General features: G+C 71.5%; 47 protein-coding genes, 1 tRNA gene and 2 rRNA genes (1 of these 50 cut by a window edge). 31 read left to right on the forward strand and 19 right to left on the reverse strand.

The window, feature by feature from the left end:
* The 4 genes from ACFYZZ_RS00005 to ACFYZZ_RS00020 form a co-directional block, all read left to right on the forward strand.
* Positions 1-97: ribosomal RNA gene (locus ACFYZZ_RS00005) — 23S ribosomal RNA — on the forward strand; the annotation flags it as partial.
* Between the two features lie 70 nt (positions 98-167).
* Positions 168-284, forward strand: a 5S ribosomal RNA gene (gene rrf, locus ACFYZZ_RS00010).
* Positions 285-398: 114 nt separating this feature from the next.
* Entirely contained in the window at positions 399-1,061 is a 663-nt protein-coding gene (locus ACFYZZ_RS00015) for a DegT/DnrJ/EryC1/StrS family aminotransferase (protein WP_389171922.1), read from the forward strand.
* 84 nt (positions 1,062-1,145) lie between these two features.
* Positions 1,146-1,218, forward strand: a tRNA-Thr gene (locus ACFYZZ_RS00020).
* Between the two features lie 73 nt (positions 1,219-1,291).
* On the opposite strand, the gene ACFYZZ_RS00025 is transcribed toward ACFYZZ_RS00020, so the two are convergent.
* The gene (locus tag ACFYZZ_RS00025; protein ID WP_389169404.1) at positions 1,292-4,048 is read right to left on the reverse strand and encodes a SpoIIE family protein phosphatase; all 2,757 of its coding nucleotides are present in this window, start codon (positions 4,046-4,048) and stop codon (positions 1,292-1,294) included.
* Between the two features lie 410 nt (positions 4,049-4,458).
* On the opposite strand from ACFYZZ_RS00025, the gene ACFYZZ_RS00030 reads away from it, so the two are divergent.
* The 10 genes from ACFYZZ_RS00030 (at position 4,459) to ACFYZZ_RS00075 (ending at position 19,254) form a co-directional block, all read left to right on the forward strand.
* Positions 4,459-9,918, forward strand: a complete 5,460-nt coding sequence (locus ACFYZZ_RS00030; RefSeq protein WP_389169407.1) for a HAMP domain-containing protein — start codon at positions 4,459-4,461, stop codon at positions 9,916-9,918.
* Between the two features lie 273 nt (positions 9,919-10,191).
* Positions 10,192-10,872: a two-component system response regulator gene (locus ACFYZZ_RS00035; protein ID WP_389169410.1), complete on the forward strand. Its 681-nt coding sequence runs from the start codon at positions 10,192-10,194 to the stop codon at positions 10,870-10,872.
* A 124-nt stretch (positions 10,873-10,996) separates the two neighbouring features.
* Positions 10,997-13,741, forward strand: a complete 2,745-nt coding sequence (locus ACFYZZ_RS00040) for a DNA translocase FtsK (protein ID WP_389169413.1) — start codon at positions 10,997-10,999, stop codon at positions 13,739-13,741.
* A gap of 278 nt (positions 13,742-14,019) precedes the next feature.
* On the forward strand, positions 14,020-14,865 hold the full coding sequence (locus ACFYZZ_RS00045; RefSeq protein ID WP_386581013.1) for a helix-turn-helix domain-containing protein: 846 nt from the start codon (positions 14,020-14,022) through the stop codon (positions 14,863-14,865).
* 93 nt (positions 14,866-14,958) lie between these two features.
* Positions 14,959-16,431 carry a 30S ribosomal protein S12 methylthiotransferase RimO gene (gene rimO / locus ACFYZZ_RS00050; RefSeq protein WP_389169416.1) on the forward strand — a complete coding sequence of 491 codons (1,473 nt, stop codon included), beginning with the start codon at positions 14,959-14,961 and terminating at the stop codon, positions 16,429-16,431.
* Positions 16,428-17,189 (forward strand): CDP-diacylglycerol--glycerol-3-phosphate 3-phosphatidyltransferase, encoded by a 762-nt coding sequence (gene pgsA / locus ACFYZZ_RS00055; protein WP_389169419.1) that lies wholly within the window; start codon positions 16,428-16,430, stop codon positions 17,187-17,189. The genes rimO and pgsA overlap by 4 nt, the downstream gene beginning before the upstream one ends.
* Positions 17,186-17,731: a CinA family protein gene (locus ACFYZZ_RS00060; RefSeq protein WP_389169422.1), complete on the forward strand. Its 546-nt coding sequence runs from the start codon at positions 17,186-17,188 to the stop codon at positions 17,729-17,731. The genes pgsA and ACFYZZ_RS00060 overlap by 4 nt, the downstream gene beginning before the upstream one ends.
* Before the next feature lie 109 nt (positions 17,732-17,840).
* The gene (locus ACFYZZ_RS00065; protein WP_389169425.1) at positions 17,841-18,209 is read left to right on the forward strand and encodes a helix-turn-helix domain-containing protein; all 369 of its coding nucleotides are present in this window, start codon (positions 17,841-17,843) and stop codon (positions 18,207-18,209) included.
* Between the two features lie 200 nt (positions 18,210-18,409).
* Positions 18,410-18,880, forward strand: coding sequence for a Dps family protein (locus ACFYZZ_RS00070; protein WP_389169427.1), 471 nt, complete (start codon positions 18,410-18,412; stop codon positions 18,878-18,880).
* Between the two features lie 95 nt (positions 18,881-18,975).
* Positions 18,976-19,254 carry a hypothetical protein gene (locus tag ACFYZZ_RS00075; RefSeq protein ID WP_389169430.1) on the forward strand — a complete coding sequence of 93 codons (279 nt, stop codon included), beginning with the start codon at positions 18,976-18,978 and terminating at the stop codon, positions 19,252-19,254.
* Here ACFYZZ_RS00075 and ACFYZZ_RS00080 read toward each other — a convergent pair.
* Genes ACFYZZ_RS00080 through ACFYZZ_RS00090 form a run of 3 tightly spaced genes read right to left on the reverse strand, consistent with a single transcriptional unit; the run spans position 19,202 to position 25,897 of the window.
* Positions 19,202-19,966, reverse strand: a complete 765-nt coding sequence (locus ACFYZZ_RS00080) for an SDR family NAD(P)-dependent oxidoreductase (RefSeq protein WP_389169433.1) — start codon at positions 19,964-19,966, stop codon at positions 19,202-19,204. The genes ACFYZZ_RS00075 and ACFYZZ_RS00080 overlap by 53 nt on opposite strands.
* A 32-nt stretch (positions 19,967-19,998) precedes the next feature.
* The gene (locus ACFYZZ_RS00085; RefSeq protein ID WP_389169436.1) at positions 19,999-20,844 is read right to left on the reverse strand and encodes an Fpg/Nei family DNA glycosylase; all 846 of its coding nucleotides are present in this window, start codon (positions 20,842-20,844) and stop codon (positions 19,999-20,001) included.
* Positions 20,845-20,902: 58 nt separating this feature from the next.
* Positions 20,903-25,897, reverse strand: coding sequence for an ATP-dependent helicase (locus tag ACFYZZ_RS00090; protein ID WP_389169439.1), 4,995 nt, complete (start codon positions 25,895-25,897; stop codon positions 20,903-20,905).
* Between the two features lie 104 nt (positions 25,898-26,001).
* Here ACFYZZ_RS00090 and ACFYZZ_RS00095 point away from each other — a divergent pair, with 104 nt between their 5' ends.
* The 3 genes from ACFYZZ_RS00095 to ACFYZZ_RS00105 are packed head-to-tail and all read left to right on the forward strand — an operon-like array spanning position 26,002 to position 27,990.
* Positions 26,002-26,841: an AraC family transcriptional regulator gene (locus ACFYZZ_RS00095; protein ID WP_389169442.1), complete on the forward strand. Its 840-nt coding sequence runs from the start codon at positions 26,002-26,004 to the stop codon at positions 26,839-26,841.
* Positions 26,842-26,863: 22 nt separating this feature from the next.
* Positions 26,864-27,685, forward strand: coding sequence for an AzlC family ABC transporter permease (locus ACFYZZ_RS00100; RefSeq protein WP_389169444.1), 822 nt, complete (start codon positions 26,864-26,866; stop codon positions 27,683-27,685).
* Positions 27,682-27,990 carry an AzlD domain-containing protein gene (locus ACFYZZ_RS00105; RefSeq protein ID WP_389169447.1) on the forward strand — a complete coding sequence of 103 codons (309 nt, stop codon included), beginning with the start codon at positions 27,682-27,684 and terminating at the stop codon, positions 27,988-27,990. The genes ACFYZZ_RS00100 and ACFYZZ_RS00105 overlap by 4 nt, the downstream gene beginning before the upstream one ends.
* Positions 27,991-28,030: 40 nt before the next feature.
* On the opposite strand, the gene ACFYZZ_RS00110 is transcribed toward ACFYZZ_RS00105, so the two are convergent.
* On the reverse strand, positions 28,031-28,975 hold the full coding sequence (locus ACFYZZ_RS00110; RefSeq protein WP_389169449.1) for a hypothetical protein: 945 nt from the start codon (positions 28,973-28,975) through the stop codon (positions 28,031-28,033).
* An 80-nt stretch (positions 28,976-29,055) separates the two neighbouring features.
* On the opposite strand from ACFYZZ_RS00110, the gene ACFYZZ_RS00115 reads away from it, so the two are divergent.
* Both ACFYZZ_RS00115 and ACFYZZ_RS00120 read left to right on the forward strand, forming a co-directional pair.
* Entirely contained in the window at positions 29,056-29,250 is a 195-nt protein-coding gene (locus tag ACFYZZ_RS00115; RefSeq protein ID WP_389169451.1) for a DUF3046 domain-containing protein, read from the forward strand.
* 60 nt (positions 29,251-29,310) lie between these two features.
* Positions 29,311-30,555 (forward strand): AI-2E family transporter, encoded by a 1,245-nt coding sequence (locus ACFYZZ_RS00120; RefSeq protein WP_389169454.1) that lies wholly within the window; start codon positions 29,311-29,313, stop codon positions 30,553-30,555.
* Positions 30,556-30,577: 22 nt separating this feature from the next.
* On the opposite strand, the gene ACFYZZ_RS00125 is transcribed toward ACFYZZ_RS00120, so the two are convergent.
* Positions 30,578-31,321: a hypothetical protein gene (locus ACFYZZ_RS00125; RefSeq protein ID WP_389169457.1), complete on the reverse strand. Its 744-nt coding sequence runs from the start codon at positions 31,319-31,321 to the stop codon at positions 30,578-30,580.
* 314 nt (positions 31,322-31,635) lie between these two features.
* Between ACFYZZ_RS00125 and recA the strand changes: the two genes are divergently transcribed.
* The 3 genes from recA (at position 31,636) to ACFYZZ_RS00140 (ending at position 36,210) form a co-directional block, all read left to right on the forward strand.
* A complete protein-coding gene (gene recA, locus ACFYZZ_RS00130; protein ID WP_389169459.1) occupies positions 31,636-32,751 on the forward strand; it encodes a recombinase RecA in 1,116 nt (371 codons plus the stop codon).
* Between the two features lie 3 nt (positions 32,752-32,754).
* Positions 32,755-33,507: a recombination regulator RecX gene (recX, locus tag ACFYZZ_RS00135; protein ID WP_389169462.1), complete on the forward strand. Its 753-nt coding sequence runs from the start codon at positions 32,755-32,757 to the stop codon at positions 33,505-33,507.
* Positions 33,508-33,681: 174 nt separating this feature from the next.
* A complete protein-coding gene (locus tag ACFYZZ_RS00140; RefSeq protein ID WP_389169465.1) occupies positions 33,682-36,210 on the forward strand; it encodes an ABC transporter permease in 2,529 nt (842 codons plus the stop codon).
* 49 nt (positions 36,211-36,259) lie between these two features.
* Here the strand turns inward: ACFYZZ_RS00140 and ACFYZZ_RS00145 are convergent, their stop codons facing one another.
* From ACFYZZ_RS00145 to ACFYZZ_RS00180, 8 genes are all read right to left on the reverse strand, one after another.
* The gene (locus ACFYZZ_RS00145; protein ID WP_389169467.1) at positions 36,260-36,673 is read right to left on the reverse strand and encodes a rhodanese-like domain-containing protein; all 414 of its coding nucleotides are present in this window, start codon (positions 36,671-36,673) and stop codon (positions 36,260-36,262) included.
* A complete protein-coding gene (locus tag ACFYZZ_RS00150) occupies positions 36,670-37,215 on the reverse strand; it encodes a cysteine dioxygenase (RefSeq protein WP_389169469.1) in 546 nt (181 codons plus the stop codon). The genes ACFYZZ_RS00145 and ACFYZZ_RS00150 overlap by 4 nt, the downstream gene beginning before the upstream one ends.
* Positions 37,216-37,287: 72 nt before the next feature.
* Positions 37,288-37,401 carry a putative leader peptide gene (locus ACFYZZ_RS00155; protein WP_389171925.1) on the reverse strand — a complete coding sequence of 38 codons (114 nt, stop codon included), beginning with the start codon at positions 37,399-37,401 and terminating at the stop codon, positions 37,288-37,290.
* Positions 37,402-37,451: 50 nt separating this feature from the next.
* Positions 37,452-39,095, reverse strand: a complete 1,644-nt coding sequence (locus ACFYZZ_RS00160) for an FAD-dependent monooxygenase (RefSeq protein ID WP_389169471.1) — start codon at positions 39,093-39,095, stop codon at positions 37,452-37,454.
* A gap of 177 nt (positions 39,096-39,272) precedes the next feature.
* Complete coding sequence (locus tag ACFYZZ_RS00165; protein WP_389169473.1) at positions 39,273-40,166, reverse strand: amino acid ABC transporter permease; 894 nt, start codon at positions 40,164-40,166, stop codon at positions 39,273-39,275.
* Positions 40,163-40,828, reverse strand: coding sequence for an amino acid ABC transporter permease (locus ACFYZZ_RS00170; protein ID WP_389169476.1), 666 nt, complete (start codon positions 40,826-40,828; stop codon positions 40,163-40,165). The genes ACFYZZ_RS00165 and ACFYZZ_RS00170 overlap by 4 nt, the downstream gene beginning before the upstream one ends.
* Positions 40,829-40,903: 75 nt before the next feature.
* Positions 40,904-41,740 carry a glutamate ABC transporter substrate-binding protein gene (locus ACFYZZ_RS00175; protein WP_389169479.1) on the reverse strand — a complete coding sequence of 279 codons (837 nt, stop codon included), beginning with the start codon at positions 41,738-41,740 and terminating at the stop codon, positions 40,904-40,906.
* 86 nt (positions 41,741-41,826) lie between these two features.
* The gene (locus ACFYZZ_RS00180) at positions 41,827-42,603 is read right to left on the reverse strand and encodes an amino acid ABC transporter ATP-binding protein (RefSeq protein WP_389169482.1); all 777 of its coding nucleotides are present in this window, start codon (positions 42,601-42,603) and stop codon (positions 41,827-41,829) included.
* 295 nt (positions 42,604-42,898) lie between these two features.
* Here ACFYZZ_RS00180 and ACFYZZ_RS00185 point away from each other — a divergent pair, with 295 nt between their 5' ends.
* Both ACFYZZ_RS00185 and ACFYZZ_RS00190 read left to right on the forward strand, forming a co-directional pair.
* Entirely contained in the window at positions 42,899-43,585 is a 687-nt protein-coding gene (locus tag ACFYZZ_RS00185; RefSeq protein WP_386581024.1) for a response regulator transcription factor, read from the forward strand.
* 9 nt (positions 43,586-43,594) lie between these two features.
* Positions 43,595-45,001, forward strand: coding sequence for an ATP-binding protein (locus ACFYZZ_RS00190; RefSeq protein ID WP_389169485.1), 1,407 nt, complete (start codon positions 43,595-43,597; stop codon positions 44,999-45,001).
* Between the two features lie 70 nt (positions 45,002-45,071).
* Here the strand turns inward: ACFYZZ_RS00190 and ACFYZZ_RS00195 are convergent, their stop codons facing one another.
* A complete protein-coding gene (locus ACFYZZ_RS00195) occupies positions 45,072-46,070 on the reverse strand; it encodes a TAXI family TRAP transporter solute-binding subunit (protein ID WP_389169488.1) in 999 nt (332 codons plus the stop codon).
* A gap of 107 nt (positions 46,071-46,177) precedes the next feature.
* On the opposite strand from ACFYZZ_RS00195, the gene ACFYZZ_RS00200 reads away from it, so the two are divergent.
* On the forward strand, positions 46,178-46,585 hold the full coding sequence (locus ACFYZZ_RS00200) for a MazG nucleotide pyrophosphohydrolase domain-containing protein (protein WP_389169491.1): 408 nt from the start codon (positions 46,178-46,180) through the stop codon (positions 46,583-46,585).
* A gap of 4 nt (positions 46,586-46,589) precedes the next feature.
* Here ACFYZZ_RS00200 and ACFYZZ_RS00205 read toward each other — a convergent pair whose 3' ends face one another.
* The 3 genes from ACFYZZ_RS00205 to ACFYZZ_RS00215 all read right to left on the reverse strand — a co-directional run bounded on the left by ACFYZZ_RS00205 (position 46,590) and on the right by ACFYZZ_RS00215 (position 49,191).
* Entirely contained in the window at positions 46,590-48,032 is a 1,443-nt protein-coding gene (locus ACFYZZ_RS00205; RefSeq protein WP_389169494.1) for a hypothetical protein, read from the reverse strand.
* A gap of 297 nt (positions 48,033-48,329) precedes the next feature.
* Positions 48,330-48,770, reverse strand: coding sequence for a MarR family winged helix-turn-helix transcriptional regulator (locus tag ACFYZZ_RS00210; protein WP_389169497.1), 441 nt, complete (start codon positions 48,768-48,770; stop codon positions 48,330-48,332).
* Positions 48,771-48,831: 61 nt separating this feature from the next.
* Complete coding sequence (locus tag ACFYZZ_RS00215) at positions 48,832-49,191, reverse strand: DUF6204 family protein (RefSeq protein WP_389169500.1); 360 nt, start codon at positions 49,189-49,191, stop codon at positions 48,832-48,834.
* A gap of 85 nt (positions 49,192-49,276) precedes the next feature.
* On the opposite strand from ACFYZZ_RS00215, the gene ACFYZZ_RS00220 reads away from it, so the two are divergent.
* Complete coding sequence (locus ACFYZZ_RS00220) at positions 49,277-50,026, forward strand: PP2C family protein-serine/threonine phosphatase (protein ID WP_389169503.1); 750 nt, start codon at positions 49,277-49,279, stop codon at positions 50,024-50,026.
* Here the strand turns inward: ACFYZZ_RS00220 and ACFYZZ_RS00225 are convergent.
* Positions 49,992-50,750: a hypothetical protein gene (locus ACFYZZ_RS00225; protein ID WP_389169505.1), complete on the reverse strand. Its 759-nt coding sequence runs from the start codon at positions 50,748-50,750 to the stop codon at positions 49,992-49,994. The two genes, ACFYZZ_RS00220 and ACFYZZ_RS00225, sit on opposite strands and share 35 nt — an antisense overlap.
* A gap of 422 nt (positions 50,751-51,172) precedes the next feature.
* Between ACFYZZ_RS00225 and ACFYZZ_RS00230 the strand changes: the two genes are divergently transcribed.
* The 5 genes in view from ACFYZZ_RS00230 to ACFYZZ_RS00250 are tightly spaced (at most 57 nt apart) and all read left to right on the forward strand, a layout consistent with a single transcriptional unit that may run on beyond the window.
* Positions 51,173-51,715, forward strand: coding sequence for a hypothetical protein (locus ACFYZZ_RS00230; RefSeq protein ID WP_389169508.1), 543 nt, complete (start codon positions 51,173-51,175; stop codon positions 51,713-51,715).
* Positions 51,716-51,734: 19 nt separating this feature from the next.
* Positions 51,735-54,011 (forward strand): CHAT domain-containing protein, encoded by a 2,277-nt coding sequence (locus ACFYZZ_RS00235; protein ID WP_389169511.1) that lies wholly within the window; start codon positions 51,735-51,737, stop codon positions 54,009-54,011.
* A complete protein-coding gene (locus ACFYZZ_RS00240; protein ID WP_389169514.1) occupies positions 54,008-54,709 on the forward strand; it encodes a hypothetical protein in 702 nt (233 codons plus the stop codon). The genes ACFYZZ_RS00235 and ACFYZZ_RS00240 overlap by 4 nt, the downstream gene beginning before the upstream one ends.
* Entirely contained in the window at positions 54,709-55,380 is a 672-nt protein-coding gene (locus ACFYZZ_RS00245; protein ID WP_389169517.1) for an RES family NAD+ phosphorylase, read from the forward strand. The genes ACFYZZ_RS00240 and ACFYZZ_RS00245 overlap by 1 nt, the downstream gene beginning before the upstream one ends.
* A gap of 57 nt (positions 55,381-55,437) precedes the next feature.
* Positions 55,438-56,326, forward strand: the 5' portion of a protein-coding gene (locus ACFYZZ_RS00250) for a hypothetical protein (protein ID WP_389169519.1). 257 nt of this gene lie beyond the right edge of the window; the window shows 889 of its 1,146 coding nt (coding positions 1-889); its start codon is at positions 55,438-55,440; its stop codon lies off the right edge, out of view.

Raw genomic sequence — 56,326 nt, forward strand, 5'->3', positions numbered from 1 at the left:
GTAAGGCTCCCAGTAGACGACTGGGTTGATAGGCCAGATATGGAAGCCCGGTAACGGGTGGAGTTGACTGGTACTAATAGGCCGAGGGCTTGTCCTCAGACGCTCGCGTTCACTGTGTTGGTTCTGAAACCACGAACAGCCGTCGGTTGTTGATTGTTTCATAGTGTTTCGGTGGTCATAGCGTGAGGGAAACGCCCGGTTACATTCCGAACCCGGAAGCTAAGCCTCACAGCGCCGATGGTACTGCAGGGGGGACCCTGTGGGAGAGTAGGACGCCGCCGAACAAAATTTGAAAAGGTCGGACCCTGAACTTCGGTTCAGGGTCCGACCTTTTTACGTTGTGCTTAACGTGTCGTTCACGTTGCGCGCCGAGCATCCAGCACATGGGTACTGCTGCAATGCTCAGGGCCGCCGGCGTCGGAGTCGGTGACGAGGTCGTCGTACCGGCCTTCGGGAACGTCGAAGTGGCCGAGGCCGTGACCCAGGCGGGTGCGCTCCCGGTGTTCGCCGACATAGATCCGGTCACCTACTGCCTCGACCCGTCGGCTGTCGAAGCGGCCGTAACTCCTCGAACCGTAGCGGTCGTTGTCGTTCACCGATTCGGCCGGCGCGCGGACATCACACGGCTGCACGAGGTCGGACAGCGGCACGGACTGCTCGTCCTGGAACAGGGTGAGTCCGAGGCGCCGTACGACGAGATGGCGCAGCGCAGGGAGCGGGCCGCCTATCTCGACGCCAAGCTGAAGGGTGTGAGCACCCCGGACGGGGGCGACGGACACACCTACCAGCAGTACGTGGTGCGGGTGCCGGGCAATGGCCGGCCGGACCGCGATGCCTTCGCCCGGGCCCTGCGGGCCAGGGGAGTTGAGTGCCGCGTTCCCGTGAAGACGCCCGTGCACCGGCTGCCCGAGTTCCGGCGCTGTGTGGCGCTGCCGGCGACCGAGCGGGCCGCGGACGAGACGCTCGCGCTGCCCGTGGACGCCTCCCTGACGAAGCGTGAGATGCAGCGGATCGTCTCTGCCTGCAACGCCCTTGGGGGTTTGCTTCAGCCCGCCTTCTGAACGGGCACCGAACGAATTTGGGAAACGGGCCTGCTCGGGGTACTCTTTTCTTGTCGCCGCGAGGGAAACCTCGAAAACGACAAGGCCCCTATAGCTCAGTCGGCAGAGCGTCTCCATGGTAAGGAGAAGGTCAACGGTTCGATTCCGTTTGGGGGCTCGACAAAGAAGGCCTCGCCCTATCGGGCGGGGCCTTCGTCGTATGTGCGGGTGCCCGGGCGGGCCCGGGGGCCTCAGTCCTTGTGAAGCCCCGGGACCCGCATCGCCAGGATCGCCATGTCGTCGGACGGGGCGTCGGACGCGAAGCGTTCCACGGCGCGCATGATGCGTGCCGCGACCGCGCCCGCGGTGAGCCCGGTGCAGGTGGTGAGGACGTCGGCGAGGCCGTCGTCGCCCAGCATGCGCGTGCCCTCGCGGCGTTCGGTGACGCCGTCCGTGACGCAGAGGAGGACGTCACCGGGGTCGAGCGTGACCGTCTCCTCGTACAGCTCCAGGTCCTCGATGACGCCGAGCAGCGGCTGGGGCTCGGCCGCAGCCGACACCGTGCCGTCCTGGCGCAGCCGCAGCGGGAGGGGGTGGCCGGCGCAGACCACCTTCAGCTCGGCGCTGCCGTCCTCCTGCGGCCGCAACTCGCCGTACAGCAGCGTCAGGAAGCGGCTGCGGTCGCCCTCGTCGAGGATCGCGGAGTTCAGGCGTTCGAGGACCGCCGGGCCGGACAGGCCCTCGCGGGCCAGCAGGCGCAGGGCGTGCCGGGCCAGGCCCGTGACCGCCGCCGCGTTCGGGCCCGTACCGCAGACATCGCCGATGGCGAAGCCGTAGGCGCCGTTGCCGATCGGGAAGAGGTCGTAGAAGTCGCCGCCGACCTCGTTGCCCTCGCCGGCCGCGCGGTAGATGACCTCCACCTCGACGCCGTTGATGTGCGGCAGGCCGGGCGGGAGCAGGCTGCGCTGGAGGGACTGGCTGATCGCCGTGCGCTCCGAGTACAGGCGGGCGTTGTCGAGGGCGAGTGCGGCCCGGCGGCTCAGGTCCTCGGCCAGTTCGAGGATCTCCTGCCGGAAGTGCTCGTCGGTGGGCTTGCCCAGGGTCAGCATGCCGATGACGCGGTTGCGGGCGACGAGCGGCAGGACGACCGTCTCGCCGCCGACGGCGGAGGCCGTCGCGAGCGTCGGGCCGATGCCCGAGGCGACCTGGTGGGTGGGGCCGCCGGACAGGCCGAGGCTGCGCATCGAGGAGCGCAGGGCCGCCTGGTGGGCGACTTCGCCGGGGGCGGTCCAGACCCGGGCGCCGGGCGTGGGTACCGGGTCGGGCGCGGGGACCTTCGACAGCAACGACTTGATGCCGTCGATGAGTTCCTCGTCCTCGTGCAGCACGTACGACAGGTATGGCTCGGAGGCCTGGTCGGCGATCGTGTAGACGGCGCACCAGGTGGCCAGTGTCGGGACCGTCATCTGGGCCATCAGGGCCAGGGTCTGGTCGCGGTCCAGGGTGCCGGCCAGCAGGTCGGAGGCCTCGACCAGGAAGCTCAGGGAGCCGCGGCGCAGCCGCTCCAGCTCGCCGAGGCGGGCCGATTCGACGGCCAGGGCGATGCGGTCGGCGGCGAACTGCAGGCGCAGCGCCTCCTCGTTGGAGTACCGGCCGGGTGCCTCGGCCGCCACGCCGAGGGAGCCCGTGAGACGGCCCTCGACCTTCAGCGGGACCGTGACGACCGAGCGCATGCCGGTGCCGGACAGCAGCGGTACGGCGCCGGGTACGGCGGTGAGGTCGTCGTGGACGGCGGGCATGCGCGCGGAGCCGTAGCGGCCGGGGCCGGCCTCGACCGGGACGCGGGCGAAGCGCTGGCGGGCGGAGGGCAGGCCGGTGGAGGCCCGGACTTCCAGCTCGGTCTCGTCGTCGGTGGCCAGCAGCAGGAACGCGGAGTCGCCGTCGAGCATGTCGCGGGCGCGCTCGACCGTGCGCTGCAGCAGGCCATCGAGGTCGTCCGGGGCGGGGGAGCCGATGAACACCTCGAAGGGGTCGGTGCTCTGGCCGTCGGAGCCGGTCGTCTGGTCGGTGGCGGGGACGCGCAACGGCGTCTGCAGGACGGCGCGTTCGTGGTCCCGTACCAGGAGGCACACGGTGGAGGGTTCGCCGCCGGTGTCGCGGACCCTGAGGTGGGAGGCGTAGACCGGGGCCACGCGGCCGTCGGCGCCGCGGACGCCGTAACTGCCCTCCCAGCGTGAGAGCTGGAGGGCCTCGGCGATGCCGGTGCCGGTGCCCGGGGTGTGCGGCCAGGCGGCGAGGTCGGTGAGGGGTTTGCCGATGACATCGGGGGCCGGGTAGCCGAACAGCTCCTCCGCGTCCTCGTTCCAGGAGCTGATGGAGCCCTTCCGGTCGATCTGGAGGACCGCGACACGCACCCGGCCGTCGGCGAGCGGGAGGAGGTCGGCGGGGAGGGAGGGTCCGGCGGCGCGGGTGCCGACCGGACGCTCGGGCAGGTCGATATGGAACCAGACGTTCTTGTGGGTGGGGGTGTAGTCCACGCCCCAGCGGGCGGCCAGGGCCGCGCACAGCTGCAGGCCGCGGCCGCCCTCGCGGTCGGGGCTGCCCATGGAGGCCGGCGAGGCCTGGAGGGGGACTTCGCGCTCCGGGTAGCGGTCCGAGACCTCGATGCGCACGCCGTCCTCGGTGCGCAGGCACAGCACTTCCGCGTGTGTGCCCGCGTGCACCACTGCGTTGGTCACCAACTCGCTGGTGAGGACCACCGCGTCGTCGACGACTTCGGCGAAGCCCCAGCCCTGGAGGGTGTCTCGGACGAAGGAACGGGCGGTCGCGACGGATCGCCCGACGGGCTCGAAACTGGCAGCCGCGCGCGCGGTGATCACAGAACTCCTCGGCCGGTTGTCGACGTGCAGGGCAGCGTGGCCGTCCGGCTCGCGCCGCTGCTGCGGCATCCGCTCGCCCGTCGGCCGTGGCTCCGGGGTATGTCCCCCGGGGATCAGTCCGGTGGTCATGGTCTGCGGCCGCCCCTCCGATGCCCGCTCGTGCTCGTGCCACCGCCCAGGCCGGTCGGACCGGTGTGGCTGGACAGCCGCATGCAAGGTTACTTACCTTCGCCCTCCGAGCGGATGCCGGTCGCCGGTGTTTACGCCCCCAGGGTGTGCGGACGATGTGCGAAGCTGCCGAACTGTTATGGCCTGGTTCGGACAGGGTGAAACACTGGGCAAGCTTCTGATGAAGGTCCGGTCATGCTGCGTGTGTTCCGTGTACGGAGGGCAGCAGCCCCTGGTGTGGCCGGATCTCGTCTGGCAGAAATACCGAGCAGTGACGAGTACGCGGAAGTATTCGGTGATCCGGGTGATCGGCCGGCCGGGCCGACGCGGTGAGCACGGCAGTGATGGTCTACCCCTTCGGGAGGGACACAGTGGAGTCTGGCGCAGCGACGCGGGGCACGAAGACGCGCGCGAAGGGCGGACCGTCCCTGGGCAGGAACGGCGGCACCACCGCCGTGGACACGGCTGCCCTGAACCGGCTGCTGGCGGCCCTCGTGTCGATGCGTGACGGAAACTTCCGCAAACGGCTCACGGTGTCCGGCGACGGCGTGATGTCGGAGATCGCCGCCGTCTTCAACGAGGTCGCCGACCGGAATCTGCATCTGACCGGCGAGCTGTCGCGGGTGCGGCGCATGGTCGGGCGTGAGGGAAAGCTCACGGAACGGCTGGAAACAGGCGCCTGCGAGGGTTCGTGGGCGGCCGCGATCGACAACTCCAACGCGCTGGTCGACGATCTCGTCTGGCCCGTCTCGGAGGTCAGCCGGGTCCTGACGGCGGTGGCCGAGGGTGATCTGTCGCCGCGGATGGACCTGCGCACCCAGGCGCCCGACGGCACCGGGCATCCGCTGCGGGGCGAGTTCCTGAAGGTCGGCCGTACCGTCAACAATCTGGTCGACCAGCTGTCGACGTTCACCGACGAGGTCACGCGCGTGGCCAGCGAAGTCGGCACCGAGGGCAAGCTCGGTGGCCAGGCCCGGGTGCGCGGTATGTCCGGTTCGTGGAAGGATCTGACCGAATCCGTCAACACGATGGCGAACCGGCTCACCGCTCAGGTGCGCGACATCGCCCTGGTGACGACGGCGGTCGCGCGGGGTGACCTGTCACGCAAGGTCACCGTCCATGTCGCCGGCGAGATGCTGGAGCTGAAGAACACCGTCAACACGATGGTGGAGCAGCTGTCCTCCTTCTCCTCCGAGGTGACCCGGGTCGCCCGCGAGGTGGGCACCGAGGGCATCCTGGGCGGCCAGGCGCAGGTGCCCGGGGTGGCCGGCGTGTGGAAGGAGCTGACCGACTCCGTCAACACGATGGCGGGCAACCTGACCGCGCAGGTGCGGGGGATCTCCCAGGTCACGACGGCGGTCGCGAACGGTGACCTGTCGCAGAAGGTGACGGTTCCGGCGCGTGGCGAGGTCGCGCAGCTCGCCGAGACGATCAACCAGATGACGGAGACGCTGCGGATCTTCGCGGACGAGGTCACACGTGTGGCCAACGAGGTCGGTGGGGAGGGGCGGCTCGGCGGGCAGGCGAACGTGCCGGGCGCGGCCGGTACGTGGAAGGACCTGACGGACTCCGTCAACACGGTGTTCCGGAATCTGACCACACAGGTGAGGGACATCGCCGCGGTGACGACCGCCGTGGCGAGCGGCGACCTGTCGCAGAAGGTCACCGTGGACGTGGCCGGCGAGATGCTGGAGCTGAAGAACACCGTCAACGGCATGGTGGACCAGCTGTCGGCGTTCGGTTCCGAGGTGACCCGGGTCGCTCGGGAGATCGGCGTCGAGGGTGAACTGGGCGGCCAGGCGCAGGTGTCGGGTGCGGCCGGTACGTGGAAGGACCTGACGGACTCCGTCAACACGGCGTTCCGCAACCTGACCGGTCAGGTGCGCAACATCGCCCAGGTGACGACGGCGGTGGCCAACGGTGACCTCTCCCAGAAGGTCACCGTCGACGTGTCCGGCGAGATGCTCCAGCTGAAGAACACCGTGAACACGATGGTGGACCAGCTGTCCTCGTTCGCCGACCAGGTCACGCGGATGGCCCGGGACGTGGGTACGGAGGGCCGGCTGGGCGGTCAGGCCCAGGTGGACGGTGTCTCGGGCACCTGGAAGGAGTTGACGGACTCCGTCAACTTCATGGCCGGAAACCTCACCTCGCAGGTGCGCAACATCGCCCAGGTGACGACGGCGGTGGCCAACGGTGACCTCTCGCAGAAGATCGACGTCGACGCGCGCGGGGAGATCCTGGAGCTGAAGAACACCATCAACACGATGGTCGACCAGCTCTCCGCCTTCGCGGACCAGGTGACCCGGGTCGCCCGCGACGTGGGTACGGAGGGGCGGCTCGGCGGTCAGGCGCAGGTGCCGGGCGTGGCCGGTGTGTGGCGGGACCTCACCGACTCCGTGAACGGCATGGCCGGCAACCTCACCGCCCAGGTGCGAAACATCGCCCAGGTCGCCACCGCTGTGGCCCGCGGTGACCTCTCCCAGAAGATCACCGTGGACGCGCGCGGGGAGATCCTGGAGCTGAAGAACACCCTGAACACGATGGTCGACCAGCTGTCGTCGTTCGCCCAGGAGGTCACACGTGTGGCCCGTGAGGTGGGCACGGAGGGCATCCTCGGCGGTCAGGCCGAGGTCCAGGGCGTCTCCGGCACCTGGAAGGACCTCACGCAGTCCGTGAACTTCATGGCGAACAACCTGACGATCCAGGTGCGCAACATCGCCGAGGTCACGACGGCGGTCGCCAAGGGCGACCTGTCCAAGAAGATCACCGTTGACGCGAAGGGCGAGATCCTCGAACTCGTCACGACCGTCAACACGATGGTCGACCAGCTGTCCAGCTTCGCCGAGCAGGTGACCCGGGTGGCCCGTGAGGTGGGCACCGAGGGCATCCTGGGCGGCCAGGCGCACGTTCCGGGTGTCACGGGCATCTGGAAGGACCTGAGCAACAACGTGAACCTGATGGCCAACAACCTGACCATGCAGGTGCGGAACATCTCCCAGGTGGCCGCGGCCGTCGCCAACGGTGACCTGACGCGTCAGGTGACGATCGAGGCGAGCGGTGAGGTGGCGCAGCTCGCCGACACCTTCAACACGATGGTGAAGACGCTGAGTTCGTTCGCCGACCAGGTCACCAAGGTGGCCCGTGAGGTGGGCACGGACGGCATCCTGGGCGGACAGGCGCACGTACCGGGCGTGGCCGGTACGTGGAAGGACCTCACCGAGTCCGTGAACCAGATGGCGTCCAACCTGACCGGTCAGGTGCGCAACATCGCCATGGTGACCACGGCCATCGCCAAGGGTGACCTGACGAAGAAGATCGACATCGACGCCCGCGGTGAGATCCTCGAACTGAAGACGACGATCAACACGATGGTCGACCAGCTGTCCAGCTTCGCCGAGGAGGTCACCCGGGTCGCCCGCGAGGTGGGCACCGAGGGGCAGCTCGGCGGTCAGGCACGCGTGCGTGACGTCGACGGCACCTGGCGGGACCTCACCGAGTCGGTGAACGAGATGGCCGGGAACCTGACCCGGCAGGTGCGCGCCATCGCGCGCGTGGCGACCGCGGTGACCCGCGGCGACCTCAACCTGAAGATCGACGTCGACGCGTCCGGCGAGATCCAGGAACTGCAGGACTACATCAACAAGATGATCGCCAACCTGCGCGACACCACGATCGCCAACAAGGAGCAGGACTGGCTCAAGGGCAACCTCGCCCGCATCTCCGCGCTGATGCAGGGCCGCCGGGACCTGGAGGACGTGGCCTCGCTCATCATGAGCGAGCTGACGCCGGTGGTCTCCGCGCAGCACGGGGCGTTCTTCCTGACGATGCCGCTGATGGAGGGCCAGGACCTCAGCGGCGACGCCGAGGACCGCTACGAGCTGCGGATGCTCGGCTCGTACGGCTACTCGATGGGCTCCATGCCGACGTCGTTCCGGCCCGGTGAGGCGCTGATCGGCACGGCCGCCAAGGAGAAACGCACGATCCTGGTCGAGAACGCGCCCAGCGGCTATCTGAAGATCTCCTCCGGGCTCGGCGAGGCCCCGCCCGCGCAGGTGATCGTGTTGCCGGTCCTCTTCGAGGGCAAGGTGCTCGGGGTGATCGAGCTGGCGTCCTTCACACCGTTCACGCAGATCCAGAAGGACTTCCTCAACCAGATCGCCGAGATGATCGCGACCAGCGTCAACACCATCTCGGTCAACACCAAGACCGAGCAGCTGCTGAAGCAGTCGCAGGAGCTGACCGAGCAACTCCGTGAGCGGTCGGCGGAGTTGGAGAACCGGCAGAAGGCGCTGCAGGCCTCCAACGCCGAACTGGAGGAGAAGGCCGAGCTGCTGGCCCGGCAGAACCGGGACATCGAGGTGAAGAACACCGAGATCGAGGAGGCGCGGCAGGTTCTGGAGGAGCGCGCCGAACAGCTCGCGGTGTCGATGCGCTACAAGAGCGAGTTCCTCGCTAACATGTCGCACGAGCTGCGTACGCCGCTCAACTCGCTGCTGATCCTGGCCAAGCTCCTCGCCGACAACGCGGACACCAACCTCACCCCGAAGCAGGTGGAGTTCGCCGAGACCATCCACGGCGCGGGCTCCGACCTGCTCCAGCTGATCAACGACATCCTCGACCTGTCGAAGGTCGAGGCGGGCAAGATGGACGTCTCCCCAACGCGTATCGCGCTCGTCCAGCTCGTGGACTACGTGGAGGCCACCTTCCGGCCGTTGACCGCGGAGAAGGGCCTGGACCTGTCCGTACGGGTCTCCCCGGAGCTGCCCGCGACCCTGCACACCGACGAGCAGCGGCTGCTGCAGGTGCTGCGGAACCTGCTGTCGAACGCGGTGAAGTTCACCGACTCCGGGTCGGTGGAGCTGGTGATCCGGCCCGCCGGTGGCGGTGTGCCGCAGGTCATCCGTGAGCAGTTGCTGGAGGCCGGCGCGCTCAGCGATCCGGACGCGCCGCTGATCGCGTTCTCGGTGACCGACACCGGCATCGGTATCGCGGCCAGCAAGATGCGGGTCATCTTCGAGGCGTTCAAGCAGGCGGACGGCACGACCAGCCGCAAGTACGGCGGCACGGGCCTCGGCCTGTCGATCTCGCGGGAGATCGCACAGCTGCTCGGCGGTGAGATCCACGCGCAGAGCGAACCGGGCCGCGGCTCGACGTTCACGCTGTACCTGCCGCTGCACCCGAGCGAACTCCCGCCGCAGGGCTACCAGCAGTCCGTGACCCCGCTGGGGGCCGGCGAGCTGGTCGCCTCCGCGGCCGAGCTGTCGTCCGAGCTGTCCGCCGTGGAGTTCGAGACGCCGGCGGAGGTGAAGTCGTACCAGGAGACGCAGAACGGCGCCGCTGCGCTCTTCCGGCGCCGCCGCCGGAGTCTGCCGCCGGTCGAGCACCGGCCCGAGCAGTGGGCGACGGTCGGCGAGCAGGAGAGCACGCCGCAGCAGGCGCGCGCGGTGCGGTTCGGCGGCGAGAAGGTGCTGATCGTCGACGACGACATCCGCAACGTGTTCGCGCTCACCAGCGTCCTGGAGCAGCACGGGCTGTCGGTGCTGTACGCCGAGAACGGCCGCGAGGGCATCGAGGTGCTGGAGCAGCACGACGACGTGGCGGTTGTGCTGATGGACATCATGATGCCCGAGATGGACGGGTACGCGACGACCACGGCGATCCGCAGGATGCCGCAGTTCGCCGGGCTGCCGATCATCGCGCTGACCGCGAAGGCGATGAAGGGCGACCGGGAGAAGGCGATCGAGTCGGGCGCCTCCGACTACGTGACGAAGCCGGTCGATCCGGACCATCTGCTGACGGTCATGCGGCAGTGGATGCGTGAGGAGTGACGGGGTGACCGGCGCGGATGTGAACGCTGCGGGAACCCTGGGTGTGCACGCGGAGTTGTCGTTCCGAAGGGACCGGGGACGTGTGGGAATCCCGGATTCCGGGAACTTTCCGGTCTCTCGCGGCGTTTCCGTTGCGTGCACAGTGACATCGCGGTGACAGGGTGTGGCGACAGGCGGGGTGCGGCTACGATGACCGGCACAAGGACGGGCGGCGAAAGGGAGTCGTCCCCTGGGGCGGCGCCCGGTGTACCGCCGGGGCGAGGAGGGCGGGCCATGGTGCAGAAGGCCAAGATCCTCCTGGTCGATGACCGGCCGGAGAATCTGCTGGCGCTGGAGGCCATCCTCTCTGCGCTCGATCAGACGCTGGTGCGGGCATCGTCCGGGGAGGAAGCGCTCAAAGCACTGCTCACGGACGACTTCGCGGTCATTCTGCTGGATGTCCAGATGCCGGGCATGGACGGTTTCGAGACCGCCGCGCACATCAAGCGGCGGGAGCGGACCCGGGACATCCCGATCATCTTCCTCACCGCGATCAACCACGGTCCCCACCACACCTTCCGGGGCTACGCGGCGGGCGCGGTCGACTACATCTCCAAGCCGTTCGACCCGTGGGTGCTGCGCGCGAAGGTGTCCGTCTTCGTCGAGCTGTACATGAAGAACTGCCAGCTGCGCGAGCAGGCGGCGCTGCTGCGGCTCCAGTTGGAGGGCGGCGGCAAGGGCGCGGTCGGCGGCAAGGAGCCGGCCGGGCTGCTCGCCGAGCTGTCCGCGCGGCTCGCGGCCGTCGAGGAGCAGGCGGAGGCGCTGTCCAAGCAGCTGGACGACGAGTCCGCGGACGCGGCGGCGGTGGCCACGGCCGCCCATCTGGAACGCAAACTCACCGGGTTGCGCCGCGCGCTCGATGCGCTGGAGCCCGGCACGGGCAGCGGGGCCGCGTCGGTGCCGACGCAGAACTGACGCTCGCGGGGAGCGCAGTTGCCCATGAGCGTGCGTCAGTTCCGCGCGCCGGCAGGGGCGACACGAACGGGTGAAGCAGTGGGCACGCGTGTCCACTGTCGTCTCCCCCGGTAATCTCACACCCATGGCCTCACGTCCCTCCGCAGCCAAGAAGCAGCCCGCGAAGAAGGCGGCCGCTCCCGCGAAGGCTCCGGCGAAGAAGGCCGCAGCGAAGAAGGCCCCGGCCAAGAAGGCGCCCGCCAAGAAGGCTCCGGCCAAGAAGGCCGCGCCCCCCAAGCCGGCACCGAATCCCACGGGGGGCGTGTACCGGCTCGTGCGCGCTGTCTGGCTCGGTCTCGCGCACGCGGTCGGCGCCGTCTTCCGGGGCATAGGGCAGGGCGCGAAGAACCTCGACCCGGCCCACCGCAAGGACGGCGTCGCGCTGCTGCTCTTCGGCATCGCGCTGATCGTCGCCGCCGGCACCTGGGCCGATCTGCGCGGTCCCGTCGGCGACCTGGTGGAGATCCTGGTCACCGGCGCCTTCGGCCGGCTCGACCTGCTGGTGCCGATACTGCTCGCGGTGATCGCCGTACGGTTCATCCGGCACCCGGAGAAGCCGGAGGCCAACGGGCGCATCGTGATCGGCCTGTCCGCGCTCGTCCTCGGCGTGCTCGGCCAGGTCCACATCGCCTGCGGCTCGCCCGCCCGCAGCGACGGCATGCAGGCCATAAGGGACGCGGGCGGCCTCATCGGCTGGGCTGCGGCGACCCCCCTGACGTACACCATGAGCGAGGTGCTCGCGGTACCGCTGCTGGTGCTGCTGACGATCTTCGGGCTGCTCGTGGTGACCGCCACCCCGGTCAACGCCATCCCGCAGCGGCTGCGTGCGCTCGGCGTGCGCCTGGGCCTGCTGCCCGACCCGGAGGAGTACGAGCCCTCCGAGGACGACACGCGCTACGAGGAGCAGTGGCGCGAGGAGCTGCCCGCGCGCGCCCGAAAGCGCCGGAGCGCCCCCCCGGCGTACGACCCCGACAACGCCGAGGAAGAGGCCCTCTCGCAGCGCCGCGGCCGCCCCCGGCGCTCGGCGGTGCCCCAGCCCGATCTGCAGCGCCAGATGGACGCGGTGGACGTCGCCGCTGCCGCCGCTGCCGCCCTCGACGGTGCCGTCCTGCACGGCATGCCGCCGTCCCCGCTCGTCGCCGACCTCACCCAGGGCGTGAGCGTGGGCGAGCGCGAGGAGACCACACCGGTGCCCGCGCCGTCGCCGGAGCCCACGCCGGCACCGGTTCCCGCGCCCGCCGCGCGCCCCAAGCAGGAGAAGCTGAAGGTCGCGAGCGTCCCCGACCTCACGAAGGCGGCCCCCGAGGCGCCCCGTGACCTGCCCGCGCGCGCGGAGCAGCTCCAGCTCTCCGGGGACATCACCTACTCGCTGCCGTCGCTGGACCTCCTCACCCGCGGCGGCCCCGGCAAGGCCCGCAGCGAGGCGAACGACGCGATCGTCGACTCCCTGCGCAACGTCTTCTCCGAGTTCAAGGTGGACGCCGACGTCACCGGGTTCACCCGTGGCCCGACGGTCACCCGCTACGAGGTCCAGCTCGGCCCCGCCGTCAAGGTGGAGCGGATCACCGCGCTGACCAAGAACATCGCGTACGCCGTGGCCAGCCCGGACGTGCGGATCATCAGCCCCATCCCGGGCAAGTCCGCGGTCGGCATCGAGATCCCCAACACCGACCGGGAGATGGTCAACCTCGGCGACGTGCTGCGCCTCGCGGAGTCCGCCGAGGACGACGACCCGATGCTGGTCGCCTTCGGCAAGGACGTCGAGGGCGGGTACGTGATGCACTCGCTGGCGAAGATGCCGCACATGCTCGTCGCCGGTGCGACCGGTTCCGGCAAGTCCTCGTGCATCAACTGCCTGATCACCTCGGTCATGATGCGGGCGACCCCGGAGGACGTCCGGATGATCCTGGTCGACCCCAAGCGCGTCGAGCTGACCGCCTACGAGGGCATCCCGCACCTGATCACGCCGATCATCACCAACCCCAAGCGGGCCGCCGAGGCGCTGCAGTGGGTCGTGCGCGAGATGGACCTGCGCTACGACGACCTGGCCGCGTTCGGGTTCCGGCACATCGACGACTTCAACCAGGCCATCCGCGACGGCAAGGTGAAGCTGCCCGAGGGCAGCGAGCGGGAGCTGCAGCCGTACCCGTACCTGCTGGTGATCGTGGACGAGCTGGCGGACCTGATGATGGTCGCGCCGCGGGACGTCGAGGACGCGATCGTGCGCATCACGCAGCTCGCGCGCGCGGCCGGCATCCACCTGGTGCTCGCCACCCAGCGCCCGTCGGTCGACGTGGTCACCGGCCTGATCAAGGCCAACGTGCCCTCCCGGCTGGCGTTCGCCACCTCCTCGCTCGCCGACTCGCGGGTCATCCTCGACCAGCCAGGCGCCGAGAAGCTGATCGGCAAGGGCGACGGCCTGTTCCTGCCGATGGGCGCGAACAAGCCCACCCGTATGCAGGGCGCGTTCGTGACCGAGGCCGAGGTCGCGGCCGTCGTGCAGCACTGCAAGGACCAGATGGCGCCGGTCTTCCGGGACGACGTCACCGTCGGCACCAAGCAGAAGAAGGAGATCGACGAGGACATCGGCGACGACCTCGACCTGCTGTGCCAGGCGGCCGAGCTGGTGGTCTCCACCCAGTTCGGGTCGACGTCCATGCTCCAGCGCAAGCTGCGCGTCGGCTTCGCCAAGGCCGGGCGGCTCATGGACCTGATGGAGTCCCGGAACATCGTCGGGCCCAGCGAGGGCTCCAAGGCGCGTGACGTTCTTGTGAAACCTGACGAACTGGACGGCGTGCTCGCGCTGATTCGCGGGGAGTCTGTCGGGTAGGGCAGCGGGCCGCCCGGCGTGTCGGGTTTACGCCGGGTGGCGGCAGGACCGTGATGCACCCGTTAGAGAGCGGCGAGCAACCGTTTCCCTTTGTTGCACGTCAAGTTGAGCGAGAGGACAGGTTCGGGGCTCAGTGTGGGCTTCGCGCCTGGCCCGCCGTTGGGATGAGCGGCCGTTCTGATGGCGTACAAATAGCACCGCCCGGTCGCCCCATCCTTTCGGACCCCCCTAGACTGAACCTCCAGCACAGGTGGCTCACACGCTCGAAAGGCGCCCCCGTGTCCATCGGCAACTCCCCTGAAGACGAGCGTCCGTTCCAGGACGCGTCGGAGGAAGCCCGTCCCTCAGTGGGACGCGCCCTGAAGCAGGCGCGCATCGAGGCCGGGCTCACCGTCGACGACGTCAGCAGCGCCACTCGTGTCCGCATCGCCATCGTGCACGCCATCGAGGCGGACGACTTCGCCCCCTGCGGCGGAGACGTGTACGCCCGTGGGCACATCCGCACGCTGGCCAAGGCCGTACGCCTCGACCCCGCACCGCTGATCGCGCAGTTCGACGCCGCGCACGGCGGGCGGCCCGCACCCACTCCGGCGGCGCCCCTGTTCGAGGCGGAACGGATCCGCCCCGAGCGGCGCGGGCCCAACTGGACCGCGGCCATGGTCGCCGCGATCGTCGCCGTCGTCGGCTTCGTCGGATTCACCGCCTTCAAGGGCGGCGACAGCGGGAGCGACGCCAAGTCGCAGGTGGCCGACGGCGCCACCTCGCCCACCCCCAGCAAGGCCGCCTCGCCCACGCCCAAGAAGGACAAGCCCGCCGCACCGACCTCCGAGGCGTCCGACAGCGCCATCGCGGCCGCCCCGCAGGACAAGGTGACCGTCCAGGTCAGCGCGGCGGGTGGGCGCAGCTGGATCTCCGCCAAGGACCACAACGGCCGGATGCTCTTCGACGGGCTGCTGAAGAAGGGCGAGTCCAAGACCTTCCAGGACAGCTCCAAGATCAACCTGATCCTCGGTGACGCCGGCGCGATCCAGCTCTACGTCAACGGAAAGAAGATCGAGGACAACTTCCAGCCGGGCGCTGTGGAACGCCTCACGTACACGAAGGGCGACCCCGAGGCCGGATGACGGGCCCTTGGGGGAGCGGACGCGAAGGGGTTGGCCAAGATCGGCCAACCCCTTCGACATGGGGTGTCTGACAGACGAAGTAGTCTTGAGCCCATGCCTGAACGCCGTACCGTCGCTCTCGTCACTCTCGGCTGCGCCCGTAACGAGGTGGACTCGGAGGAGCTCGCAGGCCGTTTGGAGGCGGACGGCTGGCAGCTCGTCGAGGACGCCGCGGCCGCCGACGTCGCCGTGGTCAACACCTGTGGCTTCGTCGAAGCCGCCAAGAAGGACTCCGTCGACGCCCTGCTGGAGGCCAACGACCTCAAGGACCACGGCAGAACCCAGGCCGTCGTGGCGGTGGGCTGCATGGCCGAGCGGTACGGCAAGGAACTCGCCGAGGCGCTGCCGGAGGCCGACGGCGTGCTCGGCTTCGACGACTACGCCGACATCTCCGACCGCCTGCAGACCATCCTGTCCGGCGGCATCCACGCCTCCCACACCCCGCGTGACCGGCGCAAGCTGCTGCCGATCAGCCCGGCCGAGCGGCAGGAGTCGGCCGCCTCGGTCGCGCTGCCCGGCCACGGCCCGGCCGACCTCCCGGAGGGGGTCGCGCCCGTCTCCGGCCCCCGCGCGCCCCTGCGCCGCCGCCTGGACGGCGCCCCGGTCGCCTCGGTCAAGCTCGCCTCCGGCTGCGACCGGCGCTGCTCCTTCTGCGCCATCCCGTCCTTCCGCGGCTCCTTCATCTCCCGCCGTCCCAGCGACGTGCTGAACGAGACGCGGTGGCTGGGCGAGCAGGGCGTGAAGGAGATCATGCTGGTCTCCGAGAACAACACCTCCTACGGCAAGGACCTGGGCGACATCCGTCTGCTGGAGTCCCTGCTGCCGGAGCTGGCCGAGGTCGACGGCATCGAGCGGGTGCGGGTGAGCTACCTGCAGCCGGCCGAGATGCGCCCGGGCCTGATCGACGTCCTGACGTCCACCCCGAAGGTCGTCCCCTACTTCGACCTGTCCTTCCAGCACTCCGCGCCGGACGTGCTGCGCGCCATGCGCCGCTTCGGCGACACGGACCGCTTCCTGGAGTTGCTGGACACCATCCGCAGCAAGGCTCCCGAGGCCGGTGTGCGCTCCAACTTCATCGTCGGCTTCCCCGGCGAGAGCGAGGCGGACCTGGCCGAGCTGGAGCGCTTCCTGAACGGCGCCCGCCTGGACGCCATCGGTGTCTTCGGCTACTCCGACGAGGAGGGCACGGAGGCGGCGACGTATGAGAACAAGCTCGACGAGGACGTCGTCGCCGAGCGCCTGGCCCACATCTCCCGGCTCGCCGAGGAACTCGTCTCGCAGCGTGCCGAGGAGCGCGTCGGCGAGACCGTGCACGTCCTCGTGGAGTCCGTGGACGAGGAGGATGGCGTGTACGGCCGTGCCGCGCACCAGGCGCCGGAGACGGACGGACAGGTGCTGCTCACGAGCGGCGAGGGCCTGAGCGTCGGACGTATGGTCGAGGCGAAGGTGGTCGGTACGGAAGGTGTCGACCTGGTTGCCGAGCCGCTGACGGGCTCGCTCGCGTGTAGTGAGGAGGCGGGCAGATGACCGGAGTCCCGGCATCCGCCGCGGGCGGCTCCTCCGGCGCGCAGGGCGCGCGGGGTTCCGCCGCCGCTGCCGACGGCGCTGTTTCCGAGGTCTCCGGTTCTGCTTCCGACTCCGCTGCCGAAGGTGCGAAGCACCCGCGCGGCGCGAAGATCGCGGCCGCGGCCGTCAACCAGGCCAGCCTGTGGAACGTCGCCAATCTGCTGACGATGCTCCGGCTGCTGCTGGTGCCCGGTTTCGTGGCGCTGATGCTGGCGGACGGCGGCTACGACCCGGCCTGGCGCTCGCTGGCCTGGGCGGCCTTCGCCGTCGCCATGATCACCGACCTGTTCGACGGGCATCTGGCGCGCACCTACAACCTGGTCACCGACTTCGGGAAGATCGCCGACCCCATCGCCGACAAGGCGATCATGGGGGCGGCGCTCATCTGTCTGTCCGCCCTGGGCGATCTCCCGTGGTGGGTGACGGCCGTGATCCTCGGCCGGGAACTCGGCATCACCCTGCTGCGTTTTCTGGTCATTCGCTACGGCGTGATCCCCGCGAGCCGGGGCGGCAAGCTCAAGACGCTCACCCAGGGCGTGGCTGTCGGGATGTACGTCCTGGCACTGACGGGGTGGCTGGCCACCCTGAGGTTCTGGGTGATGGCCGTGGCGGTCGTCCTGACCGTCGTCACCGGCCTCGACTACGTGAGACAAGCCATTGTGCTGCGCCGGCGGGGAATCGCCGAGCGCGCGGCCGCGTTGGAGGAGAAGGAAGCGTGAGTTCCCCGGCCACCGAACTGGTGCGACTACTGACCGTGAGGGGCGAGAGTCTCGCCGTTGCGGAGTCGCTCACCGGTGGTCTCGTCGCGGCGGAGATCACGGCCGTCCCCGGGGCGTCCAAGGTCTTCCGGGGTTCGGTCACCGCCTACGCCACCGAGCTGAAGCACGAGCTGCTGGGCGTCGACGCAGCTCTGCTGGCGGTGCAGGGGGCGGTGGATCCGCAGGTCGCGGCCCAGATGGCAGCCGGGGTCCGCAAGGCCCTGGGAGCCGACTGGGGCATCGCGACGACCGGGGTCGCCGGGCCCGAACCGCAGGACGGCAAGCCCGTCGGGACGGTCTTCGTGGCCGTCGACGGGCCCCTCACGTCCGACTCCGGTTCTGCCGGTGGCGGAAAAGTGGCAGCCCTGCGGTTGAACGGCGACCGTGCGGAAATTCGTATGGAGAGTGTACGGAGCGTACTCGCACTGCTTCTGAGAGAGCTTGCGGGCGAACAGACCGGGAACGAGCGGGCACAGGATACGGAACGGAACGGGGGGTTTTGATGTTTACAGCCCTGAGTGAACACGACATCGCTCCCCGCACGGCCGCGGCGCGAGGCGGTACGGTGGGGCGAGAAGGATGCGGCTACGCGGTCCGAGGAGGGAGCCACCGATGATTCTGCTCCGTCGCCTGCTTGGTGACGTGCTGCGTCGGCAGCGCCAACGCCAGGGCCGTACTCTGCGCGAAGTCTCCTCGTCCGCCCGAGTCTCACTCGGCTATCTCTCCGAGGTGGAGCGGGGGCAGAAGGAGGCTTCCTCCGAGCTGCTCTCCGCCATCTGCGACGCGCTGGACGTACGGATGTCGGAACTGATGCGTGAGGTGAGCGACGAACTGGCGCTCGCCGAGCTGGCCCAGTCCGCCGCGGCCACCGAGCCCGTGCCGGTCCGTCCGGTGCTGGGTTCCGTGTCGGTGGCCGGCGTGCCACCGGAACGGGTGACCATCAAGGCACCCGCCGGGGCGGTGGACGTGGTCGCCGCGTGACGTCCGTGTGCGCGGCTTAGCGACCCGGATAGGTGTCAAGCCCCGGCCGGGCTTCCTCAGGGAGACCTGGGGAGCCCGGCCGGGGCTTCTGTTTGCTCCGGGCGTGTGATTCGTGTCTCTTTTGCCTCCATTTGCCGGTATTCGGTGGGGCGGTCATCGTGGAGGGACGTGCCTGCGCCGAAACCGCCGGAGGAAAGTGGATGTACGTCGTGAAGAGTCCGTTGCCCGATGACGATCTGAAGACCGTGTCCGAGGCGCTGCACGGCGCCCTGGTCGACCTGGTGGACCTCTCGCTGGTCGCCAAGCAGATCCACTGGAACGTCGTCGGACCCCGCTTCCGGTCCATCCACCTCCAGCTCGACGAGGTCGTCGACGTCGCCCGCACGCACTCCGACACGGTGGCCGAGCGGGCGTCCGCCCTCGGTGTCCCGCCCGACGGGCGCGCGGCCACGGTGGCCTCCGGCAGCGGCATCGAGGCCGCTCCGGCCGGCTGGATCAAGGACACGGACGCGGTGCGCACGATGGTGGACGCCCTCGGCGCGGTGATCACCCGGATGCGGGAGCGGGTCCAGGGGACCGGGGACGCGGATCCCGTGTCCCAGGACATCTTCATCGGGATCACGGCGGATCTGGAGAAGCATCACTGGATGTTCCAGGCGGAGAACGCGTGAGGGTGTCGGAGAGCCCGGTGTTGCATCGGTGAGCCCTCGGTGCGCCTCCCGCGCGGGTCACGAGGCGTTCTAGCTTCCCGCTGGAGGTGGCGGCCATGGTGGGGCGGATACTGCGCTGGGGGGCCGCGCTCGGGCTCGGGACGCTCTGGTGGTGGGCTGTGCTGCGGATCGCCGTGGGGTCCGGCGCCGGGGTGCTCGAAGGGGCCGTCGCGGTCAGCGGGTGGGGGCTGAGCGTGCTGCCGGTGCACTGTGTGGCCAAGGGGCGTGCGGTGGGAGCCGTGGAAGCGGGGCGGTGGGCGGCCGCCTGGCGGGTCGAGTGCGCTACCAGGGCATCGCCACGCCCCCGTTCGGACGCAGGATCTGACCCGTCGTGAACGCCGACGCGTCCGACGCCAGGTACAGCACCGTGTGCGCGACGTCGTCCGGCTCGCCGACCCGGCCCAGGGGGGACATCCGGGCCATCAGGGACTCGGTGTGCGCCTGTGCCTCCCGGTCGTGACGGTCGGTCATGGGCGTCCGGATCCAGCCCGGTGCGACCGCGTTGACCCGGATGCCGTGCCGGCCGACCTCGGTGGCCAGCGTCTTCGTCAGCTGGACCACGGCCGCCTTCGCCGCGCCGTAGCAGAGCAGTCCGGAGCCGCCGGTGTCGACCGCGCCGGAGGCCATGGTGACGATGCTGCCCCGGGTGCCGTGGGCGAGCATCAGCCGGGCCGCCCCCTGGCAGGCGTACAGCACACCCTTGAAGTTGACGCTCAGGACCCGGTCCAGATCCTCGTCCCGGGTCTCGAGGACCGGGCTGCTGTGCATGATTCCGGCGATCGCGGCCATGACGTCCAGGTGTCCGCAGGAACGGACGGCCGCCGCGAGGGCGGTCCGGTCGGTGACGTCGACGACGTGCGTGCGGGCCGTGCCGCCGCGGTCCTCGATCAGCTTGGCCGTGCCGTGCAGGCCGTCCGCGTCCAGGTCGGCGCAGTGCACCGTGGCTCCCGCCGACGCGAGCAGGACGGCGGAGGCCCGGCCGATGCCGCCGGCGGCTCCGGTGACGAACGCGGTGCGTCCGGTGAGGTCGTACGCCTTGAGGGGCATACAGGGACGGTACGAGCGATTCTGACGGTCCGTCAATTAGTCGGGCGGGGATAGCGGTTGCGCCACTGCTGCGCCGTCCCCGGTGCCGGTGCGGGGCCCGCCTGGCAGGCCGGGCACCAGTAGGTGGGGCGCTCCTGGGATCCTTCGCCCTGGTCGGCCACCCGGACCGGCGTGCGGCAGCGCAGGCAGGGGCGGGAGGCGCGGCCGTACACGAACAGGTCCTGCCGGTGCAGACCCGTGGTCTGGCGGACCGGGCGGTCGCGGTTGGCCTCCAGGAGCTTCTTGGCGAGGGCGGGCAGCTTGGCGGCGCGGTCCGCGGGCAGGGCGCCGACCGGCAGCCAGGGCGTCACGCCGAGCAGGAAGCACAGCTCGCTCTTGTAGACGTTGCCGATGCCGGCGAGATTGCGCTGGTCGAGCAGGGCCTCGCCGAGGGGGCGGGCGGGGTCCGCGAGGAGGTTGGCGAGGGCGCGCTCGGGGTCCCAGTCCGGGCCGAGCAGGTCGGGGCCGAGGTGGCCGACCACGCGCTCCTCCTCGCCGGTGCGCAGGAACTCCAGCACCTGGAGGCGATAGCCGACGGCGGTGCGATCGGCGGTGGCGAGGATCGCCCGGATCTGGTGCGCCGGGCCGCCCCGCCAGCGCTCGTCCGTGCCGTACACCTTCCAGGCGCCCTCCATGCGCAGGTGCGTGTGGAGGGTCAGGTCCCCCTCGAAGCGGGTGAGCAGGTGTTTGCCGCGCGGGGCCGTGCCCAGGACCGTACGGCCCGTGAGGTCGACCGTCGCGTATTTCGGCACCCGGAAGTCGCTGCGGGTCAGCACCTTGCCCGTGAGGGCCTCGTGCAGGCGCCGCGCGGCCTGCCAGACCGTGTCACCTTCGGGCATGCGTCAAGGGTGCCACGGTGGGGTGACGCGGGGCGGCCGTGCCCCGGGAACGCCGTGCTCAGGCTCTCAGGCGCAGACCGCGCGGGGTGGCGATGAAGCCCGCCGCCTCCAGCAGGGCGCCCAGGGGAGAGGTCAGGGCCTGGGCGCCGTTGATCCGCTCCACCGTGACCGTGCCGAGCGAGCCCGCGCGGGCTGCCGCGGCCAGGGCCTCAGCGGCCGTGTGCAGCCGTGGATCGTCGGTGGCGGCGGCATCCGGGTCGGAGGGCCAGGCCAGCAGCGTCTTGCCGCCGCGCTCCATGTACAGCGTCAACTCGCCCTCCACCAGCACGACCAGGGAGCCCGCCTTGCGGCCCGGCTTGTGCCCCGCTCCGTTCGGCGGCTCGGGCCAGGTGAGTGCCGCGCCGTAGGCGTTGGCGGGGTCGGCCGCGGCGAGGACCACGGCGCGCGGGTCGGGGGACGACGAGGGCGTGCGGCGGTCGCCGAAGCCGCGGTTCGCCGGTGAGCCGTACGGGGAGGCCGTGCCGCCGCCACGGGGGCCGCCGTAGCCGGGGGAGGCAAAGGGGTCGGCCGGAGCGAGGTCGCGCGGGGAGACGTACTCGTCGGCGCGACGGTTCTCCGCCGGCCAGGTGAAGTCGCCGGGCGTGGCCGGGTGGTCCTCGGGTGGCCAGATGAAGTCGCCGTCGAGGCCCGGGTGGGCGAGTCCGGCGTCGGCCTGGTCGAAGACGTTCGGGGTGGTGTGGCCGCCGTCGGGGAACAGCGGGTTTTTGCCGCCGAAGCCGTTCGGGACGCCCGGGGCGGGCAGGCCCTCGCCGCGTTCACGGGCGTTGGACACCGCGCGGAGGCGGTCGACCGCGCCGTCCATCGCGAACTGGGCGGCCCCCAGACCCTCGACCACGTAGCCGCGCCGCGCCTGACCGCTCTCCTCGAACGCCGACAGCACGCGGTACACCGCCGAGAAGCCGCCCTCGACGCCCTCCGCGGCGACCGCCCCCCGGGTGACCACGCCATGCCGGTCGAGGAGGGTGCGGGCCAGCGCGTGGGCGCGCACGGTGGTGTCCGGCTCGGCTGCGGGAAGCAGGGCCCAGCGGCCGGCCACCGTCGGCGGGCCGGTGCGGGAGGCGGGGCGGGCGGCGGCCGTCAGGGAGCCGTAGCGGCCGCGCGGGACGGTGCGCTTGGCGCGGTGCGCCGTCGAGCCCGCCGTGCGGCCCGAGCCCAGCAGGGAGCGCATCGGGGCGAGGGTGTCGTTGGTGAGCCGCCCCGACCACGCCAGGTCCCACAGGGCGTCGGCCAGTTGGGGATCGGTGGCGTCGGGGTGGGTGGTGGCGCGGATCTGGTCGGCGATCTGGCGGAAGAACAGGCCGTAGCCGCCGGAGAGCGCGTCCAGGACGGACTGGTGGAGCGCGGTCGGCTCCAGGGGATGCGGCGGCGGCAGGAGCAGCGGGGCCGCGTCTGCCATGTACAGGGAGACCCAGCCGTCCTTGCCGGGCAGGGCGCCCGCTCCGGCCCACACCACCTCGCCGGCGGAGGTGAGTTCGTCGAGCATCGACGGCGTGTAGTTCGCCACGCGGGAGGGCAGGACCAGTTTCTCCAGCGCGGAGGCCGGTACGGAGGCGCCCTGCAACTGCTCGATGGCGCGCACCAGTCCGTCGATGCCGCGCAGTCCGTGGCCCTTGCCGATGTGCTGCCACTGCGGCAGGAACTGTGCCAGGGCGGCCGGCGACACCGGCTCCAGCTCGTGCCGCAGCGCGGCCAGGGAACGGCGGCGCAGCCGGCGCAGTACGGCGGCGTCGCACCACTCCTGGCCGATGCCCGCCGGGTGGAACTCGCCCTGTACGACACGGCCGTTCGCGGCCAGCCGCTGCAGGGCGCCCTCGGTGACCGCCACGCCCAGGCCGAAGCGGGCCGCCGCGGTGACCGACGTGAAGGGGCCGTGGGTGCGGGCGTAGCGCGCGAGGAGGTCGCCGAGCGGGTCCTTCACCGGCTCGGTGAACGCCTCGGGGACACCGACCGGCAGCGCCGTGCCGAGCGCGTCGCGCAGCCGGCCCGCGTCCTCGACGGCCGCCCAGTGGTCCGTGCCCGCGATGCGGACCCGGATGGCCCGGCGGGTACCGGCCAGCTCCCGTGCCCACTGCGGCTCGGCGCCCCGCTCCGCCAGCTCGGCCTCGGTCAGCGGGCCGAGCAGGCGAAGCACGTCGGCCACGCCCTCCACGTCCTTGACACGCCGGTCCTCCGTCAGCCACTGCAGCTCGCGCTCCAGCTCGGCCAGCACCTCCGCGTCGAGCAGCTCGCGCAGCTCCGCCTGGCCCAGCAGCTCGGCCAGCAGCCGGGAGTCCAGGGACAGCGCGGCGGCGCGGCGCTCGGCGAGCGGGGAGTCGCCCTCGTACAGGAACTGGGCGACGTACCCGAACAGGAGGGAGCGGGCGAAGGGGGACGGCTCCGGGGTGGTGACCTCGACCAGGCGGACCTTGCGGGACTCGATGTCGCCCATCAGCTCCACGAGGCCGGGGACGTCGAAGACGTCCTGGAGGCACTCGCGGACCGCTTCCAGGACGATTGGGAACGAGCCGAACTCGCTCGCCACCTGTAGCAGTTGGGCCGCCCGCTGGCGCTGCTGCCACAAGGGCGTGCGCTTGCCGGGGTTGCGGCGCGGCAGCAGCAGCGCACGGGCCGCACACTCCCGGAACCGGGAGGCGAACAGGGCGGAGCCGCCGACCTGGTCGGTGACGATCTGGTCGACCTCGCCCTTGTCGAAGGCGACGTCAGCCGCGCCCACCGGAGCCTGCTCGCTGTCGTATTCGGTGCCCGCCTTCATGGGCTCCTGGTCGAGCAGGTCCAGGCCCATCAGGTCGGCGTCGGGCAGACGCAGCACGATGCCGTCGTCGGCGTGCATGACCTGCGCGTCCATGCCGTACCGCTCGGAGAGGCGGGCGCCGAGCGCGAGGGCCCAGGGGGCATGCACCTGGGCGCCGAAGGGGGAGTGCACGACGACCCGCCAGTCGCCCAGCTCGTCGCGGAAGCGCTCGACCACGATCGTGCGGTCGTCCGGGACATGGCCGCAGGCCTCGCGCTGCTCGTCCAGGTAGGACAGGACGTTGTCCGCCGCCCACGTGTCCAGGCCCGCCGCGAGCAGGCGCAGCCGGGCGTCGTCCTTGGGCAGCGAGCCGACCTCGCGCAGGAACGCGCCCACCGCGCGCCCCAGTTCGAGCGGGCGGCCCAGCTGGTCGCCCTTCCAGAACGGCAGCCTTCCCGGCACGCCCGGCGCGGGGGAGACCAGCACCCGGTCGCGCGTGATGTCCTCGATGCGCCAGGAACTCGTGCCCAGCGTGAAGACGTCCCCCACCCGGGACTCGTACACCATCTCCTCGTCCAGCTCGCCGACCCGGCCGCCGCCCTTCTTGGGGTCGGAACCGGCGAGGAAGACCCCGAAGAGGCCGCGGTCGGGGATCGTGCCGCCGGAGGTGACGGCGAGGCGCTGGGCGCCCGGCCGGCCGGTGATCGTGCCGGCCACGCGGTCCCACACCACGCGCGGGCGCAGCTCGGCGAACGCGTCGGACGGGTAGCGGCCCGCGAGCATGTCCAGGGTCGCCGTGAACGCCGACTCGGGCAGCGAGGCGAAGGGGGCGGCGCGGCGGACCGCGGCGAGCAGGTCGTCGAACTGCCAGGTGTCCAGTGCCGTCATGGCGACGAGCTGCTGGGCCAGCACGTCCAGCGGGTTCGCGGGGACCTTCAGGGACTCGATGGCACCGGTGCGCATCCGCTCGGTGACCACGGCCGACTGGACCAGGTCGCCCCGGTACTTGGGGAAGACCACGCCGGTGGAGACGGCGCCCACCTGGTGCCCCGCGCGGCCGACGCGCTGGAGCCCGGAGGCCACCGAGGGCGGGGACTCGACCTGCACGACGAGGTCGACGGCACCCATGTCGATGCCCAGCTCCAGGCTGGAGGTGGCGACCACGGCGGGCAGCCGGCCCGCCTTCAGGTCCTCCTCGACGAGGGCACGCTGCTCCTTGGAGACCGATCCGTGGTGCGCACGGGCGATCACCGGGGGCGCGCCCTGGGCCGCACCCGAGCCGCCCATCAGCTCGGCCGGGGCGTGATGCTCCTCCAGCGTCTCGCCGGTCGCCCGCTCGTAGGCGATCTCGTTGAGCCGGTTGCACAGCCGCTCGGCCAGGCGCCGGGAGTTGGCGAACACGATCGTGGAGCGGTGGGCCTGGACCAGGTCGGCGATCCGCTCCTCCACATGCGGCCAGATCGACGGCTTCTCCGCCCCCTCATTGGCGTCGGCCGCAGGGGAGCCGCCCAGCTCACCCATGTCCTCGACCGGGACGACGACGGAGAGGTCGAACTCCTTGCCGGACTCCGGCTGGACGATCTCCACCTTGCGGCGCGGCGAGAGATACCGGGCCACCTCGTCCACCGGGCGCACGGTCGCCGACAGGCCGATCCGGCGGGCCGGCCTCGGCAGCAGCTCGTCCAGCCGCTCCAGGGACAGCGCGAGGTGCGCGCCGCGCTTGGTGCCCGCGACCGCGTGCACCTCGTCCAGGATCACCGTCTCCACGCCCGTCAGCGCGTCACGCGTGGCCGAGGTGAGCATCAGGAACAGGGACTCGGGGGTGGTGATCAGGATGTCCGGCGGGCGCGTGGACAGCGCGCGCCGCTCGGCGGCCGGGGTGTCGCCGGAGCGGATGCCGACCTTCACCTCGGGCTCGGGCAGGCCCAGGCGCACGGACTCCTGTCGGATGCCGGTCAGCGGGCTGCGCAGGTTCCGCTCGACGTCGACCGCGAGCGCCTTCAGCGGTGACACGTACAGCACCCGGCAGCGCTTCTTCGGGTCGGCCGGGGGAGGGGTCGAGGCCAGCTGGTCCAGGGCGGCGAGGAACGCGGCCAGCGTCTTGCCCGAGCCGGTGGGGGCGACCACCAGCACGTCCGAGCCCTCACGGATGGCCTGCCACGCGCCCGCCTGGGCCGCGGTGGGCGCGGAAAAGGCCCCCGTGAACCAGCCGCGGGTCGCGGGCGAGAAGCCGTCGAGGGCTCGATGTGCGGAGCTGACCATGCCACCCATCCTGCACCCGGCCACTGACAATCGTGCTGACCTGCGAAAAACAGGCGGGAGCGGGCCGACGCGGGTGTTCGGCGGGCGGGACGGACAATGGTCGTATGGCGGGTTCACCGGAGCGGGCGCGGCACTGGCGGTACGAGGAGCTGCCCGGCGTCGACCTGCTGCGGGCCCACTACATCCGCAAGACCTTCGTCCGGCACACCCACGAGAACTTCGTGATCGCGGCCATCGCCGACGGTGTCGAGGTCTTCCACCACGGCGGCTCCGACGTGTCCGCCGGCGCGGGCGCCCTCGCGCTGGTCAATCCGGACACCCCGCACACGGGCCGGGCCGGCGTTCCCGAGGGCTGGCGGTACGGTGCGGTCTATCCCTCGCCCGAGGTGGTGGCCGGGATCGCGGCCGAGACCACTACGATCCGCGGCACACCCGGCTTCGTCAGCCCGGTCCTCGACGATCCGTACGCCGTCCGCCTGGTCCATCAGGTGCTCCGCGCCGCCGACGAGGGCAACGCGCTGGCCGCGGACACCCTGCTGCGCGTGGCCGTCACCAGACTGCTGCAGCTCAACGGCGGCCCGCTGCCGCAGCGGCGGACACGGACCGCCGGAGCGCGGACGGCGGCACGCGCGCGGGCCGTGCTGGAGGAGCGGATGGCCGAGCCGCCGACCCTGGAACGCCTCGCCACCGACCTCGGAACCAGCCCGTTCGCCCTGCTGCGGGCGTTCCGCGACGCCTACGGCATGCCGCCGCACACCTGGCTGACCGACGCCCGGGTGCGCCGCGCCCGGCTGTTGCTGGACGCGGGCACGGCACCCGCCGAGGCGGCCGTCGCCGTCGGCTTCACCGACCAGCCGCACCTCAACCGGCACTTCACCCGGATCGTCGGCGTCCCCCCGGGCGCCTACCAGCGCGAGCGCAAGAACGTACAAGACCTGGGCTGACGGCCGCCCGTACCGTCCGGGCGTGGCACAACAGACAGCACTCGTGGACATGGCCGCCGACGGCACGGAAAAGCCCGACTCCGCCGTCGTACGAGACGCCCTGGGCGTCGGCGTCGCCGTCGGGCTGTCCGGGGTCGCCTTCGGGGTGACCTCGGTCGGCAGCGGACTCGGACTCCTGCAGACCTGCGCGCTCAGCCTCCTGGTGTTCACCGGCGCCTCCCAGTTCGCCCTGGTGGGCGCGCTCGCCGCCGGCGGCAACCCGTTGACGGCCGCCGCCGGCGCGTTCTTCCTGGGCGTGCGCAACGCCTTCTACGGGCTGCGGCTGTCGCAGCTGCTGGCCCTCCCGCGCGCGGTGCGGCCGTTCGCCGCCCAGTGGGTGATCGACGAGACCACGGCGGTGACCCTGGCCCAGCCGACCCGGCGGGCCGCGCGGATCGGGTTCACCGTCACCGGGCTCAGTCTCTACGTGCTGTGGAACCTCACCACGCTGCTCGGCGCGGTGGGCGCGAAGGCCATCGGGGACAGCGACGCGTGGGGCCTGGACGCGGCCGGGCCGGCGGTCTTCCTGGCCCTGCTCGCCCCGATGCTGAAGACGTCCACCGAGCGCGTGGTCGCGGGCCTCGCGATCCTGCTGGGCCTCGGCCTGCTGCCCGTCCTGCCGGTCGGCGTACCGGTCCTGGTGGCCGCGCTGGCGGCACCGGTTGTGCTGTTCGCCGAGGGCCGGCGCAGCGGTCGTACCCGACAGGACGCGGCGGGCGGGCAGGGTGAACAGGGTGAGACGGACGAACAGGATGTTGAGATAGGCGAACAGGATGTTTCGGGTGGATCGGGGGAGGGTCGATGAACACGTGGATCGCGATCGCTGCGACCGCTCTCGGCTGCTACGTCGTCAAACTCGCCGGACTGCTCGTCCCCGCCGACGTCCTGGAGCGGCCGTTCGTCCGGCGGCTCGCCGCCCTGCTGCCCGTCGCCCTGCTCGCCGCGCTCACGGCCCAGCAGACGTTCGCCGACGGGCACGTGCTCGTGCTGGACGCGAGGGCCGCCGGACTCGGCGCGGCCGCCGTGGCGCTGGTGCTGCGCGCACCGTTCCTGCTGGTCGTCGCGGCGGCCGTGGTGGTGACGGCGGGGGTGCGGGCGATCGGCGGGTGAGCGCGGCTGGGGCCGGCGGGCTCACCCAGGTCAGTCGGGCTCAGCCCACGAAGCGGCCGTACGCCCTGAGGGTGCGCAGTGCCTCGATGGTCACCATGGGGCGCGCCTCCAGCGTGGGAGCCGGTGCCCAGTGGCGCCAGCGGACGGGCCAGCCGCCGTCCTCCTCCTGCTCGGCGGCGAGGAAGTCCACAGAGCGCGCCATCTCCTCGTCCGTGAACCACGCGCGCGCGAGTGATTGCGGGCTCTTCGCGAAGTCGTGCGGGAAGTGGTGCTCGCCCGGGGCGTAGCCGGGAGCGACCGGGAAGGCGTCGAGATGATCCGGGTCCAGGGCCGCCAGCCGCTGCTCGCGCACCAGGCGGCCGAGACGGTCAGCAGCGGCCTCCGCGCGCGGGCGGTCGGGGGCGGAGTCCAGGAAGGCCACGGCGGCCTCCACCTCGTAGGGGTGGGACTTCTCCAGGGACTCCACGGCCTGCCAGCAGAAGTCGGTGGCCCGGAACAGCCAGGCGTGCCACACCTCGTTGCGGTGCAGCAGCCCGACCACGGGACCGGTGGCGAGCAGTTCGCTGGGAGGGTCGTCCACGACCGGGACGAACGGGGCCGCCGGGTAGCCGCGCTGGCTGGGATGGATCGCCGGCAGGGCGCCGTCCGCGGTGGAGACGGAGGTCAGATAGCGGCACACCCGCTCCACCCGCTGCCCGCCGCAGCGCCCGACGGCGTCCAGGACGCGCAGCGCGTGACCGGTGTGCAGGGGCTGGCTCACCGGGCCGCGCAGATCGGGTTCCAGCGCGTGGCCGTACCCGCCGTCCTCGTTGCGGTAGGCGTCCAGCGCCGCCTCCACCGGGTCGGCGGCGCCGTTCAGGAAGTGGTACGCGAAGAGCCGCTGCTCCAGCACACGCGCGGTGAGCCAGACGAACTGTTCGGCGCGGAAGAGCGGGGAGCGCGCCGGAGGCGCAGGGGGCAGGGAGGAAGCTCCTGTTTCGGCCATGCGACAGACCGTAGGGCGGAAAGCGGTCTCGGCAAGCGGTCCCGGGCGGGCCCCACCCCCAGGGGCGGGATACTGGAGTCATGCGGTTGACGGTCTTCTGGCAGCGGATGGCGGAACACTTCGGTCCGGGGTACGCCGACACCTTCGCGCGCGATCATGTGATGTCGGACCTGGGCGGGCGCACGGTGCACGAGGCACTGGACGCCGGCTGGGACGCCAAGGACGTGTGGCGCGTGGTCTGCTCGGTCATGAACGTGCCCGGAGAGCAGCGCTGACCGGGCACGAACTTCCCGGGTGGGCATCGGGTTGTCGGCGGCGTGGGCGAGACTTGGCCCGTGGCACCCACTGACGAGACCGTGCCGGTCGACCGGCACGCAGCATCCCCGACCGCTACGAGGACGCCCGACCGGCCGCCGGCCGACGCCGCCGCGCGGGGCGGCCGCATGCCGCGCTGGCTGCCGCGCGCCATGGTGCTCGCGCTCGCGCTCATAGCCGCCTTCCAGCTGGGCAGCTGGGCCTTCCACCAGCTGACCGGGCTGTTGATCAACATATTGATCGCGTTCTTCCTGGCCCTCGCCATCGAGCCCGCGGTGAGCTGGATGGCCGCCCGCGGCATGCGCAGGGGACTCGCCACCTTCCTGGTCTTCCTCGGCCTGCTGATCGTCAGCGCCGGCTTCATCACGTTGCTCGGCTCGATGCTGGCCGGCCAGATCATCAAGATGGTCGAGGGCTTCCCCGGCTATCTGGACTCGGTCATCAACTGGATCAACGAGACGTTCCACATGGACCTGAGCCGCGTGGACGTCCAGGAGGGTCTGCTGCACTCCGACTGGCTGCGCAAGTACGCGCAGAACAGCGCGGCCGGAGTGCTCGACGTGTCCGCCCAGGTGCTCGGTGGCCTCTTCCAGCTGCTGACGGTCACGCTGTTCTCGTTCTACTTCGCCGCCGATGGTCCCCGGCTGCGCCGCGCGCTCTGCTCCGTCCTGCCGCCCGCGCGCCAGGCGGAGGTGCTGCGGGCGTGGGAGATCGCCGTCGACAAGACGGGCGGCTATCTGTACTCGCGCGGTCTGATGGCGCTCATCTCCGGGATAGCGCACTACATCCTGTTCCAATCCCTGGGCGTGCCGTACGCGCCCGTGCTCGGTGTCTGGGTGGGTCTCGTCTCGCAGTTCATCCCGACCATCGGCACCTACCTCGCGGGTGCCCTGCCGATGCTGATCGCGTTCACCGTGAACCCCTGGTACGCGGTGTGGGTGCTGATCTTCGTCGTGGTCTACCAGCAGTTCGAGAACTACATGCTGCAGCCCAAGCTGACCGCCAAGACCGTCGACATCCACCCGGCCGTCGCCTTCGGCTCGGTGATCGCGGGCACCGCGCTGCTGGGCGCGGTCGGCGCGCTGATCGCCATCCCGGCGGTCGCCACGCTGCAGGCCTTCCTGGGCGCGTACGTGAAGCGGTACGCCGTCACGGACGATCCCCGGGTGCACGGACACCGCACGCGGGGGCCCGGCCGCCCAGGCGGGCGCACCCGCATACGACAGCTGTGGGAACGGCGGCCCAGCACGGAGGAGTCCTCGTAGGGGCCTTTGCCCGGGGCCGTGGTCAGTACGTCAGGACCGCCCACACCGCGGCGGCGGCGACGGCCGCCGCGTAACAGCCCACTGCGGTGGCCACGACGCGCCACCGCGCGCGCTCGCTCCAGGACGTGCGGGACAGCAGCCAGGCGAGCAGCGGGGGGACCAGGACGGCGTGCAGGCTCACCCCGTGCAGCGGCTTGAGCGGGGCCGTCGAGTGATAGGCGGCCTCCTGGTGGCCGGTCCGGGTGAGCACGACCCCGCGCGCGATCATCGCCGCGCCCGAGGCCAGCGCCACGAGCAGGATCGCGAACCCCGAGCGCACCGCGAGCGGCATGCCGGCGGGGCCCGTCGGCCGGTGCCGGAAGGACGCGACGGCGAAGACGGTGAGCAGCGCCACCAGGACACCACCGCCCACCGCGAGCGTCATGGACACCGCAGTGTCGAAGGGGGTCTCCATGTTCAGGTGCGAGGGCGCCCGGCGCCACGCCTGAAGGGTGATGCCGCCGACCTCCACCACACAGTCCACGGCGAAGACGACGAGCAGGACGGTGCGCAGCCGCGCCCCGATGCGCAGGTACGACGTGACCCAGGTGATCGCGATCAGCGTCACCCCGAAGGAGAGCCCGAACGTGACGGGCTTGCGCCAGGAGACGGGGCCGTCCCAGGGGCCGCCGTCGACCGCGAACACCACCAGGTGGGCGAGACCGGAGAGGACGAGGAGCAGACCGGTCGCGTGACACAGGCGCTCGGCGGGGCGCGGATTCTTCATGGCCCCAGGCTTCCGGGAGCGGGCCGTGCGGTCGTCGTCCGGCCGAAGACACCCGCTCTACGACGCCGGGAGTAGCGGCGTGTGCCGCGGCGCGGAAGGGGGCTGCGGGCACCGCGTGGTGCGCTTGACACGAAAATCGAACATCCATTCTTATGGAGGCTCGGGCAAGGCTTCAGACGGGGATTTCGGCGCGTTTCGTATCGAGATGTCCCCTTGTTATCCACAGGCCGGGCCGACGTCGGGGCGCATTGTCAGTGGCAGGCGTTAGCGTCTTTGACGTGAAGCGATCGACTCAAGCAAACCGGGTGGAACCCATGGCAGGAACCGACCGCGAGAAGGCGCTCGACGCCGCGCTCGCACAGATTGAACGGCAATTCGGCAAGGGCGCGGTCATGCGCATGGGCGAGCGGTCGAGGGAGCCCATCGAGGTCATCCCGACCGGGTCGACCGCACTCGACGTCGCCCTCGGCGTCGGTGGTCTGCCGCGCGGCCGTGTCGTCGAGATCTACGGCCCGGAGTCCTCCGGTAAGACGACCCTGACCCTGCACGCCGTGGCCAACGCCCAGAAGGCGGGCGGCCAGGTCGCCTTCGTGGACGCCGAGCACGCCCTCGACCCCGAGTACGCGCGCAAGCTCGGCGTGGACATCGACAACCTGATCCTCTCCCAGCCCGACAACGGCGAGCAGGCCCTGGAGATCGTGGACATGCTCGTCCGCTCCGGCGCCCTCGACCTCATCGTCATCGACTCCGTCGCCGCGCTCGTCCCGCGCGCGGAGATCGAGGGCGAGATGGGTGACAGCCACGTCGGTCTGCAGGCCCGACTGATGAGCCAGGCCCTGCGGAAGATCACCAGTGCGCTCAACCAGTCCAAGACCACCGCGATCTTCATCAACCAGCTGCGCGAGAAGATCGGCGTGATGTTCGGCTCCCCTGAGACCACGACCGGTGGCCGGGCTCTGAAGTTCTACGCCTCGGTGCGTATCGACATCCGCCGCATCGAGACCCTGAAGGACGGCACGGAGGCGGTCGGCAACCGCACCCGCTGCAAGGTCGTCAAGAACAAGGTCGCCCCGCCCTTCAAGCAGGCCGAGTTCGACATCCTCTACGGCCAGGGCATCAGCCGCGAGGGCGGCCTGATCGACATGGGCGTGGAGCACGGCTTCGTCCGCAAGGCCGGCGCCTGGTACACGTACGAGGGCGACCAGCTCGGCCAGGGCAAGGAGAACGCGCGCAACTTCCTCAAGGACAACCCGGACCTGGCCAACGAGATCGAGAAGAAGATCAAGGAGAAGCTGGGCGTGGGTGTCCGGCCGGAGGAGCCCTCCGCCGAGCCGGGCGCGGACGCGGCGGTGACCACCCCGGCCGCGGACGACGCCAAGGCGGCTCCCACCAAGGCCACCAAGCCCAAGGCCGCCACTGCCAAGAGCTGACCCGTGACACGACGAACCGACTGGGCCGAGTACGAGCACGCCACCCCCGGTGCCCCACGGGGGAGGGGCAGCGGCGGCGACTCGGGCTCCGCCACGGCCGGTGACGACGGGTACGGCGACGGGGAGCACGGCGGGGCCGGGTCACGGGGCGGTCGGGGGCGCGGCCGTGGCCGTCGGCGGGGCGGCTTCGGGGAGCCGCCCGGTGAGGACGAAGGCACCCCTACCTCGTCGAGGGCCGAGCGGGGGGAGTCTTCGGGGGACCCGGCTGAGCGGGCGCGGGCGATCTGTCTGCGCCTGCTCACCGGGACCCCGCGCACCCGCAAGCAGCTCGCGGACGCCCTGCGCAAGCGGGAGATCCCCGAGGATGTGGCCGAGGAGGTGCTGTCCCGGTTCGAGGAGGTCGGGCTCATCGACGACAGCGCGTTCGCGGACGCCTGGGTGGAGTCCCGGCACCACGGCCGGGGGCTCGCCCGCCGCGCACTCGCCCAGGAACTGCGCACCAAGGGCGTCGACTCCGCGCTGATCGACGAGGCCGTCGGCCAGCTCGACTCCGAGCAGGAGGAGGCGACCGCCCGCGAGCTGGTCTCCCGCAAGCTGCGGGCCACCCGTGGCCTCGACCGCGACAAGCGGCTCCGGCGCCTCGCCGGCATGCTCGCCCGCAAGGGCTACCCCGAGGGCATGGCCCTCCGCGTGGTCCGCCAGGCCCTGGAGGAAGAGGGCGAGGACACGGAGTTCCTCGAGGGCGAGTCCTTCTGACGGCCGGCGCCCCGTGTGGCGGTGGGGTTAACCCCCGCCCAAGACGCCGGGCCACCGCAGTGCTTCCGGACCCGTGCACGCGCGAGTGTGTATGCATGCCCCGGACCACGGCCCACGCCGAGGCCGGCCGGCGCACGGACCCCCGAGACGCACAACAGAAGAGAGCCCGCCCCGATGATGCTGCGTTACGCCCTCCAGACCGTCCGCGCTCGAAAGGCGGGCTTTCTCGGCGCCTTCCTCGCCCTGATGTGCGCGGCCGCGCTGATCACCGCCTGCGGCACCCTCCTCGACACCGGCCTGCGCGGCACGATCCGCACCGAGCGCTATGCCGCCGCTCCCGTCGTGGTCTCCGCCGACCAGTACGTCCACCAGACCACCGTGAAGCACAAGAAGGGCAAGGCCAAGGTCAAGCACAAGGCGAAACCCGTCGCCGAACGCGCCTGGCTCTCGGCGGACCTGCGCGAAACCCTCGCCCGCACCCCCGGCGTCGCCCGCGTCGTCCCCGAACTGACCTTCCTCGCACAGCCGTTGACCCCGGCCGGCACCGACGGCCGTACCGCCTACGGGCATGCCTGGGACTCCGCGGCGCTGACGCCGTACCGGCTGACCACGGGCAGCGCGCCCGAGGCCGCCGACGATCTCGTCATCGACGACGACCTCGCGGCACGCGCCCACCTCCGCCCCGGCGACCGCCTCACCGTGCAGTCGACGCAGTCCCCGCGCAGCTACCGGATCACCGGTATCGCCACACCGGCCACCGCCGTCCGCCACCAGACGTCGCTGTTCTTCGCCACCGGGGAGGCCGAGCGACTGGCCGCGCACCCCGGGCAGGTCACCGCGTTCGGCGTGCTCCCGGCCAAGGGCACCGACCCGACGGCGGTGCGGCAGGCCGTGGCGCGGGCACTGCACGGCACCACCGCGCAGGTCAGCACCGGCGACGCCCGCGGGCCCGTCGAGTTCCTGGACGCGGCCGCCGCCCGCACCCGGCTGGTCAGCATGGGCGGCGCGATGGGCGGCACCTCGCTGCTGGTGGCGGTACTCGTGGTCGTCGGCACCTTCGCGCTCTCCGTCCAGCAGCGCCACCGCGAACTCGCCCTGCTCCGCGCCATCGCCGCCACGCCCGGACAGATCCGCACGCTGCTGGGCCGGGAGGCACTGATCGTCGGCGCGGCGGCGGGCAGCGCCGGCGCCCTGCTCGGGCTGCCGCTGGGCAGCTGGCTGCACTCCAGGTTCGTCGCCCTCGGCGCCGTACCCGTCACGCTCCAGCACACCGTCAGCGTCTTCCCACCGCTCGCCGCCCTCGCCGCCACCCTGCTCGGTGCCTGGGCGGCGGCCCGGATCGCCTCCCGCAGGATCGCCGGGATCCGCCCGGCGGAAGCCCTGGAGGAGGCCAGGACCGAGCGCACCCGCCCGGCCTGGGGGCGTATCGCCGCCGGTCTGCTGCTCCTCGCCGGTGGAGTCGTCCTCGTCGCCGTCCTCGCCTCCCTGCGCACCGAGCCCGCCTCGACTCCCGTGACCTTCCTCGCCGTCGTCGTCCTGTCCACCTCCGTGGCCCTGCTCGGCCCGCTGCTGGTCAAGGCGGCCGCGCTGCTGCTGGCCGGTCCCCTGCGGCTCACCGGTCACGGCGGCCGCCTCGCCACCGCCAACCTGCGCGGCAACGCCACCCGGATGGCCTCCGTCGTCACCCCCCTCACCCTGCTCATCGGCATGACCTGCACCGTCCTGTTCGTCCAGTCGACCCTCGGCGACGCCGCCCGGACGCAGGCGCGCGAGGGTGTCACCGCCGACTGGGTCGTCGCCGCCCAGGGGCCCGGTGTCCCGGGCGAGGCCGCACGGCTGCTGCGCGCGCAGCACGACACCGTCACCGAGGTGGTCCGCACGACCGTCCGCATCGGCCTCGACAAATACCCGGCCCAGGGCGTCACGCCGACCGGCCTGACCCGCACCTGGGACCCGAAGGTCACCGCCGGCTCCCTCCGCGATCTCGCCCCCGGCACCGTCGCCGTCAGTGAACTGGCCGCGGACCAGCACCACTTGAAGCCCGGGAGCCCTCTGAAGCTCACGCTCGGCGACGGCACGCCCGCCACGCTCACCGTCGCCGCCGTCTACGACCGGGGTCTCGGCTTCGGCGACCTCACCTTCGCCCACGACCTCGTGGCCCGGCACATCGACAACCCGCTCGCCTCCTCCGTCCTCGTCAGCACGACCCGTACACAGACACAACTCTCGACTACGCTGCGTGAGTTCCCGGGTCTGCGAATTCTTTCGCCGGCCGCCGCGGATTCCCTCCAGGCCGACCGGCAGCAGGCGAACGCCGAGGTCAACTACCTGGCCATGGGGCTCGTGCTGGCCTTCACCGCCATCGCCGTCGTCAACACCCTCGCCATGTCGGTCGCTGAGCGTGTCCGGGAGTTCGCCCTGCTCCGCCTCGCCGGAGCGACCCGCCGTCAGGTGCTGCGCGTGCTGCGCACCGAGGCGCTGTCCGTGCTGCTGCTCGCCACCGCGCTCGGCAGTGGCATCGCCCTCGCCGTACTCACCGCGTTCAGCCTCGGCATGACCGGCCGGGCGGCCCCGGCGGTCACACCCCTGCTCTACGTCGGTGTGATCGCGATCGCCGCCCTGCTCGTGCTCGTGTCCAGCGCCCTTCCGGGACGCGCGGCGCTGCGCGTCCCGGCGGTGACGGTGGCCACGGCGAAGGAGTGAGCTGTAGGGAGTAGGGGCAGGCCCTGGCCGCCGCCCCGCTGAGCCTCCGTCAGCCCTTCACCGGCTCCACCGGCAACCCCTGCGTCCGCCACGCCTGGAAACCGCCTACCAAGTCCGTCGCCCGGTGCAGGCCCAGCTGGTGGAGGGAGGCGGCTGCCAGGCTGGAGGCGTAGCCCTCGTTGCAGATGACGACGACGCGCAGGTCGTGGCCGGTGGCCTCGGGGACCCGGTGGCTGCCCTGGGGGTCGAGGCGCCACTCCAGTTCGTTGCGCTCGATGACCAGTGCTCCGGGGATCACGCCGTCCCGCTCGCGCAGGGCCGCGTACCGGATGTCGACCAGCAGGGCCTCACCGCGGCCTGCCGCCTCGTGCGCCTCCCGTGCCTCGATGCGCCGGTAGCCCGCGCGGACCCGCTCCAGCAGGTCGTCGATGCCCACCGGCCGTGTCTCCGTACCGCCGCTCACTGCCAGTCCTCCGGGCGCTCGACCTGCTCCAGACGCAGCACCTGACCCGTGCGACTGTAGCGACGGATCCGCGGCAGCGGCGGGTAGTAGGCATGGACGGAGATGGCATGCCGGTCCGGGGACTCGTTCAGCACCTCGTGCACGTGGTGGCGGCCGAAGGAGCGGCCCTGTCCGGCGGGCAGCCGGCGCTCGCGGTCGACGCCCTCGGTGAGTTCCAGGGTCTTCCAGCCGTCGGTGGGCAGCCGGGCGGCCAGCGAGTACTCCTTGAGTTCACCCGCCGCGGTGAGGAAGGCGCCCACCGAGTCGGCGTGGTCGTGCCAGCCGGTGCCGGTGCCGGGCGGCCAGCCGATCAGCCAGGCCTCGCTGCCGCCGGGGCCCTCGAGCCGCACCCAGGTGCGGCCCTCCGGATCGAGCGGCAGCGAGGCGATCAGCTCGGTGTCGGCGGCCGTGCGCCGCGCGAAGTCGAGGAGGTCCGCCTGGGTCGGCGCCGAGCCGGCGGTACCGGCGGTGGCAGCGGGGGAGACGGAGGGGGATACAGACACGTGCACCGTCCTGAAGAAGGTTCGCCGAGCGGGCGCACAACGGCGCCCGGAGAAAGAAGAGGGGGAGCGAATTCAGCAGGACGGGCGACACACACAGCCCGCGTAGCGGACGAGGTCCATATGGACCCTCCGCCACAGGCGCACACAGGTGTCGGTCACGATCCGGAGTACAGCACGCTGCTGCACTCCGGTCAACTCACCGTCACCATGTGGACAGAGGGTGACCGGGCACGGCGTCAGCGCGCGCCGGAGCCGGCCTCCGCCTCCGCCTTCTCCTCGTTCTCCTCCTCCTTTTCCTCCTTCTCCTCCTGCACGGCGCCGCCGAGCGTCGCCTCGGCCGCCGCGTACAGGTCGGCCGGACGCACCCCGCTCAGTGCGGTGACCAGGTGGCCGTCGGGGCGCACGAGCAGCACGCTGTGCGCCGGCGCACCCGGGTAGTCCTCGGCGACCAGCAGCTCGGCCGGGTGCGGAAGCGCCGCCACCGCGGCGGCGAGCCGGGGCATGACCCCGGCGGACACCCAGTGTTTGCGGTCCCACACGCCCGTGCCCGGGGCGATCAGCACGACGAGCAGCGCGCCACGGCCCAGCCGGTCGCGCAGCTGTACGAAAGAACCGTCCTCCGCCGTGACCCGCACATCGGCGACCGGTGAGCCGAACGGGGTGTCGACCGGGATCTCCGCCTCCAGATGCCGGGGCGTCAGCGGCGAGTCGGCGTACGTCCCCGGCGCCCCCACCGAGCCGCGCCCCAGATGACCGTCCGTGAGCAGCGCGTCGTGGCCCCGGGCGGCGCCCGGGACGTAGTGCCGGAGCGCGCCTCCGCCGCGCAGCACCGGCAGCAGCTGGTCGGCGGCGCGCAGCCGGGCGGCGACCACCGCGCGGCGCTCGGCCTGGTAGCTGTCGAGCAGCGCCTCGTGGTGCCCGTGGTGCCAGGCCGGGGCCAGCTTCCAGGCCAGGTTGTCGGCGTCCCGGAGACCCTCGTCGAGCCCCTGGGTACCGAGCGCGCCGAGCAGATGGGCCGCGTCCCCGGCGAGGAAGACCCGGCCGGCGCGCCAGCGCCGGGCCAGCCGGTGGTGCACCGTGTGGACACCGGTGTCGAGGAGGTCGTACGCCGGTGTGGTGCCGTCCGTCCAGCCCGCGAGGGTCTCGCGGATCCGGGCCACCAGGATGTCGGGCGTGACCAGGTCCTTGCCCGGCGGCAGCAGCCAGTCCAGACGCCACACGCCGTCCGGGAGGGGGCGGGCGGTCACCTCCCCGGCCGAGGGCCCGGACGACCGCCACGGCGGCATCCGATGGAGCAACGCCTGGCCCTCCCACGGAAGTTCCACCCGCAGGGCCGCGACCGCGTGCCGCTCCACCGCCGTACGGCCCGGGAAGCGGATGTCCTGCAGCTTGCGCACGGTCGAGCGGGGCCCGTCGCAGCCGACCAGGTAACTGCCGCGCCACCAGGTGCCCTTGGGGCCACGGGTGCGGGCGGAGACGCCGGAACGCTCCTGCTCGATCGAGTCGAGCCGGCTGTCCGCGGCGACCTCGACCAGCGGCTCGTGCGCCACCGCCGCACGCAGGGCACCCGTGAGGACGTGCTGGGCGAGGTGCAGCGGGGCCGTGGGATCGCCCTCGTCGAAGGTGATCTCGTTCAGCACCTGCCGGCGCCTGACCGACCGCCATCCGGTCCATCTCACGCCGTGGTCGCCGACGGCGACTCCGGTCAGCCGCTCCAGCAGGGCGGCCGTGTCCTCGCGCAGCACGACGGTGCGCGCCGGGCGTGGGTCGTCCTTGCCGGGGCCCTCGTCCAGGACGACGGAGGGCACCTCCTGACGGGCCAACGCCAGGGCGAGCGTGAGCCCGACGGGCCCCGCTCCGACGATGATCACCGGGTCCACGGTGCGGCGCCCCCTGTCCGCAGCGGTGCCCTGACGGACATGGAGGAACAGGAAGGTGAAGCGGGGTGCACGATCACAGAATGTATGCAACCCATTGGCAGAGTTTGCGTCAAGTGACCAGAGGCAGTGGCGATCACGCCACTGCCTCTGGGTGACGCATTCGGGTTTGACCTGACGTCAGACTGCGATTCCCGTTCCCGCGGCGCCCGCGATGTTGACGGTGTCGTCGACACCGAGCACCGCGCCGGTCGACTTCTTGCGCCGCCGCAGCCGCCCCTCAAGCCAGCTCGCGAACGAGGTCAGCGAGAAGTTGATGACCACGAAGATCGTGGCGACGATCGTGAACGAGGCGATGGTGTTGGCACCGTAGTAGCCGCTCATCGTGTTGGCCGAGGCGAGCAGTTCGGGGAAGGTCAGGACCGCGCCGCCGAGCGCCGTGTCCTTCACGATCACGACCAGCTGGCTGACGATCGCCGGAAGCATCGCGGTGACCGACTGCGGCAGCAGGATGAGCCGCATCACCTGGTTCTTGCGCATACCGATCGCCATGGCCGCCTCGGACTGGCCCTTCGGCAGGGCGAGGATGCCCGCGCGGACGATCTCCGCCAGCACCGACGCGTTGTACAGCACCAGACCGGTCACGACTGCGTAGAGCGGACGGTCGTCGGAGGGGACGTCGGTGTACTGGGCGAACAGGGCGAGTCCGAAGATCATCAGGACCAGCACCGGGATCGCGCGGAAGAACTCCACGACCATCGCGACCGGGACACGTATCCATACGTGGTCCGAGAGGCGGGCGATGCCGAGCACGGCGCCGAGCGGGAGCGCGATGACCATCGACAGGGCCGCGGCCTTCAGGGTGTTCTGCAGACCCGGCCAGATGTACGTCGAGTAGGCCTCGGTGCCGGTGAAGAACGGCTTCCAGAGCACCCACTCCCACTGGCCCTTGTCGTCGAGCCCCTTGTACACCCACCACAGGACGGCCGCGAGGACGACGAGGAAGCCCGCCGTGTAGAGGATGTTGCGCCGCTTGGCCCGGGGGCCCTGGGCGTCGTACAGGACCGAACTCATCGCTTCACCGCCACCTTCTTGCCCACCCAGCCGAGGATCAGACCGGTCGGCAGGGTCAGGCAGCAGAATCCGAAGGCGATGAACGCGGAGATCAGCAGCAGCTGTGCCTCGTTCTCCACCATCTCCTTCATCAGGAGTGCCGCTTCCGCCACGCCGATCGCGGCCGCCACCGTCGTGTTCTTCGTCAACGCGATCAACACGTTGGTCAGCGGGGCGACGGCCGCGCGGAACGCCTGCGGCAGCACGATCAGGCCGAGAACCTGCGTGAAGCTCAGGCCGATGGCCCGGGCCGCCTCCGCCTGGCCGACCGGAACCGTGTTGATGCCGGCGCGGATCGCCTCGCAGACGAAGGCCGACGTGTAGACGGTCAGCCCGAGCACCGCCAGCCGGAAGGTGCTCGTGTCGACCTGGTCCGACCCCAGGGTGATATTCAGCGTGTCCTTCAGGCCGAGCGAGGCGAACAGGATGATCACCGTGAGCGGGATGTTCCGCACGATGTTCACGTACGCGGTGCCGAAACCGCGCATCAGCGGCACCGGGCCCACCCGCATGCCGGCCAGCAGCGTGCCCCAGATCAGGGAGCCCGCGGCCGACAGCAGCGTGAGCTGCACTGTCGTCCAGAAGGCGCCCAGCACGTCGTACTTGTCAAGAAAGTCGAACACGATCTCCCGCGCTTCCGCGTGTAGGGATGCCCGGGTGCGCCGCCCTCACGGACGGCGCACCCGCCGGGCGTTGCCTCAGCTCTTGATGTCGCCGATCTTCGGAGCGGGCTCGTTCTTGTAGCCGGCCGGGCCGAAGTTCTTGTCCACGGCCTTCTGCCAGGAACCGTCGGAGACCATCTCCTCCAGGGCCTTGTTGATCTTGGCCTTGAGGTCGCTGCCCTTCTTGACGCCGATGCCGTAGTTCTCGTTGGTCATCTTGAAGCCGCCGAGCTTGAACTTGCCCTTGAACTGGGACTGGGCGGCGTAACCGGCGAGGATCGAGTCGTCCGTGGTCAGCGCGTCGATCGCCTTGCTCTGCAGACCGGTCAGGCACGCCGAGTACGTCGGGTACTGCTGCAGCTGCGCCTTGGGGGCCAGCTTGTCCTTGACGTTCTGCGCCGACGTCGAGCCGGTCACCGAGCACAGCTTCTTCTTGTTCAGGTCCGCCGGCGACTTGATGGTGTTGTCGTCCGCGCGGATCAGCACGTCCTGGTGGGCCAGCAGGTACGGGCCGGCGAAGTCGACCTTCTGCTGACGCTCCGGGGTGATCGAGTAGGAGGCCGCGATGAAGTCGACGTCACCGCGCTGCAGCATGGTCTCGCGGTCGGCGCTCTTCGATTCCTTCCACTCGATCTGGTCGGGCTTGTAGCCGAGCTTGCCGGCCACGTAGGTCGCCACGTCGACGTCGAAGCCCGCGTAGCCCTGCGGGGTCTTCTGACCGATGCCGGGCTGGTCGTACTTGATGCCGATGGTGATCTTCTTGCCGCCGCCGGAGGAGCCGTTGTCGTCCTTCTTGTCGCCGCCGCACGCGGTGGCGGACACGGTGAGGGCCAGTACGACGGCGGAGGCGGCGGTGACCTTGCGGAGCTTCATCGTGAACATCCTTTGAGTGGTGAGGAACGCGGTCCGTGAGGGACGGGTGGCCCCGGTGGTGCCCGGGGCGCGCGGGCTCGGTGCCGTCAGTGGTGCAGGATCTTCGAGAGGAAGTCCTTGGCCCGGTCACTGCGCGGATTGCTGAAGAACTGGTCGGGCGCAGCCTGTTCGACGATGCGGCCGTCCGCCATGAAGACCACCCGGTTTGCAGCCGATCGTGCGAATCCCATCTCGTGGGTGACGACGATCATGGTCATGCCCTCCCGGGCGAGCTGTTGCATGACCTCGAGGACCTCGTTGATCATCTCGGGGTCGAGGGCCGAGGTCGGCTCGTCGAAGAGCATGACCTTGGGGTCCATGGCCAGCGCCCGGGCGATGGCGACGCGCTGCTGCTGGCCGCCGGACAGCTGGGCCGGGTACTTGTCGGCCTGGGTGCCGACACCGACCCGGTCGAGCAGGGCACGGGCCTTCCCCTCGGCCTGCTTCTTGTCCGCCTTGCGGACCTTGACCTGCCCGAGCATCACGTTCTCGAGCACGGTCTTGTGCGCGAAGAGGTTGAAGGACTGGAAGACCATCCCGACGTCGGCGCGCAGCCGGGCCAGCTCCCTGCCCTCCTGGGGCAGCGGCTTTCCGTCGATCGTGATGGTGCCCGAGTCGATCGTCTCCAGGCGGTTGATGGCACGGCACAGGGTCGACTTTCCGGACCCGGAGGGCCCGATGACCACGACGACCTCACCGCGGTCGATCGTCAGGTCGATGTCCTGGAGTACGTGCAACGCGCCGAAGTGCTTGTTGACGCTCTTCAGGACGACCAGTTCGCCGGACGTGGCCACGTCTTCCTTGGCCACCGATACTTTGGTCATCGCTCTCAGGCTCCGTCCTCCTCGGTTTCGGTGGACAGTAGTGATGGCCGGTGACCAGCGTCATCACATCTGAGGGGAATCTGAGCATCACGATCCGATAGCAATCGGACACGTGTCGTAGCACTTGAGACCCGTGCGCATATCGGGGGGATAACGGAAGCGGCAGGCAACCGGAACCCCCTTGACGCCGTCCTTCTCCATCGGCGTGACTTCCATGGTGCACGCGCGCGTGCGTGCGATCTACAAGCCGAACGAGAACCGTGACCGTATGACCGCTGAACCGGAGGGGGCCGGGATGAGACTGCTGCTCGTCGAGGACGACAACCATGTCGCGGCCGCGCTGTCCGCGGTCCTCGCGCGGCACGGATTCGACGTCACCCACGCGCGCAGCGGCGAGGAGGCCCTCCAGGCACTCGTCCCCGAGGGCGCCGGATTCGGCGTGGTCCTGCTCGACCTGGGCCTGCCCGACCAGGACGGCTACGAGGTCTGCGGCAAGATCCGCAAGCGCACCAGCACCCCGGTGATCATGGTCACCGCGCGCTCCGACGTCCGCTCCCGCATCCACGGGCTCAACCTGGGCGCCGACGACTACGTGGTGAAGCCGTACGACACCGGGGAACTGCTCGCCCGGATCCACGCCGTCAGCCGGCGCACCGCCCACGAGGACGCGGCACCGGGCGCCGAGACCTCGCTGCGGCTCGGTTCCGTGCTCATCGAACTGCCCAACCGCCAGGTCAGCGTGAACGGTTCGGTGATCCAACTGACCCGCAAGGAGTTCGATCTGCTCGCGCTGCTCGCCCAGCGGCCGGGCGTCGTCTTCCGGCGGGAGCAGATCATCAGCGAGGTCTGGCGCACCAGCTGGGAGGGCACCGGCCGCACCCTGGAGGTGCACGTCGCCTCCCTGCGCGCCAAGCTGCGCATGCCCGCGCTGATCGAGACCGTACGCGGAGTCGGCTACCGGCTCGTCGCGCCGGCCGCCTAGCGGGGCCGGGTGCGCACACGGCTCCTGCCGCTGCTCATCGTCCTGATGGCGGCCGTACTCCTCGCCCTCGGCCTCCCGCTCGCCGTCAGCGTGGCCGCGGCCCAGCAGCAGAAGGTGGTCGTCGACCGGATCGACGACACCGCGCGCTTCGCCGCGCTCGCGCAGTTCGTCACCGACGCGCCGAGCGGATCCCGCCGTACCGTCCCGGACGAGCGCCAGGAGACGCTCCGCCGCGAACTGGACAGCTACTACGGCGTCTACGGCATCCGCGTGGGCGTCTTCTACGGCAACGGCTCGGTCATGGCCAACGCCCCGGACGACTGGGTCGTACCGCAGACGGGGGAGGTCCGGGAGGCGTTCGGCGAGGCGCTGCTGAGCCGCCGCAGCCACGACCCCCGGCAGGTCTGGCCGTGGCAGCGCAGCCGGCTGATCGTGGCCTCGCCGGTGATCCGGGACGGGGACGTCGTGGCGGTCGTCGTCACCGACTCGCCCACCGCGCAGATGCGTTCGCGGATCCTGTTCGGCTGGCTGTTCATCGGGGCCGGCGAGATCGCCGCGATGCTGCTCGCCGTGGGCGCCGCGCTGCGGCTGACCGGCTGGGTGCTCCGGCCGGTCCGGATCCTGGACGCCACCACCCACGACATCGCCACCGGGCGCCTCAAGTCCCGGGTGGCGGTCGCCGGCGGGCCGCCGGAACTCAGACGGCTGGCCCGGTCGTTCAACGAGATGGCGGACAACGTCGAGGACGTGCTGGAGCAGCAGCGCGCCTTCGTCGCGGACGCCTCGCACCAGCTGCGCAACCCGCTCTCGGCGCTGCTGCTGCGCATCGAGCTGCTCGCCCTGGAGCTCCCGCAGGGCAACGAGGAGATCGCCTCGGTCCGCACCGAGGGCAAGCGCCTCGCGCAGGTCCTGGACGACCTGCTCGACCTGGCGCTGGCCGAGCACGCCGAGGCCGATCTCAGGCTGACCGACGTCGGAGCCCTGACCGAGGAGCGGGTGGCCGCCTGGTCACCGGCCGCCGCCGCCAAGGGCGTCCGGCTGGTCGGCGACTGCCCGCCCATCACCGCCTGGGCCGACTCGATCACCCTGTCCAGCGCGCTGGACGCGGTGATCGACAACGCCGTGAAGTTCACCCCCGAGGGCGGCACGGTCGAGATCGTCGTCGCCTCCAACGGCGACACCTCGACGGTCGTGGTCACCGACACCGGCCCCGGCCTCACCGACGAGGAACTCGCGCGCGTGGGCGACCGCTTCTGGCGCAGCGGCCGCCACCAGAACGTCAAGGGCTCGGGTCTGGGCCTGTCCATCTCCCGCGCCCTGCTCGCGGCGGGCGGCGGCTCGATCACCTACGCGCACCACGAGCCGCGGGGACTCCAGGTGACCGTGGCGGTGCCGAGGAACCCGGACGGCCTCTGAGGCCGCACCGAACAGGGCCTCGCACCTGGGCCCTCACCGAGTAGGCCCCGACCGTCCAGGGCTTCACCGACTAGGGCTTCACCGACCGGTAGTACCGCCGGGCGCCCTCCTGCAGAGGCAGCGGGTCGGTGTAGATCGCCGTACGAAGGTCGACGAGCTGGGCCGAGTGGACATGGGCGCCGATGCCGTCGCGGCTCTTGATCACCGTGCGGGTCAGCCACTCGGTCAGCCGGGGATCCATGTCCTTGCGGGTCATCAGCACGTTGGACACCGCGATCGTCGGCACCGCGGTGCCGTGCTGCACGGACGAGTACGCCGTCTCGGGCATGTTGGTGGCCCGGTAGTAGCGGGCGGCGTCCCCGCCGGCGTGCAGCTTGGTGACGAGGTCGCCGTCGATCGGTACGAACCGGAAGGCGGACTTCTTGGCCAGCTCGACCAGTCCCTTGGTGGGCAGCCCGCCCGACCAGAAGAAGGCGTCGATCTTGCCGTGCCGCAACCGGTCAGGGCCGGTGTCTATGCCCTCCGCCATCGGAGTGATGTCCTTGTGCGGGTCGATGCCCGCGGCCCTGAGCACCCGGTTCGCGATCAGCCGCACCCCGGAGTCGGGCAGCCCGGTGGCCACCCGCTTGTGTCGCAGGTCCGCGACGCTGTCCACCCTCGAGTCGCGCGGCACGATCAGCTGTACGTAGTCGTCGTAGAGCCGGGCCACACCGCGCAGCCGGTCAGCGCCGCTGCGGTGCTGCAGCTCGTACGTCTCCACCGCGTCGGCCGCCGCGATCGTGAAGTCGGCCTTACCGGTCGCCACCCGCTCGACGTTCTCCTGTGAACCAGCGCTGTTCAGCAGCTTCACCTGCAGCCCCGGCATGTCCCTGGCCAGCTCGGTGCGCAGCCGCTCGCCGTACTCCTGGTAGACCCCGCGGGGCGTGCCGGTGCTGAAGACGATCGTCCCGCTCGGCGGGGTCTCGCCCAGTGGCAGCAGCCACCACAGCAGCAGCCCGAGAGCCACGACGCCGACGGTCGCGCCCTGGAGCGCCCGGCGCCTGCCGATACGGGGGAACACCTTGGACATGCGGGTGATCCTGCCAGGCCGTGCGCGGGGCTGACCAGGGCCGGGGTCACTCCGGGGCCCTCGGGAGGGGCGGAGGGAGTGTCGGTGGCGGCCGTTAGAGTCGCCGTATGAGCTCTTCGCCCGCCCGTTTCGTCCGTGAGTTCCACCGCGCCTTCGGCCTCGACGCCCGCACCACGCCGACGGAGGTGGGATCCGAACTGGCCGCGCACCGCGGGGAACTGCTCGCCGAGGAAGCCGCGGAGGTCGCCGAGGTGTCGGTCGAGGGCCCGCTGGACAGGCTCGCGCACGAACTGGCGGACGTGGTGTACGTGGCGTACGGCACCGCACTGGTCCACGGGATCGATCTCGACGAGGTGATCGCCGAGATCCACCGCGCCAACATGAGCAAGCTGGGCCCGGACGGCCAGGTCGCCCGCCGCTCCGACGGCAAGGTCCTCAAGGGCGAGCACTACCGGGCGCCGGACGTGTCGGCCGTGCTGCGCCGCCAGGGCTGGATACCCGGCGGCGCAGCCTGAGGTCCTAGGACGACAGGGAGCCGCCCGCCAGCTTCCACTCGCGGTGCAGGGAGCCCAGCGGAACGCTTCGCTGCAGCACCGGCGTGCCGAAGATGGAGAGCTGGATCCGCAGGGTGCCCGAGAGGTCGACGCCGCCGTACACACCCCAGGTGCCCTCGGCCTTCACCTCGGGCTTGTCGGAGGAGGCGGTGACGGTCCCGGAGGCCTCGCCGCGCAGGTACGGCGCCAGGTCGGCGGAGACGCCGACGGTGCCGTAGAGGCCGACGGTCGCCTCGGCGCCGAGGGCCGCCTTCACGCTCCCGGCGGTGGTCAGGGAGGCCCGGACGGGCGTGCTCTTCATGTCCGACGAGCTGACCGGCGTCCACCCCTTGCCCACCCCGAAGGTGCCGCCCGCCTTGAAGTCGCCCTTGAGGCTCTGCTCGACGTCGACGGTCACATGTCCGTCGGCACTGATCTGGAAGTAGCAGGTCAGGTCGAGGTTCACGACGACGGGGACCGGGCCGACCTGCAGAACGGGGTCGGCGTGCAGCTTGGCGAACGGGATCCGCAGCGGGGCGTTGGTGGTCGCGGCGGCCCGGCCCTTCACGGCCCACCCGGAGGTCCAGTCGCCGGAGACGCCGAGGTAGGCCGAGCCGGGCGCCGCGTCGGTCCCGGTGCCGCCGTAGCTGAAGTCGACCTGCGGGGCCACCTGGACGAACCCGGACACCGAGGCACTGGCCGAGGCCGGGGCGCCCTCGGCCGTCTGTACCTTGGCGCCGACGTCGAGCCGGAGGCTGCCGAGCGGCACGGTCCCGCCCTTGGGGCCGACGTGCACGTCCCCGGTCTTGGACCAGGAGACCTTGACGTCGGGCAGCAGCTTGTCGACGGTGAAGGAGGACGGGTCGACCGGCACGGTGCCCTTGGCCGTGTCGTCGCCCAGCAGCGCGTTGAGCGCCGCCGGTTCGGTCTGCACCTCGGTGCCCCGGTCGCTCTCGCCGATCACCTTGGTGACCTTGGCGAGCAGCCCGTGCGGGGCCCCGGGCGCCGGGGCGCTGGCGATGACGTCACCCACGGCGGTCTTCTGCGGCGCCGCCGAGGAGGTGGGCGAGGAGGTGGGCGAGGGGGTCGCGGGGGACTGCGAAGTCCCCTTCCTCGCCGGTGCCTTGGAGATGACGGCGCGGCGGGTCCGGCTGTCGTACGAGCTGACGGTGAGCGTGGTCTTGTGCGCCCGTCGGCCTGTGCCGGAGGTGCCGGCCGTGGCGGTCGCGGTGGCGGCGGGGGCCGCCGCGACGGTGAGCGAGTGGCCGGTGTCGCCGGTGGGGCCGTCGGTGGCCCGGACGTCCTGGCCCTGGCCCGTCGCCGATGGTGCGGCGTGCGGCGCGGGCGAGGAGCAGCCGGCGGCGAGGAGGAGGGCGGTCACGGCGAAGGCGGGCAGGAGGGCACGGCGGTGCCTCGTGCGTCTGCGCAAGGTCGGTCCTGGGGTGAAGTGGGGGGTGAGGAAAAAGGGCAGCACCGATGGCCGGCTACCTATGGGTAGAACCGGCCGGTAACTCGGTGGTGAGCCATGAGCATGCCATGGCTGCGGGCACAGACCCCGCACAATTCGGCCACAACCCAACGTGACCTGGAACACGGCTAGTTCAGGCCGTGCGGTGGCCGGATTCCGGCCAGGGGCGGGTCCCGCTCGGGGAGCGGATGCCGGTCGGGGAGCGGATGCCGGTCATGGGGGCGGGTCCGTCGACCCGCCCCCATGACCGGGCGGAGGTCAGCCCGTGAGCCCCCTGCCGCCGAGCCGGGTCAGCAGGCCGGAGAGCAGGGCGATGTCCTGCTCGCTCCAGGCGGGGCCGGAGAAGATATCGGCGGCCGTCTCCTCGGCCGTGGCCAGCATCTCCTTCAGCCGCTCCCGGCCGGTCCCGGTCAGCGACGCGTAGGCCACGCGCGCGTCACGGGCGTCCGACTCGCGGGTCACCAGCCCGATCCGCTCCAGGGGTGCCAGCCCGCGGGTCACCCCGGAGGCGGTCAGCCCCAGCGCCTCGGCCAGATCGACCCGGCGCATCCGGCCACCGGGCGCCTGCCCCAGGCGCAGCAGCAGCGTGAAGTCGGCCAGGCTCACCCCGTGCAGCCCGCCGAGCCGGGCGTCGAAGCGCCGCACGAGCGCCGTCTGCGCCCGCACCAGCCGCAGCGCGGCGTCCAGGGCGTCACTCATCACTCACCGGCACTCCGATCGCCGCCCTCCTGTTGATTGCCATCTCCTTGACTACTCAAGTTTATGCGCCGCTGGAACGCGCGGCGCGCCGCTGCCGCTTCCCCAAGGGCGCCTGGGAGAGGTCCTCCGCGCTGGACCGGAGGTTCTTGAAGCCGTAGCCGCGCTCGGTCAGCCATGCCTTCGCCGCTTCCTCGGCCCGCTCGGTCGCCTCCAGGACGTCCTCCTCTTCCTCCCCCGTGTCCGAGAAGCGGAAGACGAAGGCGGGCCGGGCGGCGATGTCGTAACTGAGGTGCCCCTCGGGCGTGTAGGCGGCGTGCAGCACGTCGTGCCGGGCGGCGTCCGCGAGCAGTTCGGCCCGCTGGGCCTCGCTGAGCCCGTCGAAGGCGCCGCGGACGGTGATACGGAAGGTTCGGGTACTCATTGCGCGACCTTAGGCACAGCGGGCGGCACGCCTCCACCGGGTTTCCGGCACGAAACTAGACTTTGAGGGAAGGCGGTGGCGTTCCATGCCGTACGTGACTGTGACCGGGCTGAGCCATCCCGGGCTGCTCCGCGAGCGGAACGAGGACAGTCTCGTGGTGGGCCCGTGGACCCTGTGCGCCACCGTGACCGAGAGCCCGCAGACCCTGTTCTTCCCGCTCGGGACACCTCTGGTCGTCGCCGTCGCGGACGGACTCGGCGGGCATCCCGGCGGTGACCTGGCCAGCGCGCTGGTCGTGCGCCGGATCGCGTCGATCGGCCCCGGCCTGAGCAGCGAGGACGCCGTCCGCGACGCCCTGAGCGCCTGTAACCGCGCGGTGTACCTGGCCGCCGGCGGCGACGAGGCGAGCGACCTGGCCGCCATGGGGACGACGGTCGCCGGCATCGTCCTGCAGCCCGGCTCCCTCATGGTGTTCAACGTGGGCGACAGCCGGGTCCTCGCCGCCTCCGACGACGGGCTGCGCCAGCTGAGTGTCGACGACAGTCCACCGCTCGAACCCGGGCAGCGCACCACCTCCCTCGTCACCCAGTGCCTGGGCGGCAGCCCCGGCTACCGCCCCATCCGCCCCCACGTGGCGGCCGCGCCCCTGACGCCCGGCGACCGCTACCTCGTCTGCACCGACGGCCTGACCGATCCGGTGCCGCCGGAGGTCGTGGACGACGTCATGCGGGAGCGCGAGGACAACCGGGCGGCCTTCGAGCTGTGGAAGGCCGCCATCGCGGCGGGCGGCCCTGACAACATCACGCTGGCGGTCGCGCGCGTCGTGGACGAGTAGCCCAGTCCCGGCCCGGGCCGGGATGACCCTGGTGGATGGTCAGCGCGTTGCCGAGCGCGATCAGCACCACCGTGCGCGAGGAGTGGTCGGCGGGGGTGGCCCGCTCCAGGGACTCCGGTTCGCCGACCAGCTGCGCCAGCTCCTGGTCGGACTCGGCCTCCATGGCTTCCGCTGTGTCGGTCGCGGTCTCGGCCGTGGTGTCGGCCCCGCTGTCCGAGTCCGGGCTGGTGGGCTGGGCCGGCGAGGTGCCCGGCCGGTCGGCCATCGCGTACAGCGTCGTACGCAGTTCATCGGCGAACGGAATCCCCTCGGGCAGCACGTCCAGCAGCGTCTCCGGATCGGAGAGGTCGGTCCGCGCCATGTGCGACAACGCGTCGCGTAACTGGACCAACTCTCTTCGTACTTCCGGGGGCAACGGCAAATCCTCGGCCTCCTCGGCCGGCGCCAGGAACTCTGCGATCACGGCGGGCCCCGCATCGGGCCCCGTCTGCCGGGCGTGGTCGAAGACGGACCAGAAGTCCGTGGTGGTCGCGGAGGGGCTCTTCGCCATCAGCAGGAGCAGCGCCGCCCACCGTCTGTCCTCCGCGGTCGCCGCCGCGCCGACGGTCGTCGCCGGATCCCGTACCTCGCTCAGCAGACGGTGGGCCCGCTCGCGGTCCTCCGGCGTGCCGAGCCCGGCCCCGTGCCGCATGGCGAGCAGGGCGCCGAGCCGCACGGAGACCATGGCGAGCAAGGGTCGGTCATGGTCCAAGAGGTCACACAGCGCGCTGAGTTCGGGGACCGGGGCCGTCGAACTCGGCGGAGGACACCGATCCGGATCCCACCCGGCTGATCAACTCGGCGACCCGCTCGGTCACATCGGTCACCCAGGCCCGCAGCCGTGAACGCCGCCGCTCTCCTCGTCGCTCACCGTTCCCCCCCGTCCACCCACCTCGTCCCGTGGCCCATGAATACCCCGAGGCGGCTCCTCCGCCGCCGTCTTCGCCGCAACTCCCTCACGACAACCGGAATGTGCCCGGTAGGCGCCCGGATCGATCATGTGGTCGGTGGCCGGGCGAACACCGGGCGACGTCCGGGCCGGGTGTTCACGGCGCCCGGATTCCGCTGCTTCGCTGGGGCCGGGACGGAACGACGGACGGAGGAGGCGTGGACGTCGGGGGAGCGACCGCGCTCGTGGTCGCGGTCGTCGGGGTCGTCGGGACGCTGCTGTCCGCGCTGCTGACCCAGCGCGCGGCCGACCGCAGCCGCCGACGCGAGCAGGAGCACGCCGAGGAACTGCAGGAGCGGCGCAGGCAGGCCCAGGAGCTGCGGTCGTGCTACGTGGCGCTGAACACCTCCGCCCGGCACTATCTGGCCGCGCTCACCGACCAGTTGCACGCGCTGGACCGCACCGAGGACGCGAGAGTCGTACGACAGCGGCTCACCGAAGCCCGTGACCAGTACCGGGACGTGTACGCGGAGGCGCAACTGCGGGTGCCGGAGTGCGTGCTCGACCTCGCGGGCGACTTCAGCCGTGACCTGGGCACGGTCTACGGCATGGTCCGGCGCCTGGACGAGGGCGCCCCGCGGGCCGGGGACTCGCCGGTCGTCGTGCAGCAGGGCATCGATGCGCTGTGGGGCGGGCTGCGGCGGATACGACGGGCGATGAGGGTCGAACTGGGCGCCTCCTGGGTGGATTTCGGGCGATGAGCACCCGAAGGACTGGATCTTGTCGCCACCGGTCCGGTGGATCGGCATAGTGGCGTTCGGGCCAGGGGCTGTCGAGGACCCGGAAAGGCAGGACATGCCGGTGAGCGACGAGGAGAGCGGCGGCGTACGGGGGCTGCGCGCGTGGGCCGCGGACGCAGCGGAGCGGGTCAAACGGCTGGTCCCCGCCATGGGGGACGGCGCGGTGGTGCCGCTGCGGGCCTACGACGCATCCGTGGCCGAACTCGACCAGCTGGAAAGGCTGCTGGACCATGATCCCGGCCTGCGCAGTGCGGTGAGCGTATGGCTGGCGGGCGCGCTGACCTTCCGGCAGATCGCCGGGGGAGGCCGTCCCGGGGACCGGGAACGCGGGGAGAAGCTGCTGCGGGACGTGCGGGATCCCGCGACGGCGCTGGGAGCGACGGCGACCGAGGAGGACCGGCGGTGGGCGGCGTTGTTCCTGCTGCCGCTCCTTACGCCGTTACAGCCACAGCAGGGCGGGTTCGGCGTCCGGGAGGGGAGGGCGCCGCGGGTCGCCGCCGAATCGCTGTGGTCTCTGGCCGAGGCCTATCGCGAGCGCGGTGTCCGCAACGAGGACGTGCAGGACGTCGCCGCCCTGGAGGCCGCCAAGGAGGCGCTGACCGCGCTCGCCGCCGACGTCCTCCTCCAGGACGGTGCGGAACACGGACTGCTGGCGGCCCGCGCCGGAGCGAGCAGGGGTGTGCGGGCGGCCCTGTGGGGGGCCTCGCAGGGCCGGCTGCACGAGGCGGTGGCCGCGCTGGAACTGGGTCGGGCCCTGGTGCTGCACGCGGCGTCGACCTCGTCGGGCGTGCCCGAACTCCTGGACGCGGGCGGGCACCACGCGCTGGCCGAGGCGTGGCGGGCGGCCGGTACGGCCGAGGGCCTGGATGCCGACGACGACGGCGTCCCCGGCGAACTGCCGAGCACGCTGCGCCGCCAGGCCCTCGAAGCCCTCGGCTACCGTCGGGAGGGCGGCCTGCTGAGTACGCCCACGCTGAGCGAACTCGCGGACGGGATCGAGGAGAGCGGCGCCGACGCACTCGTCTATCTGGTCCCCGGCGAGGGCGAGAACCCCGGCGTGGTGCTCGCGGTGAGTCCGCGGCTCGGCGCCGCGGTGGGGGTACGGCAGTTGCTGTCCGGCGCCGGGAGCGGCCCGTTGGAGCGCTACCTCGACGCCACCGCCGTACGGGACGCCGACCGGAACGATCCGTCCGCCGAGGAGGCCTGGGAGGAAGCCCTCACCGCGCTCTGCGACTGGGCCTTCGAGGTGCTCCGCCCTCTCCTCGCCGAGGTGGAGGAGCGGCTCGCCGCGGAGGGCGAGCGGGGCGACCGGCCGCTCAGGCTCGTCCTGGTGCCCTGCGGGCGACTCGGCATCGTCCCCTGGCATGCCGCGCGTCTCCCGGAGGAGGCGCCCCACACCCACCTCTGCCAGACCACCGTGATCAGCTACGCGGCGTCCGGCAGCCAGTTCCTGCGGACGCTGAGGCGCGCGCCGCGCGAACCGGCGGCCGCCCCTGTCCTGCTGGCCGACCCGAACCTGGACCTGACCCATGCCGAGGTCGAGGTCATGGCCCTGCGTGACGCCTTCTACAGGCGGGCCCGGATGTGCGGCGGGATCTTCGAACTGGCCGACGACGAGCTGACCCCCGGCACGCCCGACGACGTCCTCGCCTTCCTCGCCGACGGGACCTCGCTGCTCCACGTGGCCTCGCACGGATCGGCGGGCACGCGTCCCACGGTCTCGGCGCTGCATCTGGCCGCGCCCGAGGACACCGGGGAGACGCCGGCGGACGAAGCGGGCCCGGGCCGGCTGACGGTGACCCGGCTCCTCGACCGGCCGGACCAACAGGCCGCCCGCGAAGGGCCGTTGGTCGTCCTCAGTGCCTGCCAGACCGATCTGAGCACCCGCGACCACGACGAGGCGCTGACCCTCACCACGGCGTTCTTCGCGGGCGGCGCGCGGGATGTCGTCGGATCACGGTGGACGACCCAGGACAGCGCATCGGCGCTGCTGATGGCGGTGTTCCATCATCACCTGACCGTCGAGGGGCTCAGTCCCGTCGACGCGCTCAGGGCGGCACAGCTGTGGATGCTCGACCCGCACCGCACGAACCCGGGCTCGCTCGGCGGCGAGCTGCTGCGGCAGCTCGCACGCCCCGACCTCGGCCGGATCGCGCTCTGGGCCGCCTTCATCCACCAGGGGCATCCGGGCCCGGGAGCGACGGGACCCGGAAGCCGTGGAGAAACAGAAGCAGGTACCGAAGGGGGGAACGCATGAACGACGGCGGTACGAGCGACGGCCCCGGCGGCTCGACGGAGCGGCTGCTCGTCCTGATCGGCGAGCACCGGGACACCATCCGCGAGGCGCTCGACGACGAGCAGTACGCGCTGCTGCTGGCCCGGCTGGAGGCCCTCGCGGCCACGGACGCGGCCGACGGCAGGGCGGTGCGCAGGGCGTCCCAGGGGGTTCGTCTGGCCCTGCTGCCCCTGCCGCTTGACCATCATGTGCGCAGGGCGCTGGACTCCGTACGACTCGTCGCGGCGCCCCCCGGGCCGAGAACCGTGGTGGAGGCGCGCGAGTTGATGGCTCTGCTGACAACCCTGTCGACCGCCCCCGAACCGGCGTACGGCACGGCGTCCGAAGAGGACCGGATGCTGCTCGGGGCGCCGGCCCTCTCGGCCGACGAGGCGCGGGTCCGCTGCGGCGGCGCGCCACCCCCCGAGCTGATCAGACTGACGGATCCCCGGGACGGCGACCGCTATCCGGAGTTCCAGTTCGGCGAGGGCGGTGGCACCCCGCGCGAGGTCGTCCTCCGGGTCAACCGGCTGCTCCTCGCCGACATCGACCCCTGGGGCGCCGCGGCCTGGTGGCTGGGCGGCAACACCTGGCTGGGCGGGACACCCGCGTCGCTGCTCGGCCGGCTGCCGGACCACCGGCTGGTCGGCGCTGCCACCGTGCTCGTGGAGGGGGACTGATGAGCGACTTCTTCCCCATGATCGAGTTGGAGTTGCGTCCCAACCGTCTGGTGATCCCGGCCGGCACCGAGCTGTGGCGGGTGCACCAGTCCAAGTACGCGCCGGACCGGTTCAGCCCGAAGCTCGCGGACATCCACTTCGGCGGGGGCCGCTTCGAGGGCACGGTGCTGGATCCGTACCACAGCCTGTACCTGGCGGACACCCGGCTCACCGCCCTCGCGGAGAGCGTGCTGCGCTCCCGGCCCTTCGAACTGCCGGTCGGCATGCGGCGGATCCCCTACGGCGCCGTCTGGCGGCGGTCGCTGAGCGGCCTGCGCACCCGGTGCGCGCTGAACCTGGTCTCCCTGGTCGACGGGCAGGATCTGGCCGCCGTCTGCCAGGACTCCACGCTCCTGGAGGACGAGAGCAACTACGCGGTCGCGCGGCGCTGGTCGAGCGAGATCCGGGCGCAGGCACCCGATGCGATGGGGCTGGTCTGGGAGTCCCGGCGCAACCGCGCCCAGCGTGCCCTGGTGCTCTTCCACGACCGCTTCGAGCACTGCGACGGCGGGCCGCTGGAGGTGCTGCAGGACGGCGGCATCCCGGACCTCGGCTCCCAGGAGGGCATGAAGAAGGCCAATGAGATCCTCGAACCGCTGCGGGCCGTCATCTCGGAGCCGGTGTGGCAGTGATGCGGGGACGGCCCGTCCTCCTTGTCGGTGGCCGAGACGTGATGCCATCGTGGGCGCATGGCATCGTCCCTCCCTGACCATGCGTCACTTCTCCGTGAACTCAAGGAGGTCAGGCGCGCCGGACTGGTGAGGCTGCGCGGGCGCGCGCTGCCCGGCCTGGAGTCGGCGGCGCAGTCGGTGCCCGCGACCGGCGCCCGGACTTCCGGCGCGGCCGTCGAGACGCTGCTGCGGCTCGCCGTGTCGCGCCTGGACGCCGGGACCCTGCGCACCGCCGCCGAGTACACCCTGGGGCTGGCCCAGGGCACCCGGGACTGGCCCGCGTCCTCCCGCCGGGCCCGCGCGGCCTCGGTGTACGGGGTGAGCGTCGAACGGTTCCGCAAGGACCACGAGGTGATGGTTCTCGGGCAGATCGCCGAGCACGTGCTGCGGCTGGCGGCGGAGACGGCCGCGGCGCCCGGAGCCGCCGCCGTGGCCGAGGAGGGTGTCGGCACGCACCGGACCGTGCGGGTCATGGTCGACGAGCGGCCGGTGACGCTCAGCCTCCATGTGCACCCGGTGGACCTGCTGCGCGACGTGGACGTGGTCGTCTCCCCGTCCAACGTCCACTTCGCGCTGCCCGAGCCGTACAAGTCGTCGGTCGCCGCCTCGCTGCGCCGGGCGGCCTCGGTGCGCGGCGTCACCGGTGACGTCCTGGACGACCCGGTCCACGACGAGCTGAACAAGTGGGCGTGCCGGAACGGCACTTCGGGGCGCGCCGTGCTGCCCGGCACCGTGGCCGCCACCGGTGCAGGGGCCCTGGCCGCACAGGGCGTACGACGGATCTACCACGCGGCCGTCGCCGTCCCCCGGGCCGGGACCAACGACTACGACGTGCTGCCGTCCGACATCACCAGGGCCGCCTCCCGCGCGCTCGCGCTCCTGGCGGAGGAACACGACCGCTTCGACC

The sequence above is a fragment of the Streptomyces sp. NPDC001816 genome, from assembly GCF_042892235.1.
Taxonomy (GTDB): domain Bacteria; phylum Actinomycetota; class Actinomycetes; order Streptomycetales; family Streptomycetaceae; genus Streptomyces.

Bases quoted from the DNA above. Each gene is read 5' to 3' on its own strand.
- ACFYZZ_RS00015 (WP_389171922.1), top strand. From the start codon at position 399: ATGCTCAGGGCCGCCGGCGTCGGAGTCGGTGACGAGGTCGTCGTACCG.
- ACFYZZ_RS00025 (WP_389169404.1), bottom strand. From the start codon at position 4,048: ATGACCACCGGACTGATCCCCGGGGGACATACCCCGGAGCCACGGCCG.
- ACFYZZ_RS00035 (WP_389169410.1), top strand. From the start codon at position 10,192: ATGGTGCAGAAGGCCAAGATCCTCCTGGTCGATGACCGGCCGGAGAAT.
- ACFYZZ_RS00040 (WP_389169413.1), top strand. From the start codon at position 10,997: ATGGCCTCACGTCCCTCCGCAGCCAAGAAGCAGCCCGCGAAGAAGGCG.
- rimO (WP_389169416.1), top strand. From the start codon at position 14,959: ATGCCTGAACGCCGTACCGTCGCTCTCGTCACTCTCGGCTGCGCCCGT.
- pgsA (WP_389169419.1), top strand. From the start codon at position 16,428: ATGACCGGAGTCCCGGCATCCGCCGCGGGCGGCTCCTCCGGCGCGCAG.
- ACFYZZ_RS00065 (WP_389169425.1), top strand. From the start codon at position 17,841: ATGATTCTGCTCCGTCGCCTGCTTGGTGACGTGCTGCGTCGGCAGCGC.
- ACFYZZ_RS00070 (WP_389169427.1), top strand. From the start codon at position 18,410: ATGTACGTCGTGAAGAGTCCGTTGCCCGATGACGATCTGAAGACCGTG.
- ACFYZZ_RS00075 (WP_389169430.1), top strand. From the start codon at position 18,976: ATGGTGGGGCGGATACTGCGCTGGGGGGCCGCGCTCGGGCTCGGGACG.
- ACFYZZ_RS00080 (WP_389169433.1), bottom strand. From the start codon at position 19,966: ATGCCCCTCAAGGCGTACGACCTCACCGGACGCACCGCGTTCGTCACC.
- ACFYZZ_RS00085 (WP_389169436.1), bottom strand. From the start codon at position 20,844: ATGCCCGAAGGTGACACGGTCTGGCAGGCCGCGCGGCGCCTGCACGAG.
- ACFYZZ_RS00090 (WP_389169439.1), bottom strand. From the start codon at position 25,897: ATGGTCAGCTCCGCACATCGAGCCCTCGACGGCTTCTCGCCCGCGACC.
- ACFYZZ_RS00095 (WP_389169442.1), top strand. From the start codon at position 26,002: ATGGCGGGTTCACCGGAGCGGGCGCGGCACTGGCGGTACGAGGAGCTG.
- ACFYZZ_RS00105 (WP_389169447.1), top strand. From the start codon at position 27,682: ATGAACACGTGGATCGCGATCGCTGCGACCGCTCTCGGCTGCTACGTC.
- ACFYZZ_RS00110 (WP_389169449.1), bottom strand. From the start codon at position 28,975: ATGGCCGAAACAGGAGCTTCCTCCCTGCCCCCTGCGCCTCCGGCGCGC.
- ACFYZZ_RS00115 (WP_389169451.1), top strand. From the start codon at position 29,056: ATGCGGTTGACGGTCTTCTGGCAGCGGATGGCGGAACACTTCGGTCCG.
- ACFYZZ_RS00125 (WP_389169457.1), bottom strand. From the start codon at position 31,321: ATGAAGAATCCGCGCCCCGCCGAGCGCCTGTGTCACGCGACCGGTCTG.
- recA (WP_389169459.1), top strand. From the start codon at position 31,636: ATGGCAGGAACCGACCGCGAGAAGGCGCTCGACGCCGCGCTCGCACAG.
- ACFYZZ_RS00140 (WP_389169465.1), top strand. From the start codon at position 33,682: ATGATGCTGCGTTACGCCCTCCAGACCGTCCGCGCTCGAAAGGCGGGC.
- ACFYZZ_RS00165 (WP_389169473.1), bottom strand. From the start codon at position 40,166: ATGAGTTCGGTCCTGTACGACGCCCAGGGCCCCCGGGCCAAGCGGCGC.
- ACFYZZ_RS00175 (WP_389169479.1), bottom strand. From the start codon at position 41,740: ATGAAGCTCCGCAAGGTCACCGCCGCCTCCGCCGTCGTACTGGCCCTC.
- ACFYZZ_RS00180 (WP_389169482.1), bottom strand. From the start codon at position 42,603: ATGACCAAAGTATCGGTGGCCAAGGAAGACGTGGCCACGTCCGGCGAA.
- ACFYZZ_RS00185 (WP_386581024.1), top strand. From the start codon at position 42,899: ATGAGACTGCTGCTCGTCGAGGACGACAACCATGTCGCGGCCGCGCTG.
- ACFYZZ_RS00195 (WP_389169488.1), bottom strand. From the start codon at position 46,070: ATGTCCAAGGTGTTCCCCCGTATCGGCAGGCGCCGGGCGCTCCAGGGC.
- ACFYZZ_RS00200 (WP_389169491.1), top strand. From the start codon at position 46,178: ATGAGCTCTTCGCCCGCCCGTTTCGTCCGTGAGTTCCACCGCGCCTTC.
- ACFYZZ_RS00210 (WP_389169497.1), bottom strand. From the start codon at position 48,770: ATGAGTGACGCCCTGGACGCCGCGCTGCGGCTGGTGCGGGCGCAGACG.
- ACFYZZ_RS00215 (WP_389169500.1), bottom strand. From the start codon at position 49,191: ATGAGTACCCGAACCTTCCGTATCACCGTCCGCGGCGCCTTCGACGGG.
- ACFYZZ_RS00220 (WP_389169503.1), top strand. From the start codon at position 49,277: ATGCCGTACGTGACTGTGACCGGGCTGAGCCATCCCGGGCTGCTCCGC.
- ACFYZZ_RS00225 (WP_389169505.1), bottom strand. From the start codon at position 50,750: ATGGTCTCCGTGCGGCTCGGCGCCCTGCTCGCCATGCGGCACGGGGCC.
- ACFYZZ_RS00240 (WP_389169514.1), top strand. From the start codon at position 54,008: ATGAACGACGGCGGTACGAGCGACGGCCCCGGCGGCTCGACGGAGCGG.
- ACFYZZ_RS00245 (WP_389169517.1), top strand. From the start codon at position 54,709: ATGAGCGACTTCTTCCCCATGATCGAGTTGGAGTTGCGTCCCAACCGT.